Source organism: Candidatus Neomarinimicrobiota bacterium, from assembly GCA_017656425.1.
Lineage (GTDB): Bacteria > Fidelibacterota > UBA2242 > UBA2242 > B5-G15 > JACDNV01.
The window spans coordinates 288,357-330,131 of the sequence record JACDNV010000001.1; the positions used below are offsets into that span (position 1 = coordinate 288,357).

The 41,775-nt window shown below is 35.5% G+C and carries 32 protein-coding genes and 1 tRNA gene; 8 read left to right on the forward strand and 25 right to left on the reverse strand.

Annotated features, from left to right (window positions below; all coding sequences use genetic code 11):
- The first annotated feature begins 862 nt into the window (after positions 1-862).
- From H0Z29_01145 to H0Z29_01180, 8 genes are all read left to right on the forward strand, one after another.
- Positions 863-2,206 carry a T9SS type A sorting domain-containing protein gene (locus H0Z29_01145; protein ID MBO8130105.1) on the forward strand — a complete coding sequence of 448 codons (1,344 nt, stop codon included), beginning with the start codon at positions 863-865 and terminating at the stop codon, positions 2,204-2,206.
- Between the two features lie 23 nt (positions 2,207-2,229).
- Complete coding sequence (locus tag H0Z29_01150) at positions 2,230-2,460, forward strand: hypothetical protein (protein ID MBO8130106.1); 231 nt, start codon at positions 2,230-2,232, stop codon at positions 2,458-2,460.
- Positions 2,461-2,618: 158 nt separating this feature from the next.
- Positions 2,619-4,280 (forward strand): T9SS type A sorting domain-containing protein, encoded by a 1,662-nt coding sequence (locus H0Z29_01155; protein MBO8130107.1) that lies wholly within the window; start codon positions 2,619-2,621, stop codon positions 4,278-4,280.
- A 17-nt stretch (positions 4,281-4,297) separates the two neighbouring features.
- Positions 4,298-4,888, forward strand: a complete 591-nt coding sequence (locus tag H0Z29_01160) for a hypothetical protein (protein MBO8130108.1) — start codon at positions 4,298-4,300, stop codon at positions 4,886-4,888.
- 207 nt (positions 4,889-5,095) lie between these two features.
- Positions 5,096-7,801: an immune inhibitor A gene (locus tag H0Z29_01165; GenBank protein ID MBO8130109.1), complete on the forward strand. Its 2,706-nt coding sequence runs from the start codon at positions 5,096-5,098 to the stop codon at positions 7,799-7,801.
- A 276-nt stretch (positions 7,802-8,077) separates the two neighbouring features.
- Positions 8,078-9,592, forward strand: a complete 1,515-nt coding sequence (locus H0Z29_01170; protein MBO8130110.1) for a T9SS type A sorting domain-containing protein — start codon at positions 8,078-8,080, stop codon at positions 9,590-9,592.
- Positions 9,593-9,635: 43 nt separating this feature from the next.
- A complete protein-coding gene (locus H0Z29_01175; GenBank protein MBO8130111.1) occupies positions 9,636-10,535 on the forward strand; it encodes a hypothetical protein in 900 nt (299 codons plus the stop codon).
- A gap of 262 nt (positions 10,536-10,797) precedes the next feature.
- Positions 10,798-10,870, forward strand: a tRNA-Lys gene (locus H0Z29_01180).
- 54 nt (positions 10,871-10,924) lie between these two features.
- Here the strand turns inward: H0Z29_01180 and lon are convergent.
- The 25 genes from lon to H0Z29_01305 form a co-directional block, all read right to left on the reverse strand.
- Positions 10,925-13,321: an endopeptidase La gene (lon, locus tag H0Z29_01185; protein MBO8130112.1), complete on the reverse strand. Its 2,397-nt coding sequence runs from the start codon at positions 13,319-13,321 to the stop codon at positions 10,925-10,927.
- Positions 13,314-14,300, reverse strand: coding sequence for a terpene cyclase/mutase family protein (locus H0Z29_01190; protein ID MBO8130113.1), 987 nt, complete (start codon positions 14,298-14,300; stop codon positions 13,314-13,316). Before H0Z29_01190 ends, lon begins: the two co-directional genes overlap by 8 nt.
- Positions 14,267-14,959: an HAD family phosphatase gene (locus H0Z29_01195; GenBank protein MBO8130114.1), complete on the reverse strand. Its 693-nt coding sequence runs from the start codon at positions 14,957-14,959 to the stop codon at positions 14,267-14,269. Before H0Z29_01195 ends, H0Z29_01190 begins: the two co-directional genes overlap by 34 nt.
- A gap of 1,140 nt (positions 14,960-16,099) precedes the next feature.
- Entirely contained in the window at positions 16,100-17,314 is a 1,215-nt protein-coding gene (locus H0Z29_01200; GenBank protein MBO8130115.1) for a glycosyltransferase, read from the reverse strand.
- Between the two features lie 3 nt (positions 17,315-17,317).
- The gene (locus tag H0Z29_01205; protein ID MBO8130116.1) at positions 17,318-19,525 is read right to left on the reverse strand and encodes a bifunctional alpha,alpha-trehalose-phosphate synthase (UDP-forming)/trehalose-phosphatase; all 2,208 of its coding nucleotides are present in this window, start codon (positions 19,523-19,525) and stop codon (positions 17,318-17,320) included.
- A complete protein-coding gene (locus H0Z29_01210; GenBank protein MBO8130117.1) occupies positions 19,497-21,458 on the reverse strand; it encodes a PAS domain S-box protein in 1,962 nt (653 codons plus the stop codon). Before H0Z29_01210 ends, H0Z29_01205 begins: the two co-directional genes overlap by 29 nt.
- A gap of 19 nt (positions 21,459-21,477) precedes the next feature.
- Positions 21,478-23,874: a DEAD/DEAH box helicase gene (locus tag H0Z29_01215; protein ID MBO8130118.1), complete on the reverse strand. Its 2,397-nt coding sequence runs from the start codon at positions 23,872-23,874 to the stop codon at positions 21,478-21,480.
- Positions 23,875-23,882: 8 nt separating this feature from the next.
- Entirely contained in the window at positions 23,883-24,512 is a 630-nt protein-coding gene (locus tag H0Z29_01220) for an HAD family phosphatase (GenBank protein MBO8130119.1), read from the reverse strand.
- 12 nt (positions 24,513-24,524) lie between these two features.
- Positions 24,525-25,517, reverse strand: coding sequence for an asparaginase (locus H0Z29_01225; GenBank protein ID MBO8130120.1), 993 nt, complete (start codon positions 25,515-25,517; stop codon positions 24,525-24,527).
- 15 nt (positions 25,518-25,532) lie between these two features.
- A complete protein-coding gene (locus H0Z29_01230; protein ID MBO8130121.1) occupies positions 25,533-26,231 on the reverse strand; it encodes a pyridoxine 5'-phosphate synthase in 699 nt (232 codons plus the stop codon).
- A gap of 9 nt (positions 26,232-26,240) precedes the next feature.
- A complete protein-coding gene (locus H0Z29_01235) occupies positions 26,241-27,422 on the reverse strand; it encodes a divergent polysaccharide deacetylase family protein (protein MBO8130122.1) in 1,182 nt (393 codons plus the stop codon).
- Complete coding sequence (locus H0Z29_01240; GenBank protein MBO8130123.1) at positions 27,423-28,145, reverse strand: UPF0280 family protein; 723 nt, start codon at positions 28,143-28,145, stop codon at positions 27,423-27,425. It lies immediately after the preceding gene.
- Entirely contained in the window at positions 28,139-28,546 is a 408-nt protein-coding gene (locus H0Z29_01245) for a 4Fe-4S dicluster domain-containing protein (protein MBO8130124.1), read from the reverse strand. The genes H0Z29_01240 and H0Z29_01245 overlap by 7 nt, the downstream gene beginning before the upstream one ends.
- 15 nt (positions 28,547-28,561) lie before the next feature.
- Entirely contained in the window at positions 28,562-29,746 is a 1,185-nt protein-coding gene (locus tag H0Z29_01250) for a homocysteine biosynthesis protein (GenBank protein MBO8130125.1), read from the reverse strand.
- Positions 29,747-29,908: 162 nt separating this feature from the next.
- Positions 29,909-31,132, reverse strand: a complete 1,224-nt coding sequence (locus tag H0Z29_01255; protein ID MBO8130126.1) for an ISL3 family transposase — start codon at positions 31,130-31,132, stop codon at positions 29,909-29,911.
- Between the two features lie 241 nt (positions 31,133-31,373).
- A complete protein-coding gene (locus H0Z29_01260) occupies positions 31,374-33,095 on the reverse strand; it encodes an acyl-CoA dehydrogenase family protein (GenBank protein MBO8130127.1) in 1,722 nt (573 codons plus the stop codon).
- Between the two features lie 5 nt (positions 33,096-33,100).
- Positions 33,101-34,117, reverse strand: coding sequence for an electron transfer flavoprotein subunit alpha/FixB family protein (locus H0Z29_01265; GenBank protein MBO8130128.1), 1,017 nt, complete (start codon positions 34,115-34,117; stop codon positions 33,101-33,103).
- Between the two features lie 11 nt (positions 34,118-34,128).
- Positions 34,129-35,019, reverse strand: coding sequence for an electron transfer flavoprotein subunit beta/FixA family protein (locus H0Z29_01270; GenBank protein MBO8130129.1), 891 nt, complete (start codon positions 35,017-35,019; stop codon positions 34,129-34,131).
- A gap of 136 nt (positions 35,020-35,155) precedes the next feature.
- Entirely contained in the window at positions 35,156-37,912 is a 2,757-nt protein-coding gene (locus tag H0Z29_01275; protein MBO8130130.1) for an insulinase family protein, read from the reverse strand.
- A gap of 330 nt (positions 37,913-38,242) precedes the next feature.
- The gene (locus tag H0Z29_01280; protein MBO8130131.1) at positions 38,243-38,518 is read right to left on the reverse strand and encodes a hypothetical protein; all 276 of its coding nucleotides are present in this window, start codon (positions 38,516-38,518) and stop codon (positions 38,243-38,245) included.
- Between the two features lie 221 nt (positions 38,519-38,739).
- On the reverse strand, positions 38,740-39,483 hold the full coding sequence (locus H0Z29_01285; GenBank protein ID MBO8130132.1) for a sulfite exporter TauE/SafE family protein: 744 nt from the start codon (positions 39,481-39,483) through the stop codon (positions 38,740-38,742).
- 46 nt (positions 39,484-39,529) lie between these two features.
- The gene (locus H0Z29_01290; GenBank protein MBO8130133.1) at positions 39,530-39,916 is read right to left on the reverse strand and encodes a hypothetical protein; all 387 of its coding nucleotides are present in this window, start codon (positions 39,914-39,916) and stop codon (positions 39,530-39,532) included.
- 5 nt (positions 39,917-39,921) lie between these two features.
- Positions 39,922-40,482, reverse strand: coding sequence for a permease (locus tag H0Z29_01295; GenBank protein MBO8130134.1), 561 nt, complete (start codon positions 40,480-40,482; stop codon positions 39,922-39,924).
- Entirely contained in the window at positions 40,479-40,961 is a 483-nt protein-coding gene (locus tag H0Z29_01300) for a permease (protein ID MBO8130135.1), read from the reverse strand. The genes H0Z29_01295 and H0Z29_01300 overlap by 4 nt, the downstream gene beginning before the upstream one ends.
- A gap of 124 nt (positions 40,962-41,085) precedes the next feature.
- Positions 41,086-41,682 (reverse strand): GNAT family N-acetyltransferase, encoded by a 597-nt coding sequence (locus H0Z29_01305; GenBank protein MBO8130136.1) that lies wholly within the window; start codon positions 41,680-41,682, stop codon positions 41,086-41,088.
- Between the last annotated feature and the right edge of the window lie 93 nt (positions 41,683-41,775).

Below are 41,775 nucleotides of genomic sequence, written 5' to 3' on the forward strand. Positions count from 1 at the left end.
TATCTTGAGGCTTACGATGGTACAGCAGATGTGACATTAGGGTATCCTGTTGATCCGGTAGGAGATGGTATTTGTAATACGACATCTACCTACAGAATTCCTTTATTTAAAAATGTTGATGGAGTTACGAATCCGAGATCTACTCCGAATCCACTGGATTGGTAGAAGGTAATTATGTGGACTTTACCGCTTCGTATTTCTAATGGAAAAGATCGCAGTATTCGATATAGAGAGTTTGATAAAGGAGTAAATGTATAATATTTATAAACTACTCCCATCTAATCCTACCACTGCCCCTAGTTCTTTCCGAAGAATACAATTTTAGACAAGCAATTTCCTGATTCTTTTCATAGATTGATACTTACTGGTAAAGATTATTCAAATGGACTATAAAACTTGAGAGCTGAGATGATATTGAAGGAAGATAATAGCAGGCATGTATTTACAAGAAAAATTGTATTGGTGAAGTATTTAAGAATAGTTGATTTTGTTTGTATTTGTATAGTGATTTTATAAAAGCCGATCTTGAAGCGTCGACTTTTTCTTTGTTTAATAAAAATTAGGTGTATTAATATAAAAGTTAAATATTTGATAGAATTTTATAATTCGAGGAGAATTAATTTTTGAAAAATTTAAAAAAGGGCTTGACAAAAGATTATGGGGGGGTATATTTATTTATATAAAAAGCGGAATTAGAAATGAAAAGTTATCAGGAGATAAATGTTGTGGGTAATCTGGGGGATAGAACTTTTAATAATTTCAATATATCTTTAGAGATAATAAAAGATGGTGAATAATAGAAACGAGTTTTTAAAATATTAATAGTGGTAGTATTATCTGTAATAAGGAGGAATATTTAAATATGTTAAGGGTAATTTTATTAACAAAAGGTAAAATAAGAAACCTTTCTCTAATAATTCTAATTGTTTTAAAATTTTTTATTGATTCGGCTTTCGCGCAAAAATGGATAAATATTTGTCCAGACTTTATTCCTGATTCAATATATAGGCTCGATGGTACATTTAAAAATCAAAATGAAGGTTGGATTATACCAATAGGTGAACTTCCTCAGAATTTATATCGTACTACTAATGGCGGCAGTTCCTGGGTGATACAAATGAGCAGTGATAGTATTTTATGTTTCGATATTCTATTTGTTGATGATTACTACGGCTGGATGAAGGCGAAAAAACGAGTTGCCACTTCTCATACGTATAAGTATTGTTTATATAGTACTAAAGATGGTGGGAATACTTGGCAAAAAGTATCATCCCCACCTTCATATTATCATGTATATACATTTATAGATTCATTAACTGGTTTTGCGGGTGGTGAAAACTCTATTTATTATACGACTGATGGTGGGTTAACCTGGCACCCTACTAAGATTGAATCAGACGCAAGATTTGGGATAACTGATATCTTTTTTGTTGATAGGCAATATGGCTGGGCGGTTGGCGGTAGAAGTGATATTATTGATTGCGGGATTATTCTTAGTACTAATGATAGTGGCAAGACATGGTTTGTCCAAGAACCAGAAACTTATATGTTGCAGGCGGTTTACTTCTCCAGTAGACAGCACGGATGTGCAGTGGGATTTAATTGTGTTGGAGGAGGAATGATATTGATAACCAATGATGGTGGTAATAGCTGGAAAGATAATAGTTTACCATCTCCAATATTAAATGACGTTGTTTTTATAGATGATAGTACTGGATGGGTTGTGGGTGATTATGGGATTATAGGATATACAGAAGATGGAGGTAATACATGGAAAAAGATTGAATCTGGGACAGATGCTTATCTATATAAGATAGTTTTTGTTGAGAATGGGAAAGTAGGATACATTTTTGGAACCAGAAATACACTTCTTAAATACGACAACAAAAATAATGTTATCAAAGAAAGCAATTTTACTTTTTCTGATAAGTTTAAGCTTTATCAGAACTATCCGAATCCATTTAATAATGTGACTGTTATAGAGTATAAGTTAATGGAAACAAATGATGTAACTCTAAATATATATGATCTCAATGGAAGAAGAATTACATCACTTGTATGTGGAATTAGACAAAATCCAGGAATGTATAAAATAATCTGGGATGGAAAAGATAACGAAGAGAATTTTGTAAACTCTGGTATATACTTTTATGAACTGAAAGCCGGGAATCTAAGAAATATTAGAAAAATGATCTTAATACGTTAAAATAAAAAAGGGGAGGGGGCATTATGTTAAGAAAAATTCAGGCTATTATTAAGAAGCTTGTGTTAGTTAGCCTTATTGTATCCAATCAATTCCATTATGCACAGGCTCCATTCGTAAGCTTTGAGAAAAATATGCGAATTGATGAAAATACAGGTATTCCAATTTCTATTTACAATGTTAAATCCAGAATTTACTCAGGTTCACCTGAACAAATCGCGAGGCAATTTCTTAAAGAGAATTATGAATTAAATTAAAAATTAGGTGTGTTAATATAAATGCTTAAATATTTGATAGAATTGTTTAGTTAGATGGGAAAATATTTTAGAAAAATTTGAAAAAGGACTTGACAAAGAATTATTAGGGTAATAAAATAATATTAATGGCATAAAGTTGGCAAAAAGGGGATAGCTTGATGAAAGGTTTTTCGTTTATTTTTAGGGTTTTAATTATTATCCTGATACCGTTACTTTCTCTCAAGCCCCAATGGCCAAGCTCAGTTGAAGAGGAATTAATAATAGGGGGAGGCAGGTATCCACAGGCAGTTAGTGATGGTAATGGTGGGGTTATAGTTTGCTGGCAGTGGTTTGGGGAGCCCGGTGGTATTTACATGCAGAGGGTAGATAAACACGGGTACAAATGCTTTCCGGAACCAATTCATATACAAGGATTACATGATTCGGAAACTCTCATGGATCATAAGATTGTTACAGATGGAAGAGGTGGTGTTTACGTGTTGTTTCAGGATATAATTTTCTGGGATTATCCAAATATTCAGAATAGACATTTAAGGTTGCATCACATAGATAGCAGTGGCAATTTTCTATGGGGGAAAGGTGGGATTCTGATAGCTACTCCTGTTGATACTACCATTCGATGTTACCATGATCCAACCGGGAGTTGTATATATGATGATGAAGGCGGAGTGGTTGTAGCATGGCAGGATTATCGCTATACAGATCGATATTTACCCTATGGCCATGTATTTATCCAGAAATATAATTCTAATGGAAAAAGTCTGTGGGACAGTGGAGGAGTGCAACTAACAGATAATTTGATTAGATGTCCATACCCGAAGCTCTGTACGGATGGGAACGGCGGAGCCTACGTATATTACAGGAAACTTCATAGAGTTGATAGGTATGGTATGAAAAGATGGGGAAGCGGTGTTAAGTTTTCCGATTCTGGGGTGCACAATCTGAATTATGATCTTCAAGGAGGTGTATACTGTGTTGGCTTTTACTACCCTAAATATCCTGAAGGCTACCTATATTGTCTAAGGTTAGATTCTTCTGGAACTCCAATCTGGAATCAGAGAGTATTTCTCGACACTATATACTCAGGAAAGTTTCCATACAGAATTTTAAGTGTAATCAACATAGACTCCTCAATTTCTATAGTCACACCTGATAATCGTTTATTTCGCATTAGCCCTGATGGAGATATGATATATGGTAACGAAGGCATTCTGATCGATACGATGGCTGGAAAGGTAAAGAGACTTTTAACTGATATAGATGGTTCAAACATACTTTTATGGGGAAAAGGGGAGGGTATTTATATAAGTACGTATGATAGATATGGCAATCCTGGCTGGAAAAATCAACCCATACTGATTGCAAGGGATAAGGGCAATGACTATGTAATGGTTGGAGATGCAGTAATAAATGATGATGGCTCAGTTATAATAGTTATAGAAACTGGCTATGGCTATATAACGGTAAAAAGGATAACAAGTGATGGTAAAATAGGGGGGGATGATGTTGGAATAGATGAAAATAAGGAATCCAGATATATAAAATATTTTCAATTATATGGAAATTGTCCAAATCCTTTTAATGAAGCTACGGTAATATCATACAGGCTTTATAGGAGGGGAAAGGTAGAGCTTAGTATATATAATATTGAAGGTAAAGAGGTTGCCAAATTAGTTAACAATGAGCAATTTCCTAGTGATTACGAGGTTCGGTGGGATGGGAAGAATAAAAGTGGAGAGAAAGTTCCGAGTGGGATTTACATTGCAGTTTTGGAGGTAGCTGGGTATAGAAAATCATTTAAAATTACATTAGTTAGATAACAAGGGAGGGGGAAACTATGAGAGCAAATTTTTTACTTTCATTAATGGTTTCTTTAATATTCGTATCAATCTCAATAGCAGGTTATTATGACAGTGGGTATATCGAATGGAAGCAACCTAACGGAGTTACATTTATAGCCAGGCTGGTGTGGGATGAGATTAGCTGCAATTTTGAGACGAAGGACGGCTATCAAATTATCAGAGGAGATGACTACTACTATTACTATGCAATTCTTGATGAGAACGGAGATTTCAAAGCGTCAAATCACAGGGTTGGTATTGATCCACCTTTGAAGGAGTCGTACAAATTAAAAAGGAAAGGGAAGGCTCTTGTTGAAATAGAGGCGAGGAGGAAAGCTAGGAATGAAGCCAGAAAGAAAGCGTTAGCGGAGATGTCTAAGAAATTTAGACAAAGGCTCTCGAAGTACAGCAATGGTCTTGGAAAAGTTACTACGGCCTCAGATCCGTATAACATGGGTATTGTGCTGGTTGAGTTTTCCGATGTTAAACGTTACAAAGACTCTGAACATCCCAATGGGTACAATGTTGATGACTTCAACAACATGATGTTTTCAACAAATCATGTATGGTACGATCCAGAAGGATAACAGGGCATCCATCCTGAAGAGGATTGTATTTACGGCAGTTTCCGTGAGTATTGGGAGGAGCAGACCAATGGGGTTGTAACTTTCACTGAAAACAGCGGGGTAATATATCCTCCCGGTAGTTCAGACCCATGGCATGAGCTAAGCGGAACAAAGACGTATTACAACGGTCTGGGAAGCGCCATTAGTACAATAGTAAATGAACTGGGATTGGACAATCCTCCGTATGATGAGTACGATAAGATAGCCATCATTTATGCGGGCGAAACATTCTATGGGGGAGGTTTATCACCGCATGCACGCTATCTTAATGATCGTTATTATATCATTGGAGAACGACATCAAAGGTTAAATAGTGGGTGGGGATTTACCCATATTGGCGGACATTGTCACGAATTTGGGCATTGTCTTGGTTTACCTCACTTAGCAGATGGTTCCTACGAAAATGCCAACGAAGTTGATTATTACGCCTTGATGGAAGTGGGTGATATGTGCGGTCCCGAAAAAAACGGAGCCTGTCCATCAGGGATTAATCCCTTTTATAAAATATCTAATGGATGGGTTAGTGCTGAAAATATTCACTATATTTCCAAGAACGTCAAAAACCTTACCATATTTTATAATTATCTTAGTCCCCACTATTATGTTATCGATAGAAGTTTAAGTGGTTCAAATAAGTTTTTTATACTGGAAAATCGACTAAGAGATGGTTTCGACTATTACACACCCAACGATCCAAACTATCAGGGGGAACCTGATGATCCAAATGGAAATCAGGGAGGGCTTCTCGTATGGAGGGTTGAGCCTACATGGATTCACTTGATACTAGCTGATGATGAGATAAGCGATAGATACTGGGACCCCGAGTGGGAGAATAGATCATACTCCAGGGACCCTTTCCCCATCTTTCAGCGTCAAGATTTGAATGGGAGTACCGTTCCAAACAACGACTTCCGCAATGGTTCGGAATCTCACTATGCATTTCAGAATATAGTGTGGGATAATAACAACAAAACTGTTAGTCTGGAGGTGTACATAAACGCTTCGGGAGGTGAAATCAGTGAGAATACTACATGGGAGAAAGACGTTTTTATCTATGATGATATCACCATCGATATGGATGTAACTTTAACCATAGGTTCTGGAGTAAGGGTTGAATTTGCCCCCGGGACAAAAATGATTGTAAATGGTCAACTTGTAGCTCAGGGTACATCAAATGAACCCATAATCTTCACCTCTTCCAAACCCAATCCATCGCCTGGCGATTGGAAGGGGATAAGGATATATGGAGATGGTTCAAAGCTAAGATACTGTGAGATAAAATATGCAGTTACAGGAGTTCGTAATTTTAAAACAGTATCCAATATTATGAATTCTAAGATAACCGATTGTCATTATGGTGTATTTATATATTACATGTATAGTAATAACCATGACTGGCAATATGTTGATAATTGTCAATTTTACGACAATTTAATAGGTATTTTTTACATTAGAAATCGTGGTTCGATAGGTGGAAACATTATGGAAAATAATTCAACAGCGGTACGTGTTTATTGGACATTATATCCTGAGGATGTATCTATATATCATAATATTATCAGAAATTGTGGTATAGGTTTGTCCTTTGATGATGCTGGTGCAATGATACAATGGTGTGATATATATAACAATACTTGGGGTATTTTTGCAGGTAGTTATTCAGATATTTGGTTTAGGGAGGATAATTATGATGGGAAAAATGTGATAGTGTATAATAGCTATTGTGGAATTCGTTTGGAGGATGAGGCTACAGCAAATTTGTATAGATCAGGAAGTACAATTTGCTCAAATGGAACGTGGAACTTGTCAAATTGGACAGATTGGACAGTGAATGCTAGATATAATTATTGGGGGAGTGTGCCTCCTGATCCTGATAAATTTGAGGGTGATGTTTATTATGTGCCATACTTATATAGAGATATTACAGGCAGATATCCACCAGGATTAGTTAAGGAGATAGCAAAGGATATCACAGATGATATAAATAGTTTTGAGAATAAAAATATTAGTGTTGATGCGAATATAAAGAGTCTGTTCGAAAGAGCTAAAAACTTTGAGATGGAAAAGAGATATGAAGAAGCGGCAGATATTTTTTATAAGATTATGGATAGATATCCAGATAATCCTGTTTCGGTATTATCCTGGAAAAAATATATGAGATGCAAGAATAAAATTGATAGTTCATTTAATGAGAAGGATTTATTGAGAGATATATCTGAAAAATATAGGGATAAATTACTGGGACAGGAAGCATCATTATATCTTATTGGATATTTAATAAGTGACAAGAATTATGATAAAGCGATATCAATTTGTGAGTATTTGAAAGAAAATAGTAATAATCTTAAGATAGTTCGTCATGCACTTTACGATCTATGGATGATAAAGTATGGATTAATGAGAGATAATAAAGAAGGTCATCTGATAACTGATGAGTATGAGGATAAGTGTGGAGTTGATATAGATCTCATATATATGAGATTGGAGATGGGCGATATAGATATTAAAAAAGCGAAAGAAATGTTGAAAATGCTCGATAAAGGTTTATACAAAGAGGCACCACAACCGTCAGAAAATTTTGTTGTAATACCAGATAGTTATGAATTAAAAGAAAATTATCCGAATCCATTTAATGTAATGACGAATATAGAGTTCTGTTTACCAGAGGAGAGTAGAGTAAGGATTATGGTTTATGATTTGAGGGGTAGGTTGATAGAGAAAATAGCAGACAGGGATTATAAGGCTGGAAGCTATAGATTGATATTTACAGGTAAAAATTATTCAAGTGGAATATACATCTTAAGAGCTGAGATGATATCGAAGGAAGATAATAGCAGGCATGTATTTACAAGAAAAATTGTATTGTTGAAATAGTTAGGAATAGTTGATTTTGTTAGTATTTGCATAGTGATTTTATTGAAGCCGATCTTGAAGGGTCGGCTTTTTCTTTGTTTAATAGAAATTAGGTGTATTAGTATAAAAGTTTAAATATTTGATAGAATTGTTTAGTTCAAGTGGGAATTATTTTAGAAATATTTAAAAAAAGACTTGACAAAAGATTATTTGGGGGTAAATTAGAAGAAGGCAAAGATAAAGCTGAAATGAAGTGTTTAAAGTATATAAATGCTACAACCTTCTTGGGGAGGGGTAATGTATTCAATTAGCAGAAAATTTACTTACTTTATGTTTTTGTTAGTGTTTCTATTTTTTCTGTTTAAATCCTTATTTGGTGAGAATTACGTAATAATAAAAGGAAAAATAATTGATAGCGATACAGGGGTCGGTATAGATAGAGCAAAAGTTTACTTCATAAACGAAGGCACGGGCGATACGTTAATAACCTTCTCAGACAGTAATGGAAACTATTCAATTCAGTTAACAATAACGAAAATATCAGGTGAGGAAAATAACGGTTTAATACCAAAAAAATACAGACTGTATCAAAATTACCCAAATCCCTTTAATCCAGGAACTGTGATAGAGTTTGAATTGCCTGAGCCAGGTCGGGTGAAGATTGTAGTCTACGATCTATTAGGTAAGGTAGTCAAAGTGCTGACAGATCGTGAATATCCTGAAGGTATTTCGCGTGTTTGCTGGGATGGGACAGATGAATTCGGGAGATATGTTTCTGCCGGGGTTTACTTTTATAGAATGAAGGCCGGTGAATTTACTGATTCTAGAAAGATGGTTCTTCTTGATGAAGGGGGAGATAGAAAGATATCGGGAAAAGGAGCAAAAGCTCTGGCAAGTGCCTCGATGGCAATTAGCAGTAGGACCATTATTCAGAATGTATTCACAATTCGCGTTGAAAAGACTGGGTATTATCTTTTTGTCGAAAAAGGGTTTGTTGTTAGCTTACAGGATACAGTTATTGAGAAAAATATAGTACTTTATAATAAAATCACGTGCGATATATGGACTGCTGAGAACAGTCCATATGTTATGGATAGCACATTGGTGATTGAAGAGGGCAGGACTCTTGTTATCGAGCCAGGGGTAACTGTAGCTTTTAAGAGTTGGTGGAGTAAACTGATAGTAAAGGGCAAGTTGATAGCCTGTGGGACGGAATCTGACTCTATCAGGTTTACGTCTTACGAAGACCCCGAATCTCATTGGATTTCCTGGGGTGGGGTTGAATTCGACTCATGCGATAGCGAGACCCGTCTTGAATATTGCCTGTTTGAGAAAATTACGGGAAAAGATTTTGTAATACTATGTGATAATTCATCACCGACTTTTAGTCACATTAAATTCTCGTTATGTGATGTACTTGTTGAAACGGGAGGAAGTACAATTCAATGTATAAACAATTCATTTCCAGCTATTGAGTATTCTGTATTTTCTGGAGGCAGTTACGAGTTCAGTTGTATTTCCTGCGCCACTCTACGGGATAGCTTTATCAACCGTAGTTCTTCCAATCCAAGGATATTTAATAATGATTTTTACATTTATGAGGGTGGATATGCTGTTTGCGGCGGGGGATTTCTCGATATGAACTACATTGAGATAGTAAATTGGCCTAATCCGCCCATAATAGATACATCTCTCGGGGATCCTGTTGATGAGGTTGGTGATGGGATTTTTACAACAAATTCAAGAAGTTGCAAGAATGTTGATGGGATTACCAATCCAAGGGCTAGACCGCATTTTGCAAACCACAGGTAATAAAAAAGTGAATAAGTTGACATTTTTATGACTGGGAAGCACAATGAGTAAATATTTTAAAATAATTGAATTATTTATGATGGTTACTTTTTTACTATGTTGTGATATGTTCAAAAATATTCTTGATGGTGATAATGAAAGCGAGGCTGATTCTACTGTTATTCAGGGTGACATAACAAAAAATATTACGTGGATATTAGCGGGAAGTCCATATATTATAAGTGATACTATAACTGTGGATGAAGGGGTGAAGCTTACTATTGAACCGGGAGTAATAGTTAAATTTACGGATTATTCGGCTCTAATTATTAAGGGTCAGCTTTTGGCAGATGGAAATATTGAAAATAAAATTACATTTACTGCTTGGGATGATGATTTTGGTCCATATTATGAAGATTCATGGGTTGGAATAATGTTTGATTCGTGTGCTTTAGAACAAAGCCTTATGAAATATTGTATAATTGAAAAGAGTGTTGGATGGAATGGCTTATCCCCAGTTCTGATAAAAGATTGTTCACCAACTATTTCACATTGTACTTTTAGATCCTATATGCCTTTGTGGGATAGCGGTGGTTCTTATATGCTATGTATGGGGGATTCTAAACCGTTAATCGAATATAATTGCATTCCCCAATTAATTTCAGCATATCGAGGTAGTGGTATACATTCCATAAATGGTGCTAATCCGATTATTTTTAATAATAATATTGAATATGACGGAGTAAATGAATGTTGGGCTGTAGATGGAGGGGGCTTCTTGAATGGTAATTATTTATTTAGTGTAATAAATAATGATACTATAGTAGACCTATCTTTGGGAATTCCTGTTGATGAAATAGGAGATGGTGTTTTTAATACAACCTCCACAAATGAACCTCCGGGATTTATGAATGTGGACGGAGTTACAAATCCGATGTCTACGCCGAATCCTCTGGATTGGTAGAAGGTAATAGTATGAGCTTTTTCCCTTTACTTTTCAGTAGGTAATAGGGGTAATATTTCAATGAGAAAAATTACAGTTTTTGATATAGAGAGTTTAATAAATGATGAAATGTATAACATCTGTCAACTCGTCCTATCTAATCTCACCAGAGCTCTTAATTTAATCAATTCTATCGTACCACCATGTGCATGAACTTTCCCGGAAAAGATTGTAAAACACTTTGCCATTTAATAATTTAAATTTTAAATTTGAAAGCTATTTGGGGCGCATAGCTCAGTAGGTAGAGCAACGGCCTTTTAAGCCGTGGGTCGCAGGTTCGATTCCTGCTGCGCTCACAGAAAACAAATGTCTGGATAAACCAGGCTTACTCATTTCATCTAAAACTCAATTTACTTTCTTACCGCAATATCAAGCACTTCAGACATCTCTTTTACAAAATCAAATCGCATCTCTTTCTTTATTTCTTTTGGTATCTCTACAAGGTCTTTTTTATTTTGCTCAGGCAATATTACTCTCTTCAATCCGGCTCTATGTGCCGCCAGCACTTTTTCTTTTATACCACCGACGGGAAGCAAGGCACCGCGTAAAGTAATCTCACCCGTCATTGCTAAATTATTTTTCACCTTCTTCTTTTTAAGCAAAGAGTATATAGCTGTTAAGATAGTAACCCCTGCCGAGGGTCCATCCTTGGGTATAGCACCTGCAGGCACATGAACATGTATGTCTATATTCGAAAATATATTCTCATCAATACCGAGTTCTTTAGAATTAGATTTTATGTAACTCAATGCAGCCTCTGCAGATTCCTTCATTACATCCCCGAGTTGACCAGTAAGATGTAATTTCCCAGTTCCCTTCATTGATGTAGCTTCAATAAACAAGATATCACCACCAGCCATCGTCCAGGCAAGACCAATCGCAATACCCGGCTTTGATACCCTCTCACCAATATCAAAAATATATTTTTCTGGTCCAAGGTACTTAAAGACAGCATTTCTATCTATGGTAAACGTCCTTCTCGATTTTTTCTCTGCATATATTGTAGCTATTCTTCTACATATATTTGCAATCTCCCTTTCAAGATTCCTGACTCCAGCTTCCCTTGTGTAGCTTCTTATAATATATTTAATAGCATCTTCTTCAAATTCTACTTTTAGTTTACTTAATCCATGCTCCCTTAGCTGCTTTGGTATAAGGAATTTTTTTGCTATCTGAACCTTTTCTTCTTCTGTATAACCGGGAAACTCAAGTATTTCCATCCTATCACGTAAAGCAGGCAATATTGTATCTACAATATTTGCCGTAGCTATGAACATTACTTTGGACAAATCGTAACTTACCTCAAGGTAATGATCACTAAAGGAATGATTCTGCTCGGGGTCCAATACTTCCAATAATGCAGATGATGGATCACCACGAAAGTCTTGACCAATCTTATCAATCTCATCTATCATAAAGATTGGATTACTGGAACCAGCTTTCTTAATACCCTGAATTATTCTACCGGGCAATGCACCAATATAGGTTCTCCTATGACCTCTTATTTCCGCCTCATCGTGAACACCACCGAGTGACATTCTTACGAATTTTCTGCCCATTGCTCTTGCTATCGACATGCCCATGGATGTTTTTCCAACACCAGGTGGACCAATAAAGCATAGAATAGGCCCCTTGACTGTTTCTTCACCTTCCTCCTCTTTCTTTAGCTTCCTTACTGCAAGATATTCAATTATTCTATTCTTAACTTTATCCAGTCCATAATGGTCCTCATCAAGAATCTCTCTAGCTCGTTTTATATCTACATTATCCTCTGTAAAAATACCCCACGGTAGATCAACCAGCCAATCAAGATAAGTTCTGGATACCGTATACTCTGGAGATGAAGGCGGAATCTTCTGAAGTCTATCTAGCTCCTTCAAGGCTACATTTCGAGCTTCATCGGTCATTTTACTCTCTTTTATCTTCTTCTCAAGCTCCTTCAACTCCAATGTCGACTCATCTTCACCCAATTCCCTCTTTATAGCCTTTAACTGCTCTCGTAAAAAATATTCTCGTTGTGCTTTACTTATCTCATCTTGAACCTCCGATTGAATCTGCTCACCAAGCTCAATTCTCTGTATCTCTCTATTAATGATAACCGTTGCTTTTTCCAGTCTGTCCCTGACATCCAACTCCATGAGTATTTCCTGTTTTTCCGCTACTGGAATATTCATTAAGCCAATTGCTCTATCAACTAACCTCCCAGGATGCTGAATGTTAGTTAGTATTTGAGCATGCTCCTCAGTAAGATAGGGGGCAACTTTTATTAATCGTTGAAATATCTGCCGCAAATTGGTTACAAGAGCATCGACCTCCAAGCTGGGGGTATAAATTTCCTGGGCTCTCGCTACTTTACCCATATAAAATGGATCACTCTGGGTATATTCTACTACTTTTGCTCTATCCAAACCCTGGACTATCGCACTCTTGCTACCATCAGGCATCTCAAAAATTTTCAATACTTGAGCGACAGTGCCCCATTCATAAAGGTCTTCAGGTTTTGGATCATCAATAGAACCTTCCTTCTGGGCAATAACCATTATTTTTCTGTGTTCTTCATCCAGATTTTCAATGAGTTTTAACGACTTCGGTCTTCCTATATAGATCGGAATTACATGGTTGGGGAATAAAACCGTATTCCTTAAAGCCATAATAGGTAAAATTTCCGTAGAAGTAAAAATTATATTTTTTCCCTTATCCTTTTTCTCACCAAGTTTAATTAAACTTTTGTCTTTCTTATCACTCATTTTTTTTCTCCTCGACGCTAACACCTTTTTCCTTTGACTCTTCCAACTCCTTTAAACACAAAAGAAGACGCAATGTTACACCAAAATCCCCTTTCTTAGATAAACCTGCGACGCTTGGGAATAAACCATCTTTCATTTGCTGGTCAATCATCCAGTTTAAAGCCTTCTTAAATTTTGGATGAGTATGAAAATCACTAAGAGGTGATATAGCTTCGATCATTCGTAATGTACCACCCCTAAAAAGTCCTATATCCGTATAATCTGTATATAAGTAATTCCATGCTTCGGCTTCATGAAATAGGTTTGTTTCATTTTTTTGTAAAAAATTCTCAAGCACAAATTTCGCTGCTCTTGAAGCTGTCTCAGAATTCTTCAATCTTGAATGTGAACTAAAAGCCTGCAAAATCACGATTGAAGCCCATATGTCACTTTTGCATGTTTTAAAAGATTTACCTGGTAACATTGTCGCAGGAGATAACCACCCACCGTCCTCACGTTGCTTTCTTGCTATCCACCTAAAACCTCTATCTACAAAAGGATTACCGCCCAGGCCAAATCGAACCAGCAGTAATAATGCAAGACCATGGTGATGATAATGAAGCGGAAATTTTCCATCTGGTTTTTGCAATTTCAATAGACATATAATCGCTTTTTGAATCTGAGGCATTTCCCTATTACATCCCAGATCATAAAGATGGCTCAACATTTTAAGCTGAGTTAAAAATTGCATTGAGCGTTGTTGCTCTTCGATAGAGTAGTTCTCTTTTAATTGCCATGTTCCATCATCATTTTGGCTCGATAAAATTTTATTTCTTATCTTATCTCTCTCGAGCTTGCTTTCCAATTTTTCTATTAATTCTTTATCATCAGGGAAGAATTCAATAGCAGTCCTGTATTTTATATACACAGGTGCTTTATCCATAATGATTGGGATTGGATCAGTTTTCAATAATCTAAACCAGTTTTTTTGTTTTGACATATTACATTTTCCCCTTCAAGTTTATCTAAAATGTATTTCACTTCACCGTAATTATTAGCAATATATCTGGTTACCTCTTTAATCTCATCTCTTGAAAAAGTTGTTGTCAGACCAATAGTGTCTATACCCGCACTTATCGCCGACTTTATACCAACAATGGTATCTTCGATGGCAACGACTTTATCAGGTTTGACACTAAGTTTTAAACATGCCTTTATATACGGTTCAGGGTGGGGTTTTGTATTTTTAACATCATGAGAAGTTATTATAATATCAAACATGTTTTCGATTTTCGTGTTCTCGAATATCCATTTCAATACAGAGCCTGATGTTGAAGTTACCAGTGCCGTTCTATATTTTTTCCTTATAGAATTATAAAACTGTAAAAAGCCATCCACATAATCTATATGCTCAAGAAATTCTTGTTTTAAGTAATCCCGTCCCTTCTTCTTCAATACATCTACTGGACCTTTTATATTAAATCTTCTTTTTATGTAATTATAAAAAGCGTTCTCTGAGATACCTTTAAAAAGCTTCCACTCATCCTCAGATATATTAATTCCATATTCTTCAAATAACTTCCTCTCGGCTCGCTCATAAAGCGGCTCTGTATTTACAACAACGCCATCAAAATCAAATAAAACAGCTTCCTTCCCCATATCCAAATCCCTTTAAGGTAGTTTTAATTAAAAAAGAGCATATACCGACGTGCACATACTATGCCAAAAAATATTTTCATAATAAGCATCGAGATAAAGAGGACATTATAGCAGATAAGTAGTAGCTCTAAATAACTCAGTCTATTCATCCAGTAAATTTAAAAAATTTATCTGATTAATACTTTTATTATTATCATTATTTAAGACATTTGGTTATATAAAATCATTCAAGCCTGTCAAAATTTAATATATTACATATGAATTAGACATAGATAGACAATTCAGTTCTCTATTTCTAAAGAAGATTACTTAACCTTGAGCAGATATCACACCAAAATTGTCAGAAACATTGAGTCCATAAAAATTTCTATTAAAAACGATTTTTACGAAAATATAACAAATCCTCCTCGGAGTATAATCATTGATATATTTTACCTGATCAAATACATCATCTTTCCCCAGTAATTTATTTAATTGAATTTTGATATTACTATTTAATTCAGGATGCCATATATATTTTTTTGTTATCTACAGGTATACATAATCATGTTTTCAACATCATTAAAATTACCCATAATGATTAAAAGCGAATCTTATGCCATCACTTTGCCTATAAAATCAAGTTAATTGTATAATCCCGATAATATTCTTTAATTGCCTTTTAATAATTCACTTATATATTGATAATATTAATGGCTGATACTTTCCTTAAGAACGGATTAACAGAATTACCACCTGATAAAATTCTATATGGATATGTGTTTGTCAACATATATTATTTAACCGTTGGGATTTACCTTTCCCATTAAATAATTAGCTTAATTATATTGTAATGATAACAATAATGTACTTATTACTATTATGTTATTATTTCTCGTATGAAATCTTCAGCTTTAATCCACTTTTAGCTAATATTCTATCTCTCTCAATTAAATCGGTCAGAATACATTTTAAACCCTACTCCCAAATTCATACATCGAGTCTTCCTTACCTCAATGTGCTTATACTCTCCCATCAGTAACACCTATCCATAGTCAAGTCCACTCCGGTCATTTTCCCCTATAACTCTAAGCTCTTTAGACAAGGAAAATGGTAAAAGGGTAACTATAAGAACAAATCAGACAATCCTTCTATACATTATCAATATTCATCTAATACATATTTTAGTATTTCCAGGTAATCCAGTAACATCCTGGTAATTAAAAATTTATCCAATACAACTTTCCGTGCATTCTCACCTAGCTCTTTTGAAAGATTCGGATTCTTTATAAGCTCAATAATTCTCTCGGCAAATCCCTCATAATCATACGGATCGAGTAAAAATCCATTATATCCATCCTTTATCTGAAGAGGTATTCCGCCAACATTTGAAGCTACTACAGGCTTCTTCTTCCATAAAGCCTCTGTAACTACCAGACCAAACCCCTCTCGTATAGACTTCTGCACGACTACATTAGAAATTGTTTGAAGTATGTTTACAAGAACATTATTCTCCGAAGTAATTAAAATTATATCACCCTTCTCAAGAAATTTATTTGCCTTTTTCTCGACTTTTCTATATATGATTAATCCTTCAGGATCATCAGTGGCCATACTGCCACATAGAACCAATCTACAATCAATTTTTTTCCTAACCATCTTATATATCTCTATTAACCCTTCAGGGTCCTTCCACTTATCAAATCTCGATATTTGAGTTATTATCGGTTTATCAGTTGGTATTCCAAATTTTTTCAAATACTTATTGATAACCTTCGTTGGTAATTGAATATTCTTCGGGGATAGGGGATCTATAACTGGATACACAACCCTCTGCTCGACATAAAGATCATCCTTGAGATATTTTTCATTTGATACTATGGCAAGATCATACCTAAGAATAAACCCTTTTAAAAATTCCCACAACTCTTTATTGGGATTGGTTATATCTACATGACATCTCCATATCCATGGCTGGGTCTTTTTATAAAAATTTATAAGAGGCAAGGGCTGTGGATCATGTATTATTACAACATCATGGTCAATATGTGTATAAATGGAAAAATTTTCATTGGACTGTATATAGAGGTCTTTCTTGATCTTCGTAAGATTAATTTTATCACCCTGTAGAGCATTGTGAAACTTCTTTGTTATATTGAATAAATCAGGATTCCCCCTTATTATCCGCCAGCCCGTATCAATTCCAATGTCATTCATTAAAGGGACAAGACTATTTAGAATCTCAGCAACTCCACCTCCGAGATAGGTGGAATTAAAATGAATTATTCTTTTACCTGCGATACCCCTGGCCTTTCTATATATCTCATGCAGTACTTTATCCCCCACTATTGAACGATAATTAATTAAATGTATCATCTGTCACTCCCCCTGATCTGACATTAATTTTATTATAAATTCCCTCACCTCTTTATAATCTCTTAATCTAAACTTGGCACTGGTAGAGCCAAAGCCTACCTTTATAGTTATTCCATCGTCGGATAGAGACCGAAACATATCCTCATCTGTCCAATCATCACCGATAGCAAGTATGAAATCACTATCTATTTCTTTGAGCCACTCTCTTACTGCTCGTCCTTTTCCAATTTCCGAATTCTTAATCTCTACAACCTTATTCCCCTCAAGCACCTGCAGGTTTGTTCCAGCGATCATATATGACAGGTTTTCCACAAGATCCCTCGCTCTTATATATCCCAAATCGGAATTCACACCCCTATAATGCCAGACCAAAGAAAATTCCTTCTCCTCTATGGATGACCCCGGTGTCTTGTCAACATAATATTCCATTACAGATCTTATCTCATCCTTCCAGCTATTATCTACATCCTCCAGTTTATACCATGAGCCACTTTTTTTCTTAAACCACGCGCCATGTTCTCCCGTAAGATTTACACCGATATCACTAAACCATTCATCCATTGTTTCTCTATCTCTACCACTTATTAAAACCACCTCGTTTTCCCTACTCAAATCTTTCAGTACCCTGATAAGTTCAGAATCAGGGCGAGCTTCTTTTACTCTTCTGAAAAAAGGAATAAGGGTACCATCATAATCAAGGAAAAATAACCTTCTGTTGGCATTATCATACATTTCTTTTATCTTTGTAAAAACCGTCTCACTAATAACGTCCGAAACCGCTTCTTCCTGCTCTGCTTTAACTCTTTTCAAACTATCTAGAAAGTCTTCTACCCATCTGTAAACATCATATCTTTTCAATTTATTAAACATCAATGATACTCTGTCCCTAGCTTCACTAATCGGCATTTCCATGGATTTCTTAATCGCACTTACAAGCTCATCCATATTATTGGGATTTACAATGATTGCCTCCGACAACTCTATAGCCGACCCAGCCATTTCGCTTAAAACTAACACCCCTGCATCAGGATATTTAGTTGAAATAAACTCTTTTGATACAAGGTTCATACCATCTCTGAATGGGGTTACGATCGCTACATCAGAAATTTTATAAAAAGCTATTAATTCTTCTTGCCTAAAACTTCTGTAGAAATATTCTATCGGCAGCCAATCTATTGAACGATATTTAGAGTTTATTCTGCTAACATGTCTATCTAACTCATCTTTTAATTTTCCATAATATTCTACCTTCCACCTTGATGGTACCACAATCATAAGCAATGTAACTTTTCCTCTGTATTCTGGATATTTATCCAGAAACCTTTCAAAAGCTAAAACCTTCTGTACAATCCCTTTTGTATAATCAAGCCTATCAACTGACAATATAACTTTCTTATCACCATATCTATTTCTCAATGATCCAACTTTTTGCTTAATAAAAATATCATTAGATGACTCATTAAATCTATCAACATCAATACCAAGCGGAAACGTATCGGCTTTTATAACTCTATTTATTACCAGCAATTCATTAAAAAAATGCTCAACTCCAAGTATGTGCTTAATAGAACTTAAAAAATGTCTCAAGTAATCATAGGTATGGAAGCCAATCAAATCAGCACCTATTAATCCCTGCAAAATTTCCTCCCTCCAGGGTAACAGTCTAAAAATTTCATAGGAGGGAAATGGTATATGCAGAAAAAACCCAATACTGGCATCAGGTATTTTCTGACGCAACAAACCCGGCAATAACATCAAATGGTAATCTTGAATCCATATAATTGAACCTTCAGTATAAATTTCTAAAACAGTATCAAGAAATCTATCATTTACCTTCTTATAGTACTCCCAAGATTTCTTATTGTATTCTGCATGCTCTATAAAGTAATGAAACAAAGGCCATATTGCTTTATTACTGAAACCCTCATAATACCACTTATACTCGCTCTTTGTAAGAAAAAGCGGGAACATATTTTTCTCCCTTAGCAGTCTAATTATAGATGTTCGCACCGGTCCTTTTATATCAAACATTCCGGGCCAGCCAACCCAGATACTTTCGTATCTGCCAGCTAAAGACCTTAATCCACTTGCGAGACCACCTGGAGAAGGTTTTACATCTATTTTACCCTTCCTATAAGATATGGTAACAGGTAATCTATTTGAAACAATAATCAGTTTATTATCACTTTCCTTCGTCTTTAGCTTTTTCATAGAGTTCCTTATAAATGTCTGAATATAATTTTTTCATGCAATCAGGACAAATGCTATGAGTAAAATCCACATCTGTGTTTTCTGATATGTATTTCTCTACATCATTCCAGTAACCTTGATCATCCCTTATCTTTTTGCAATTCGCACAAATAGGTAACAGACCAGATAACTCCTTTACCTCCCTTAAAGCTTTACGTAATTTTCTTAGTAACTTTTCTCGCTCATACTCTTCTATCTTATGTTTTAAAGCAATCGCAATTTGTACAGCCACCTCTTCCAGAGTCCTCACTTCCTTAGACAACTCGCTATTTTTCATATATTCAAAAATTATCATAGCACCGACAATTTTCCTTTTCACTTTTAATGGTAAACCTATGGCTAATTTTGGTAAATATTCAATATTTTCTATATCTATATCCGACTTTTCTATAACATCTATCATTTGGTTAGTCGATAAGATTATCATTTTTTCATTTCTCATTACTTCCCTTGATAAAATCTTCAATAGCCTTTTTCCGTAAAATTTTATTGGAACAGTACAATTATAGTAGGGAATACTTAAATATTTGCCCCTATGATTTATTGTGAAAAATATATTCTCAACATCAACCACCTTTTTCATCGAGGAATGTATCTCTTCTAGAAAATCTTTAAAAGCCCTCTTAGTGTACACAGCATTCGATATTTCAAAAAACGCGATATTCATATTTTCTGCTTTTACTCTTGCCGAAACGTCCTTGTATATAGCGAATCTACCTACAATCTCTCCTTTATCAAAAATTGATACAGCAGAAATAGACACAGGAATCTTCTTACCGTCTCTCCTCTTTCGATACGTATCATAGAAAATGTATCCTGTATTGGACATCTTATTAAGCCTCTTGCCTTCTTCTCTTATTTCATCGGGAACCATTACATCATCAATAAACTTACCCCGAACTTCATCCATTTTCCATCCAAATACTTCCTCAAATCTTTTATTTACCTCAAGAATATAAAAATTTCTATCCATATAGACCATTGGCTCGGGATTATAGAAAAATATCCTTTCAAACTTTTCCTTTTCCCTTCTTAATTCCTCCTCAATGTTCTTAATCTGAGTGATATCTCTGGAAATTCCAACAAGCCCAATGATATCTCCTTCCCTGTTAAACATTGGAACCTTTGTAACACTTACCCACCTTTTTTTACCTTCGGTTTCAATTAGCTCTTCCTTTCTTACTATACTTTTGCCTTTCTGAATTACTTCCTTCTCATCCCTTTCGGATTCTTCCGCAAATTTCCTATCAAAAAAATCATAATCGGTCTTGCCATATGCCTTCTCCGGACTTGATAAACCAAGCCTTTTAGCATGATAGTCGCTTATTAAAATAAACCGTGACTGTTTATCTTTAAAAAAGATTCCATCGGGAATACTTTTAAGTAAGGTATCCAGCATCTCTTTCTCATATTGAGAGAATCCTGTAATTCTATTATCCAGATAAATTCTAAACTTCATTTCCAGAATTCCAGATAAAGTTTCTAATACTGAATCTTCAATAGATTCTTTATTAAAGGTAGAAAAAAATATTAAACCATCGTATGATAGACCTGATAGTTTAAAAGTTATACAAAAAACATTGTCCAGTGTATACCCATTTACCTTAACTCTTCCGACAAGATATTTGCTATCTTTGTGATCTCTATCCTTAAATATATTTTTATAATCATCGGGAGATAATCTCAGAGGACCTCTATATTTTTTATTCCCACTTTCATAAATATTGAGAATTACAAGTTTTTTATCAACTTTGTTAACAAATCCAACTCCAATAATATCAATGTAACTACATTCACCCATTATAGACAGTATATCTTTGGAAAGGTCTATAATCCTTTTATATCCAGTCACCTCGACCTTTACAATTTTATTTATTATTTCATTTAAATTCACATTTTCCTCAAAAAAATTTTTAACGATTCAAAAGTACTTTGCTCCTTAACAATTTTAGTATTTCCATTGCTATAAACTTTGTATTCCTGCTACCTGTTTCCTCACTGGGACCAACACAGACAGGACAGCCAGAAGAGCAAAAACACTCTTCAATCAACTTATAAGTTGTCTCCACAAGCTCATCAAATTTATAATAAAGGTCTTCAGAAAGTCCTATCCCGCCGGGATAGTTGTCAAATATAAAAATAGTCGGTTCAAACTTACCTATTTTTTCGGGACTTATTTTCATCTCTGGTCTTGACTCATCAGCCATTGTATACACTCCCCTTGAGAAGGGTGTTGACCTTACATACCAATTCGCATTTCTATCACCAATTGCTCGATTCATGTCCTTGGGATCGACCATTATCAAAACGGAACCTGCATGATGCAACGCATAGGATAAGCCAAGCACCCCACTTATATTTTCACTTTTCGAATAAGGTAAATCATCAAGGAATGACCGTGTCAATGTAAACCATAATGCATTGGTCACCATTTCCTGCTCAGGAAGATTTATCTTTCCATATCCAAGATTCTCTGAAGTGTAAAACTTAATCTTTTTAAAACCAACAGCTTTATTTGTTACAAGAACCTCACCATTTTCCAGAATAACAGAATCAAATTTCTTCGACTCATATATATCAAGAATTCTCACATGAGTATAATCAATAGACATTGTGAAGTAATCAGCATTGGATTCCCTTACAAATGCTTTCTTCCCTTCCCAATCCAATTCTTCGACAAAATATTGATTTCCATCAACCATATAAATTGCACCTGGATATATTGTTGTCGGTACCGAATAAAAATCCACCTCACCAATCACTTTATCACACTCATCTCTATTAACTACCACAAAGTTTTCATGGGAGATACTCCTGATGTTGATATGACTCGCAGGATAATCCTCTGATTCCCAGTACCATCTATCGCCCTGTTTTACCACTTCGCCACTTTTATTCAGCATTCCAAGAATAGCCTTTGTATTTTCAATGGATATATTACCGAAGGTTTCACTACCGGAAAAAGGTAGTTCAAAACTTGCACATTTTATATGATCAACCAGTATCATAACATTGTTTGGATTTATCCTTGCACATTCTGGATTCCTGTCAAAAAAGTAACTCGGATTATTTATTATAAACTGATCCACAGGGAAGCTCCTTGCCACAAGAATCGCACAGGATAGAGCACCCCTTCTACCTGACCTACCAGCCTGTTGCCAGACTGATGATATATATCCAGGGAAACCAGCAATAATTGACACATCAAGACTACCAATATCAATTCCTAGCTCAAGGGCATTTGTCGCAATCACACATTTAATATAGCCCTCTTTCAATCCTCTCTCAATTTCTCTCCTTCTATATGGCAAATAGCCCCCTCTGTATCCAGCGATTATCTCTTTGCCTGCTTTATCAGATCTTCCTCTCTCAAAATCATCTTTAAGATATTTTGTTAGAATCTCAACATTTAGCCTCGATAGAGCAAAAATAATTACTGATATGTTATTATCAATGAATATTCTCGCAAGATTTCTTGTCTGGTGCAAATAATTTGCCCTGATTCCAAGTTCATTATTGACAATTGGTGGATTATAAAAGATAAAATACTTATCACCAGTTGGAGCTCCACTTTTGTCTATTAGGACAAAATCCTCTTCGGTAAGGTTTTCTGCATGCTCTTTTGGATTTGTTATTGTTGCCGAGCAGCATATAAATTGTGGATTAGAGCCATAAAACCTACATATTCTCTTTAGTCTCCTGATTACATTTGTGAAATGAGACCCAAAAACTCCACGATAAATATGCAGTTCGTCTATAACTATAAATTTTAAATTGGTGAACAGTTTAACCCACTTCGTATGATGTGGAAGTATACCCTGATGCAGCATATCAGGATTCGTTACAATTATGTTCCCACGCTGTCTTATCCTCTGTCTTATATTCTGGGGAGTATCACCGTCGAATGTCTGAGCATATACATCAATTCCCAACTTATTTATAATATCATTTAATTCAAAAATCTGATCCTGGGATAACGCTTTTGTCGGGAAAATATATAATGCCCTCGACTCACTATCTTCAATTATGGAGTTTACCACTGGCATGTTATAACAGAGTGTCTTACCACTTGATGTGGGAGTCTGGATACAGACATTCTTGCCTTCTTTAATTAATCTCCATGCTTCAGCCTGATGTGAATAAAGCTTTTCAATACCTCTTTTGATAAGAGCTTCTTTCAAATCTCTGTTCAAATCATCGGGGAAATCAGCATAAGAACCATTATTACCAGGTATTAACTTTGTTGCAGTAATACTGGCTTTAAAAGATAAATGATTCCTCAAACGCTCTATAATTTCTTCCAGCGTCAGGATGGAATTTATTGAGTTTTCCTTGTTAATCCTATTACCTCTTTTTGTTGTAAATACCTTTCAAGACTTTCTGGATTATCAAAAAGATATGTGTGAAATCCAATTTTCTCTGCAGGTAAAAGATTAGCTTGCAGATCATCTATAAATATAATTTCATTTGCCTTTGCTTTTAGCTTACTCATTACAGATGTGTAAATTCTCTTATCAGGTTTTACATATCCAAAATCATAGGAAAAAAACAGATAATCAAAATACCCGAATATATCATAATTTTTATTTATCGATTCAATATGAAGTGGATTCGTATTTGATAATATACCCTTCTTTATATTCCTATCGATTTTCTTCACAAGCTCTATCATTTGCTCATTTAATTTAAAACAGCTCGCCCAGATTTCTATAAGCTCTTCTTTATTTACCTCATTTGTAAGATTAAAACGCCTCTTCAATCCTGCAACATAGTCTTCTATGGCAATCTTTCCCTTCTCAAAATTTTTTTCCAGATTAGATTCAGGAAAATCTAAGAGCTTCTCTACAGGTTCACCAGTAATGTCAGAAAAAATCCTGAGAGCTTCTTCCTTGTCAACATTTACTATTACATTGCCAAGATCAAAAAGGACAAACTTTATATAAGACATTATTAATAAACTTCAGCTACCTGTTTCAGATACAATTTCTGTTTCTACTCTTCCATACTCTATACCAGCGTGATTCTTAAGAACAGGGTTTTCGTATTTTTCGAGTTTGGTCAAGATGGTCTCACCAATCAGCTTCAAATGTTTTAAAATCTGGATGATAACATACGCAGGGACTTCCCTATTACCACTCAAGGACTTTACAGCTGCTCCATAATATTTCCCATCTTCACCTTTTAACCCAATAGCTCCTATACCATCATCTCCCGTCTTTGATACACCCTTACCACCAGTAGCGATTATAAATTCTGTATCAAATCTATTTCTCCCAGCAACATGCTGCGGATTCAATGCCATAGCGGTAACCACCTTACGGAGATTTTCATCTTCCTCAGCAATTAATTTCTTATACATAATAGCAAGATTTTTTAATGGTAAAAAATATGTAGGAGAGTTGCAATTATCAATAGCAGTGGGAATTTTCTCCATTTCGGAGTAAGTCTGTATTTTCTCAAAAATATTCTTTTGTATCGGATGATTTTCCAGATTATAATTTTCAATTGCGACATCCATAGCCTTTGCCATTGCTATCATTCCAATGTGAGTTCCTGAACAGGCATTGTGCACCGTGGTAGGTCTTTTCCCCTGTAATATCAACTGTTCATAGCTCGACCTATCAATGGGAGGATGAACTCCACACTGTAAATCATCGACAGTTATATCAACTTTCCTCATCATCTCCCTTAATAAATCAACATGAATGACTTCTCCGTTGTGTGTCGAACACAAAAGAGCAAGTTCCTCATTTGTCAATCCATATTTGTCTACTATACCTGCCTCCAACATTGCTACAGCTTGAAAGGGTTTTGCAGCAGAACGGATATAGGATGGGAAATTCTGATCACCTGCTGAAAAAATTACCTTGCCATGATCGTTAACTACAACCGCATAGCTAATGTGAAAATTCTCTATTATATTGCCTCTGAAAAATTTCGTTATCAATCTCATGTACCAAATCTCCTTTCACTTACCCTCAACTAGAATAATATATTCTTTTAAGACTTCAGAAAGCCCTTTAAAAATTGCCTCCGCCAATAATATATCATCCAATGAGATAAATTCAAAATCAACAATATTAATTAAAGAATCTATAACACGTCTATTTAAACCCCCAGATATAGAGACCCTCATACCGTTTTTCTTTGCAACTCTAGCACTATGAGCTATTTGCTCCAGTTTTTTGTTATATTCAATGTGCATCTCTTCAAGAGCCAATGAATCTGAAGCCAGCTCAATCTCATCACATCCATATTGATAGGCAAATTTTAAAAATTTCAAATCCGGCTGCAGTCTGATAACAAATCCAATCTCTTCCCTATTACTGAACTCAGAAGTTACCTCTTTTATTTTTTTTGACGGCAGAAAAACAGATAAATCATCGCTAGATGGATCAATCAGTGTTATTACGTCAGGTTTATATTGCAACAGGCGCTGAATTATACCCTTTTCAGGAACAACCCTGACATTTATCCTCGCCTCAGTCATTGACTTGACTGTATCGAGAAAAAGCTCTATATCATCTACTACATCATAGGAAAAACAGATACCATGAATATTATTCACTTCTAATAGACCTACAATATTATAAATATTAGAAAGCTTAAGCCTGAAATATTTTTCAAACTTAATAAAAGAATCTAAATTAACTTCTAAATAGGCCATTTTATACTCTTATTCTACAATTTCAGATGCATATGTTAATATAACATCTGAAAAATAATTTTCCTCAATTAATTTTTTGAAAACCTCTAATGTCTCCGCTTTTACATGTCCAATCCCAATAGCTTTTCCCTTTCTCTTAGCTATCTCCTTTAACTTATCGAACTTAGCCCTAATTTCGTTTAAATCTGTCTCATTATCAAGAAATACCGATCTTACCGCAGTCTTTACACCATTTTGCCTCATAATATCAAAAGCTACACTTTTAGGAGATGTGAGACTATCAATGAAATATAAACCCTTTTCCTTTATATTCAACGCAACAATTCTCATCAACGATGGATCCTGAGTTGCCAATGATCCCATATGATTATTAATCCCAACTGCTTCGGGCAATTCCATAACAGCCATATTCAATTTTTCATTTACTTCGACAGGGCTCATACCTGTCCGCAACATAAATTCCTCTTCACCATAATTATATCTGCTATTCGCTTCTATAGCTTCCATTGGCATATGAATTATAACCTCTTTGCCAGCTCTTTTTGATTCAGCTGATATGATCCTCGAGTATCTATGCCCTGGAATTACCGAAATATTGAATTTCACACCCAATTCAAGAAATTCCTTAACTATATCATTATACCCATAACCAAAATCATCTATTATTATTGCTATTCTTGGCTTTATCAAAAACTCTTTACTGAAATATCTAATAAGACCGAGATTATCCTTCTTCAGAACCAGAATATAACCTGTAGGTTTCTTACTATAGCTTACAAAATATACGTATCCCTGATTCTCTCCAATTTGTGATCTTTTATAGATTTCGTATCCATTCCGATTCAGTATCCTGAAAACGGTTTTTTCCGACTCAATAAGTGATCTGGATTCATCAATCTCATATACCATTGTCCCTTTTGGAAGGGTCACCTTTTTGAATCTCTTTATATCAACATAATGAAATCCATTCTTAATTAAATCTGACTTTACTTTGAATACAAATCTCCTATAACCCTCAGCCAAAATGTAGCTGTCTGAAGGTTTTGAAACGGGCATGAAATAATATACGATAAAACCGATAGCAAGAATTATTAATATAAAGATATACCTTAATCTATTTTCGTCCTTTATTTTTTTTAAAACCTCTCCGTAAGGCTTTTTTAAATACCTAACCCGTTTCTTTTTTTCCATTTAAATTTCAATCAATTCAATATTTCCTTTTACTCCTAATTTATCATTTTTTATTACTAAAATACCATCTATTTCATCTTGTTTAGTAGCCTTTGAAACAATCATTTCAATATCATTTTCATTCTTTATCATATTGGCTATAGAGGTAGCCACTGCATCAGCCAAAATTGTTGACTTTGAAACCACGACTACAGCATCCGCCTTCCCAAAGCTTAAAGAATGTCCAACAGTCCCCGATGAGGTACAGACTCCTATCGGCATTATTTTAGCTTTTATTTTTATTCCTATTCTGCCTGAAAAAACCGAATCACCAGCGTATATAGCTATATTCCTATCCTTTTTTGAACTTAAAAATATATCTCCCCCATTCTCTATTATCACTTCATCAGTATATTTTAAAAGGTCTTTACCAACATATTCGGCAACAGCCCCAGCCACGCCCGCCATGGGACCAACATCTGCAACCCTACTATAAAAAATCATATCTTTTACAATATCAGGTGCCATTCGGTCATCATTAATTGGATTCAAACTTTTTAAGAACTCAGGACGTTTCCGAACGTAATCCTCAAGAATTCTTCTATACCTGTCAAGCAATCCTACCGCTTCAATAGATAAATCACGATCACTTTGAATAAAAAGCTCACTTTCTTTTATTCTGACTGTAAAAGAAATCAAATCCTTTGTTTTACACCAGCTTTGATAAAATCTTTCCATTAAAATGTTGCCTCCATAGCTCCTACCGGGCATGCAAGGATGCAGTGTTCACAAGCAATACAATCATCTTCGATAAATTCTACTTTCATTGTATCTATATCCATTAATAAAGCTTTGGTAGGACAGACTGAAATACATACTCCACAGTGTACACACTTTTCATCGTTCTTCATTATTCTTTGTTTTAATGTCTGTATTATTATTCCCTTAGATTTCAAATATTCGATACCTTCATTGTAATTTTTATCTTTACCTTTTAATTCTATAACCAACAGACCCTCTTCATCCGGGGTAACATAAGCCTTCAGTATATTAAACTCCAGATCAAAATCTTTTACAAGCTTACATATAATCGGTTGATCTACAAGACTTGGTGGGAATTTTAGTACAATCTTTTTATTTATCATTTATTTACCTCACATTTACCTTATAATTTTTACTTCTTTCTCCCAGCCTGGGAGCCTTTCCACAGGTTCCGTTAATAAAAACTTGCCTTCCTCAATCCACTTTTTTAATTCATTAGCAATCTTTCTTGCCATATAATAACTTGCAAGAGATCCAGTTGGTATTCCTTTCCCACATATTTTTATCTCGCCACTTCTCAATTCTTTATAGGTAACCTCTTTAATAATTTCCCCCGTTCCTTGAGGATAAGCCCGACTGTAATCAACTACAGGAGCATAAATATCGACATCACTTACAGAAGTATAAAATGCCATTTCTTCATCTAATATAGGGATAGGTATCCCCATCCCAACATAAAGAGAAGCACCATAACCGGTAATTGATGCTCCTTTCAAATATTCCGGGCTCATTTGTTTTAAATCACCAATAACCGCTATCGTACCCGCAGGTCTCTTGGGCACACCTCTTTCAGTTCTCTCTACATCAGGATTATGCTGTGTGCCATACCAGGATATATAACCAACCCCACCACCTAGAAAAATTCTGGTGCCTATACCAATAGTCTTATAAAATGGGTCATTTAAAAGCGGAGACAATTGACCGGCGCTGGAGTAATTGGCATTTCCCATCCTTGGTCTTAAAACGCCCAAATATGTATAAATCACTTTATCCGAAAGATTTACAGCAACATTATAGTTTTGATAACTATTTCGCGGGTTATAAAGAATAGCATTTCGAAGATTTTTAATATTTATAAATTCATCCAGCTCTTTGCCCGGATAGCAATCTGTACCGTATGCTTCAACTTTTAAATGAACATCTTTACCCGCAACCAGATCCTCAATTACATGTCCTCCACCATATCTAAACCTACCAGGATAATATTTATTTTTTGGATCATCCTCAGGTAGCGCCGTCGCCCCTATTAAGACATCAAGCGCAGCATATCCTGCATATGCTGGTACATCATTAAGATAACACTTACCGCCACCTATTTTTATCGTAGGTTTCCTTGGACCTATATTGAAATAAGCACCACTGGAGCACATTGGACCGAAGGTCCCCGTAGTTACTACGTCTACCTCCTTTACAGCACGAGACTCGCCCTTTTTCCTTACTATTTCTATCATCTCCTCTGCTGTGACAACTACTGCTTTACCAGATTTTATTTTCTCATTAATTTCCTGAATTGTCTTTCCCATATCAGGCTACCCTCATTGTTAAAATATTCTGGGAAAGTTAAAAATTTTAATAATAGTTTGAAAATTAAAATAATAAAGACACAATTTAATAAAGACCAAAGATTTGTTATTTCTTGCTAATTATCGATTATAGCTTTTGAAAAATGGGCTATACTGGTATTTTTATGGGTAAAGGCTTAATCCACCGAGAAAAAACATGATAGCTGTTCTTAGATTTTCATATCTCTTAAAACACCTGGCTGTAAAAATAATCTCTTGAATAATCGAATTCATTGTCTCTGATATCGAATTGGTAATCTTATGTATGACATAATTGATTATACCTGATGTATGTTTGATAAAAAGATTTACTACCTCAATAATTGGCCTTAATCCCGTCTCTCTTGCATTATAAACCCACTCTGTAAAAAAGAACTTTGCATCATTTATTGATTGACTGTTAAAATATTCTCTGAAGTTCTCTTTCACTAACCATGCTTGAGAGGTCTTTAGATTAATATCACGTATCTGTTGAAATCTTGTCCTTTGCTTATCAGTCCACTTCTCTTGATTCTTAAGAAAGATATATCGACTACCCTTGAGAATCTTTCTCTCTTTAATAGATATAGCCCTCATCTCTTCTCTTCTTACTGAATCAACCGCATTGTTCAGATATTTCATTAAATGAAATCTATCGTGGACTATATCTGCTGACTTTAAACATTCTCTGGTAGCATTTATGTATGGTCTCCACATATCCATGCAAACCGCTTTTACTCCCTCTCGTTGCTTTGTGTCTAATGTGTTTCTGATTAACGATAAAGCCGAACTTTTTTGTCTACCTTCAATAAGTCCTAATACACGCTTTTTATCAATATCTGTTAACACTGTTATGTAACTATGTCCTCGACGATAACTCTTCTCATCTATACCTACATAACTTATCTCTCCACTCAACTCCCGACGGGATAAACCCCTCTCTACAGCCCTTTGCATTATCCTGTGTACCTGATCAAAACTTATTCGTAATATCTCTCCTACCTTCTTCTGTTTCTTAAATAACAATAACATGTCTATGGCTAATCTCTCAAATAAAATTGTAAAACGACTATGAGACTCCGACCAGGGAACTTCTATACTTAATACACCATGCTTTGAACATTTAACCCGTGGAACTGAACATACTATAAAGGTCTTTAGTTGACAGGTATCTAAGTGCCTCCATCTCCTCTCCCTTCGATGATCGTAAATACTACATTCTCTACCACACTCAGGACATTTCGCTGTGTTAGACACGTATTCAACCTTAACAAGAACCTCTTCATCTTCAAGAGAAAGTTCAACCCCGGTAACTTCCCAGGGATATTCAATCCCTAATATCTGCTGATATAATTCCTTGCTCTTCATACCTAATTCTAACTATTTATCCACACAAAATCCAGTAGTGCCGAAAAATGAAATAAAGAAACAACTTAATAAATATAGCCTTTCTATATGTAGTTTTGTCAAACGCTTAAATATGAATTTGGTTAATCAGTTTGCATCGGGATATAAAATTTAATACAATGGTAGTATCTTAGCACTCATTTAAATACATATTGTTTTAATTATCCAACAATAAATGTATTGTCAGTGTGTTATCTATAAATTATAAAAGAATCTCATCTGCGTGCATGATATCGGAGAATTCTTCGTTTTTAATTCTCTCAATATTTCTATTTGCTTTGCCGAGTGCATCGATTATGTAACGATTGGCAATATAGATCTTTCTATTATTAATTTCTGCTTCATCCAGAAGTAAATATCCGATATATAGGTAACTGTATAACTCCACAAGGTCCTGTGCTGCTACATCCTGAAAATCGTTATCCTTCTTTTCTCTAACATATTCCAGAGACTCCAGAAATATCTCCCTTATTTTCTTCAAAATTTCGTTCAATCTACTAAGATTTCCCCGATACTGCTTATTCATCTTTTCATTAAAATAATCCTGAAGAATATCATTTATAACACCACCTATCGCTGCTACTATTTGCATCTGAGATGTACCTTCGTAAATATTTGTTATCCTTACATCACGATAAAGTCTTTCAATTGTAAAATCTTTCATATAGCCAGTACCACCATGAATTTGGAGGGCATCATAACATATTTTATTTGACGTCTCTGTAATTACATATTTTGTCATCGGAGTAAGCATATTGGCAATTTTAGTAACCTCTTTCAACCTTTTGTTATCCTCAGAAAAATCTTTTCCGACGGCTTTATATTTTTTTATCTTTTTCTCAAGAGCATTTTTTAAATCCACCCAATAAGACGTAGAATACAATAAAGACCTACATGCTTCAAGCGATACTTTCATATCAATCAGCATATTTGTTACCACAGGTATATCGTAAATTGGACGTCCAAACTGTACCCTTTCCCTTGCATATTTCAAAGCCTCTTCATAAGCTGCCTGAGCTATGCCCAGAGCCTGAGCGGAGACACCAAGTCTTGCTCCATTCATCAAATCCATAACATATTTTATTAATCCAAACTTTCTTTGCCCAATCATCTGTGCAGGTGTATCGTTGAACTGTAGTTCACATGTAGGTGATCCGTGAATTCCAAGTTTATCCTCAATCCTTCTAACTACTAGTGAATCGTCATTGTAGCAGACAAATAAACTTAAACCTCTTGCATCTTTTGTCCCTGGCTCGGAGCGTGCTAATACAAGCAATACATCGCCACATCCGTTTGTAATAAATCTCTTCACGCCTCTCAAACGCCATGTACCATTCTCATCTTGATACGCAGAAAGTTTAACAGCCTGTAAATCAGATCCTGCATCGGGCTCTGTCAAAGCCATAGCACCTGTAAATTTGCCACTTGCAAATCCAGGGAGAAATTCCCTCTTCTGCTCCTCACTACCATATTTATTTATTGTCTCCGCTATATCCTGAAGCCCAAATAAATTCATTAGCGACGCGTCAGCACGGGAAACCATTTCTATCGCCATCATGTAAATCGATGTAGGAAAATTTAACCCACCATATTCCCTTGGCAGAGTCATTCCCATCAGTTCAGCCTGAGACAATCTATTAAGATTTTCTTTTGTCCCTTCGGCATAATAAACCTTTCCATCTACTAATCTATTACCCTCTCTATCAACATCTTCCGCACTTGGCGCAATAATATTTGCTGAAATATCACCCACAATTTCCAAAACTTTTCTATAACTATCCATCGCATCTCCGTAGTCGGATGGTGCATAGGGAAATCTCTCCGTCTGTGTATAATCATCCTCAATAATTCTTACTATCTCTTCCAGATTTAGTTTTTCAAAGTGAAAAAGTAAATCCTTATTATCTATAAAAAAATTCTCCATAACCCTTACCTCAATTTATGTTTAAAGACCTCAATAAACATTGGAATTACTTCCATGGCATTACCAACAATTTTATAATGGGCAATGTCAAAAATTGGTGCCTCTGGATCTGTATTTATTGCTATTATCTTCTTTGCCTCTTGCATGCCAGCTCTATGCTGTATTGCACCCGAAATACCACAAGCAATATACAACTTCGGTCTAACAGTTACCCCTGTTTGCCCAATTTGTCTCTCATGTTCTATAAAACCAGCATCAACAGCTGCTCTGCTACCACCAACTTCACCACCCAATAGATGTGCAAGCTCATACAAAATTTTAAAATTCTCCCTCGAACACATCCCGTATCCACCTGCCACTATAATCTGGGCTGACTTCAGATCAACTTTTTTCTCGGATCTACACTGCTCTACGATTTTTATAACTTCATCGATAGAATCAGATTTATACTCAAAACGGGTTATTTTCCCTTCGTTGTAACCCGGGATTTCAACCTTTTCCATCACTCCTTCGCGTACCGTCGCCATCTGAGTCGGGCTATCCGGCGAGATAATTGTAGCTATTATATTACCACCAAATGCTGGTCTTATCTGTAGAAGGAGATTTTTATATTCTTTCCCAAGATATCTCACATCAGAAATCTGCAAATCAGTACAATCAGCTGTCAGACCACTTCTTGTAGCAGAAGCTACTCTTGGAGCAAGGTCTCGACCTATATGAGTAGCTCCAAAAATCACCACTCTTGGTTTCAGTCTGGTTACCAGATCAATAATTACCCTGGCATATGGTAATGTCAAATAGTACTTCAACTTCTCATGATCAATTAGTAATACCTCATCCGCACCAAATCTGAACGTTTCCTTAGCGATATTTTCTACTTTATACCCGAGAAGAACCGCCACTAGCTTCTCATTAAGTGTATTTGCAAGCTTTCTACCTTTAGATAACAACTCAAAGCTTACATCAGCAGGTTTTCCATCCCTCTGCTCTATAAAAACCCAAACATTACTATTCTCACTCATAAAAATCTCCTTTAACCAAAAATTCTATCTGCCATTAGTTCATCTATCAGCCTACCCAAGCCTTCCTTTGTAGGCTCTATCACGACAGGTTCCTTTGATGCTAAAACTACCGAATCTATTTTATATACTTTCGTTGGTGAACCTCTAAGACCGCACCGCTCTTCAGGAAGTTGTAATTCTTTCGCTGTTATAGTCTTTATTAGTAAGCCTTTATCATCATATTCCTTGATTAAATTATCAAGATATGGAACCTGTGTGTCATCAATTATCTCGCTCAGTTCAAAAATAGTCTTTGCTTTTTTATAATACATTACCCTTTTGGCCGAGAACGGTCTTGGTTCAGCTGCATCCTTTACAATAGTCAACAGTACAGGTAATCTGGACTCAACGATTTCATACCCGCCATCAATTCTTTTTTTCACAATTATATGGTCTTTATCCAGCTCCAGAATTTCCTCCGTATAGGTTATCTGTGGGATACCGAGTTTTTCAGCAGTCTGAGGACCCACCTGTGCTGTGTCTCCGTCAATAGCCTGCCTTCCCGCCATAATTAAGTCAAATTCGCCAAGATATTTAATAGCCTCACTCAGGACATAACTCGTCGCAAGAGTATCAGCACCGGCAAACTTTACATCGGATATTAAATAAACCTTGTCTGCCCCCATATATAGACTCTCTCTTAATATATCCGCAGCCCTCGGTGGACCCATTGATATCACAGTTACACTACCACCATATTTTTCCTTAACTCTTAACGCAATTTCAAGAGCAACCTTGTCCTCAGGATTAAAAATTGCAGGTAGTTTTGAACGATTAATTGTACCATCCTCTTTCATCACGTTGCCAGTTATGTTTGCTGTATCGGGTACCTGCTTTACTAATACCACAACTCTATAAGACATAACATCCCTCAAATTTTAGCTTCAAACTTATAAAAAAGATTAAAAAAATAAAAACAATACATCGAATTTAAAATTATGAAAAAAGGCTGCACCAGTCAATGACCAGCACAGCCCTTTATATGGGGAGGGGAATTATCTACTCAATCAGGTTACCTTCGGTGTCGATCAAATGTATCTCAGTAAACCCAGCTTTCTTAATAGAACCCATAATTTTTTCTTTATCTCCGACTACCACCCATATTAGCTTATCGGGATGGATAGTTTTCTTAGCCGCCTTCTGAAGTTTAGAAATATCAAGACTTTTTACCTCATCTGGATATTTCTTATAATAATCACTCGGTAAATCGTAAATAACAATCTCGGCAAGCGATGATAATATACTTCTGTTTGTCTCCCATCTACCAGGAAGACTTAATACCATATTTTTCACTGTTTTATCAAATTCCTCTTCAGTTATAGGCTCTTCAGTCAATATTCCATTTAACTCGCCTAAAATCTCATTCATAGCATCAGCTGTTTTATCAATTTGCACCGGTGCGTATACAATAAAGGGAGGTTGACCTCTGGCATCGAGAACCAAAGACCTTGCTCCGTATGACCAGTGTTTTTCTTCTCTCAAATTCATATTAATTCGAGAGGTAAAGGTACCTCCCAGAATTCTATTCATAGCTTCAATTGCTAAATTATCAGGATCATTTTTAAGTGGAGCTATATGTCCAGCTATTATTACCGACTGAGGTGATTGAGGTTTATCCATTATATATACTACAGATTTTTCAGGGAATGTAACCTTAGAGATTTTTATTTCAGGAACTCCTCCAGGTTTCCACTTGCTAAAATATTTGTCAAGAATTGCTCTTAAATCACTTCGAGTAATATCTCCTACAACAATAAGTTTGGAGTTGTTTGGTTTGAACCATACCTTATAATAATTCACAAGGTCTTCTCGTGTTATTGAGTTTATAGATTCAATAGTACCAGATCCTGTCATTGGGTTTCCGTAGGGATGATCTTTCCCATATATAAATCTAGGCAATACGCGAAGCGCCATATATACAGGACGTGCCATCTCCTGTTGTATATTAGCTATAATCCTTTTCCTTACTCTTTCTATCTCATCCGATGGAAATGAAGGATTTAATACAACTTCGCTGAATAACTCAAAGGCTTTATCAAGAGTTGTATTTAGAGAAGTCAGATTTACATAGGAATAATCAAGATTTGCACCTGTAACTATACTCGCACCAATTCTTTCTAATTCATCATTTAATTCAAGGCTTGTGTACTTTCTTGTTCCCTCATTCAACATATCCATCGCAAAATTTGCTACTCCAGGCTTTGATAACTGATCAGATGAATATCCAGCATTTATAATTAACATTGCATTGACAGCGGGAATTGATTTTCTTTCTACAAGATAAACCTCAAGCCTATTATTCATTTCGAACTTTACAAAATCAGGAAACTCCGGCTCTGGTGGACTTCCTACTTCAGGCAATTTTGCTCTATCAACATCCCCTAATGTACTCGTATAATTGGGGAATGGATGCACCTCAAGAACAAAATAACCAGGCCCCATCCACTTCCTTGCTGTAGACAATATATCCTTCTTAGTTACCTTCGCAACCCATTGTAACTGCCTTTTATAGTGAGAAGGGTCTCCTATAAAAACCTGATTTCTCGCAAGAATATCTGACTTACCACCAAAACCACCAATTCTTTCTATACCTCTTATAAAATCAGAGAAATAACCAATCTTCACCCTATCGAGCTCATCATCCGTTGGTCCTTTAGTCAAGAACTTATCTATTTCTTCGTTAAGGATTCTCTCAACTTCTCCCATATCAGCATCATTACGCAAGTCCACAACAATTATAAGCTGTCCTGCGATTTCTTTTAAATCAGCAAATACCGATACATTGGTTGCCAGCTGTTCATCATAAACTAATCTTTTGTACAACCTTGAGGTTTTTCCAGATGCCAGTATATCAGCAATGAGCTCAAATTCCGTTCCCTCTTTAGAACCATACTCTGGAATGTTGTAAACCCTGTACAATCGAGGTTGTGGAACTCTATCCTGCATTACAAATCTGTGCTCTCCCCTTAAAACAGGAATCCATCTATCAAACTTTTCAATTGGAGGTCCACTGTGGAAACTACCAAAATATTTCTCAACTTTTTCTTTTATCTCCTCGGGATTCACATCTCCAGCGATAACAAGTGTGGCATTTGCAGGACCATAATATGTCTTAAACCACTCGCGAACATCCTCTAAGGTAGCTGACTTCAAGTCTTCTTCATATCCTATAACAGGCCAGGAATAGGGATGTTCGCTGGGGTAGGTATGTTCAGCAATTATTCTCCACGCTTTGCCGTACGGTTGATTTTCATATTGTTTTTTCTCATTAATAACAACACCACGTTGTTCATCAAGTTTTGCCTGATCTATTGCTCCAAGCAGATGTCCCATCCTGTCAGATTCCATCCACAACGCCAGATCAATTGCATTAACAGGTACATTTTCAAAATAGTTCGTCCGATCATTATTAGTTGTACCGTTCATATCAGTAGCACCAACTTTTTCGAAAGGTTTAAAGTATTCATCATTATAATGTTCTGAACCATTAAACATTAAATGTTCAAAAAGATGCGCAAAACCTGTCTTACCTCTTTTTTCATTTTTTGAACCCACATGATACCAGATATTTACCGCAACTATTGGTGCTTTGTGGTCCTCATGCACTATAAGGGTTAATCCATTATTTAAAACATACTTTTTGTAAGGAATATCGATTTTTTTAATCAGGTCTTCATACTTCGAAATATCACTTTTCCCAAGAGCAAAGGTAAAAATAAATATAAGGAGCACTACAATTGAAAATCTTTTCTTCATGTCAACCTCTAGTAATACTTTCAACTCTTTTTAATAATTAAATTATACATAACTAAATTTAAAATTAATAAACTTTATCCAAAAGAATTTTACTATCTAAGGGGCAAATACATACACAAAATAATCTATTTCAATAGCTTTGGTGCTATAAATATAAAGTGACGAAAATATTTGTCATGTAGCTTTTTGTTCTGTGTTTTGGTTTAGGGATATACTTATAGAACGTTGCCAGCATAGAAGAAGTCTTGGTAAACAAAAACTTTTGCAACATTAACTTATTATGTTGTGTTAGGGGGAATACTATTGATCTATGCGATAAAGTAATGTATATCAATTCAATGAAAGTTCCCCACATGTAAAAACTATAAAGGTGTCTCTTATTTTTCCTTTAAATTTGACTCGTAAGCTATCTACCTCAAATTCTGAAGGTAAATTAATTGGGTCATAATGTTCGCCATCATCAGCTATTATTCCATAAAATCCACCTTCAAAGTCCAGATATATAACTGTCCCCTTACCCTCAACAATATCATAATCATTTGATACACAACCAGACAATATAATAAGACAGAACAATAACACTTCCAAAAGGTTTAGAGTCCTCATATCAAACAACTCCAATCAGCTGATATACATCTAAGAAATAGCCACTATGTCGCCTAACGGTTCCAGCATAAAAGGAGTTGCCAAAGGCAATTTGGGCGAAGGGTAGCGAAGACTTTTATCCGCTGTTAGTAGACCCGAACGAGGTGAGGGCAAGGCAACGAAGTTGTCGCAGAGTTCGGGGGCAAAATTCATCTTCACAGTTATACAACCTTCTCCAGTCATCATATTGCCTTAACCAGCACAATTATTGCGAGAATCACAATGAATAATGAAAGCCCAATTTCTAGCCACAGTGGCTTTGTCTTCAAAGACATTAAACTACCTATTCGGGCTCCAATTATTGAGCCTACGACTACCACTACAGCGGGGAGAAACATTATATTGCCGCGAGACCAAAACACAATCGCTCCTGCAATTGCTGTAAAAATAGTCGCAAACAGTGATGTGGCTATTGCTTTTCGAATACTAAGTCCTATTATTTTTAGGAAAGGGGGAAATAAACTACCCCCACTACCTCCACGTAGAATTGTTAGAAAGTTGAGAAAGAATGCTCCTAAAATGATAATATTTGGGCTTGGATTAATGTTTTGTGCTATTTGTGGAAAAGTTCTATTCATATGAATCCCTAATACACTTATAATGGATACGATAACAAAAATAATTACTAAAACCAATGTTGAGATATATCCCGTTAAAAATGCCCCTGTTAAAGTACCCATTATCCCGCCAATTATTACATATGGAGCAATTTCCCAATCTATGTTCTTTCTATGACTTATAGCGCCAGTAAAGGAGGACAATGGTATAACTACTAAATTTATTCCAAAAGCGCTTAACAAGGGCAATCCGGCAACATAAAGAAGTGGTATCCTTATAGATCCTCCTCCTATACCAAACATACCACTCATAAATCCGGCAAAAAGACCTATGAAAAGATATATAAGCATTTGTGTTATTGGTTCCATTTTATTTCCCTCATCATATTTTGTCCCTGAATTTTTGTTAACGGTTTTAGGGTATGCGAAGTTCCGACTTGTCGGAATTTGAGTAAGCAGTAGCGAACTGCATACCCGCTGTTAATCGACATTGCTTTAAACTTTTCACTACCTGTATGCCCATTATTTTAACGCCATCATTTGTCTTCATAGATAATGTTGCTGGTTCAGTAATAAGGCACTGCCCTTCTTTAATATTTATTATTTCCTGATTAACTCTTACTTCTGCTGCCCCCTCGATAACATAGAAAATAACATAAGAAGCCATTTCACAAGTTGGCATCTCTCCACCGGCTTGAAGCTCAATAATTCTTGCTTTAAATTCCTTAGCCTTATAAAAGACATTCTTATCCCCTTCCTCATACGGATATGCTTTCATTGCTTTAAGATCAAACACTTGCATCCTCTTCACCTCCTAAGATTTGTTTGTTTTTTTTTATCACTCCATTCAATTAGTCTTTCTATTAATATTCCCATTATAGCCACAAAAATAATGGTTAAAATGAGTCTTGCTGCCATAAATTTTGGCCCAAGAAATTGAAGCTCTACCACCTCTTGTGGAATTTTTATGCATGCCCATGCAGAGATAAACGCAATGATACAGGATATTTTGGCGCCTTTTTTAATTAAAGCAGAAGCCATAGGAAAAGCTACATAAAGAGGGCCTGTTGGCAATGACCCCATCAATATGCCAAGAAAAACAGCCTTTATTCCAGCAGCTTTACCTAAGTATCTCACAACCATTTCTTTTGGTACAAACACACTGAAAAGACCCATCAATACCATCACAGCAGGAAGTATCAAAATCATTTCAATAAAGAAGTTCCATGAAGTTGTGATTACTGCCTCTTGTTTGTCAGGAAAAATTGATAGTAAAGCTATTGTAATAATTAAAGTGATTCCAAGAATGATAGCATCTCTTTTCATCCCCTTTCTTTGTGTTCCTTTTTCTTTAACATAATCTTTCATAGAAACACCCCCATGATAATACCAATAATGATTGCAATAACAAAACTTATACCATTTCTCATTAAAGCCATTTTCTTTCCTAATTCCTTTATTTCTAAGGGCAGTGTAACCACGCCAATCATGGTTAAAGTGGTAATGAACACTGCAACTGAGGTAACTGATGCTCCGCTTTTGAGGAGAGATGCTGCTAATGGGAAAGAAATTAAAGAGGGGATGTGCAAAAATGCTCCCAACAATGCTACAATAAGTACTCCCCCGAAACCTGCTTGTTCACCAACGATTTTAGAAATTTGACTTTGTGGTATGAAACCTAAAAGCAGACCTATAAAGATTATAATAATGAGAACTGAAGGGATAATACGAAAGAATGACTTTAATGATACAGTTAGTGCTTGTTTTGTTTTTATCCGATCCTTAATAATCGCAAATATTAAACAGCCAAAAGTAAAAACATTTATAAATATGGTAGTTGTATTCATGGTATATTCCTTAATAAATATATAGCAATGTAGTATAACGTTTCGGGGATATGTGAAGTCCCGCTTTGCAGGATTTGGGCGTAGCCAAAGGCGGAGCCATATATCCACCTGTTAGGCGAAGTTATCATTTTAATTCTTTCGTCATTCTATAAAATTGTAATATTTTATCTCTTTGTAAAGGTACTGAAAACTCTTTTATTATTTCATAACCCAATTTCTTGTAAAAGCCAATTGCACCTATATTATTCTTCTCAACATCTAGTACTATCCTTTTAGCGCCCATTATCTCTGCTTCTTGTTCAACTTCAAACATCAACCTTTTTCCCACTCCCATTCCTCTGTACTTAGGGTATGTAGCAATATTGCTGATATAATATTCGCCCTCGTGTAGTTTTCCAACCGTAGCATTAAATTTCATTAATAACGATAACCTACATATTATAACAACACCTATTCTCTTAAATAACAAAAATCCCGTTTTTAAATTTTCTTGTTTCTTTGTTTGCCAATCATACCCCAAGACCATACCAGCTTTCTTTTCATCGACTTCAGCAAAATATACATTTTCAAAAGAAAATAAATTAGAATGACGACAAAACAAATCTTGTAATACTGAGTGTATCCTTCTGCTGAAAAGAATTTGAAAATAGGGAGCAGAGATAAGCATCAAATTGGAAAAATCTTTCTTGTCATCTAAAGTGGCTTTTCTAACTTTTATCATAGTTTACACCTTTGTTCATATCGTTTAATAATTACGCCTAACGTTTGGCGGACATGCGAATTTCGGCTTTGCCGAATTTTGGCGGAGCGAAGC

What these genes read in the sequence shown, in the direction of transcription:
- H0Z29_01145 (MBO8130105.1), top strand. Translation starts at nt 863, where the DNA reads ATGTTAAGGGTAATTTTATTAACAAAAGGTAAAATAAGAAACCTTTCT.
- H0Z29_01150 (MBO8130106.1), top strand. Translation starts at nt 2,230, where the DNA reads ATGTTAAGAAAAATTCAGGCTATTATTAAGAAGCTTGTGTTAGTTAGC.
- H0Z29_01155 (MBO8130107.1), top strand. Translation starts at nt 2,619, where the DNA reads ATGAAAGGTTTTTCGTTTATTTTTAGGGTTTTAATTATTATCCTGATA.
- H0Z29_01160 (MBO8130108.1), top strand. Translation starts at nt 4,298, where the DNA reads ATGAGAGCAAATTTTTTACTTTCATTAATGGTTTCTTTAATATTCGTA.
- H0Z29_01170 (MBO8130110.1), top strand. Translation starts at nt 8,078, where the DNA reads ATGTATTCAATTAGCAGAAAATTTACTTACTTTATGTTTTTGTTAGTG.
- H0Z29_01175 (MBO8130111.1), top strand. Translation starts at nt 9,636, where the DNA reads ATGAGTAAATATTTTAAAATAATTGAATTATTTATGATGGTTACTTTT.
- lon (MBO8130112.1), bottom strand. Translation starts at nt 13,321, where the DNA reads ATGAGTGATAAGAAAGACAAAAGTTTAATTAAACTTGGTGAGAAAAAG.
- H0Z29_01190 (MBO8130113.1), bottom strand. Translation starts at nt 14,300, where the DNA reads ATGTCAAAACAAAAAAACTGGTTTAGATTATTGAAAACTGATCCAATC.
- H0Z29_01195 (MBO8130114.1), bottom strand. Translation starts at nt 14,959, where the DNA reads ATGGGGAAGGAAGCTGTTTTATTTGATTTTGATGGCGTTGTTGTAAAT.
- H0Z29_01200 (MBO8130115.1), bottom strand. Translation starts at nt 17,314, where the DNA reads ATGATACATTTAATTAATTATCGTTCAATAGTGGGGGATAAAGTACTG.
- H0Z29_01205 (MBO8130116.1), bottom strand. Translation starts at nt 19,525, where the DNA reads ATGAAAAAGCTAAAGACGAAGGAAAGTGATAATAAACTGATTATTGTT.
- H0Z29_01220 (MBO8130119.1), bottom strand. Translation starts at nt 24,512, where the DNA reads ATGTCTTATATAAAGTTTGTCCTTTTTGATCTTGGCAATGTAATAGTA.
- H0Z29_01225 (MBO8130120.1), bottom strand. Translation starts at nt 25,517, where the DNA reads ATGAGATTGATAACGAAATTTTTCAGAGGCAATATAATAGAGAATTTT.
- H0Z29_01230 (MBO8130121.1), bottom strand. Translation starts at nt 26,231, where the DNA reads ATGGCCTATTTAGAAGTTAATTTAGATTCTTTTATTAAGTTTGAAAAA.
- H0Z29_01235 (MBO8130122.1), bottom strand. Translation starts at nt 27,422, where the DNA reads ATGGAAAAAAAGAAACGGGTTAGGTATTTAAAAAAGCCTTACGGAGAG.
- H0Z29_01245 (MBO8130124.1), bottom strand. Translation starts at nt 28,546, where the DNA reads ATGATAAATAAAAAGATTGTACTAAAATTCCCACCAAGTCTTGTAGAT.
- H0Z29_01250 (MBO8130125.1), bottom strand. Translation starts at nt 29,746, where the DNA reads ATGGGAAAGACAATTCAGGAAATTAATGAGAAAATAAAATCTGGTAAA.
- H0Z29_01255 (MBO8130126.1), bottom strand. Translation starts at nt 31,132, where the DNA reads ATGAAGAGCAAGGAATTATATCAGCAGATATTAGGGATTGAATATCCC.
- H0Z29_01260 (MBO8130127.1), bottom strand. Translation starts at nt 33,095, where the DNA reads ATGGAGAATTTTTTTATAGATAATAAGGATTTACTTTTTCACTTTGAA.
- H0Z29_01265 (MBO8130128.1), bottom strand. Translation starts at nt 34,117, where the DNA reads ATGAGTGAGAATAGTAATGTTTGGGTTTTTATAGAGCAGAGGGATGGA.
- H0Z29_01270 (MBO8130129.1), bottom strand. Translation starts at nt 35,019, where the DNA reads ATGTCTTATAGAGTTGTGGTATTAGTAAAGCAGGTACCCGATACAGCA.
- H0Z29_01275 (MBO8130130.1), bottom strand. Translation starts at nt 37,912, where the DNA reads ATGAAGAAAAGATTTTCAATTGTAGTGCTCCTTATATTTATTTTTACC.
- H0Z29_01280 (MBO8130131.1), bottom strand. Translation starts at nt 38,518, where the DNA reads ATGAGGACTCTAAACCTTTTGGAAGTGTTATTGTTCTGTCTTATTATA.
- H0Z29_01285 (MBO8130132.1), bottom strand. Translation starts at nt 39,483, where the DNA reads ATGGAACCAATAACACAAATGCTTATATATCTTTTCATAGGTCTTTTT.
- H0Z29_01290 (MBO8130133.1), bottom strand. Translation starts at nt 39,916, where the DNA reads ATGCAAGTGTTTGATCTTAAAGCAATGAAAGCATATCCGTATGAGGAA.
- H0Z29_01295 (MBO8130134.1), bottom strand. Translation starts at nt 40,482, where the DNA reads ATGAAAGATTATGTTAAAGAAAAAGGAACACAAAGAAAGGGGATGAAA.
- H0Z29_01300 (MBO8130135.1), bottom strand. Translation starts at nt 40,961, where the DNA reads ATGAATACAACTACCATATTTATAAATGTTTTTACTTTTGGCTGTTTA.
- H0Z29_01305 (MBO8130136.1), bottom strand. Translation starts at nt 41,682, where the DNA reads ATGATAAAAGTTAGAAAAGCCACTTTAGATGACAAGAAAGATTTTTCC.